This is a genomic window from Pseudomonas canadensis (genome assembly GCF_030980095.1).
GTDB classification, from domain to species: Bacteria; Pseudomonadota; Gammaproteobacteria; order Pseudomonadales; family Pseudomonadaceae; genus Aquipseudomonas; species Aquipseudomonas canadensis.
In genome coordinates, this window is record NZ_CP133298.1 from 1,421,031 (window position 1) to 1,477,939 (window position 56,909).

53 protein-coding genes and 1 pseudogene (2 of these 54 cut by a window edge) are annotated in these 56,909 nt (G+C 60.8%); 26 read left to right on the forward strand and 28 right to left on the reverse strand.

Annotated features, from left to right (window positions below):
* Positions 1–142, forward strand: partial view of a PA1041 family peptidoglycan-binding anchor lipoprotein gene (locus tag RB216_RS06480; protein WP_028619238.1) — the 3' end only. Its footprint begins 554 nt before the window's first position; only the last 142 of its 696 coding nucleotides appear in the window; its start codon lies beyond the left edge, outside the window; its stop codon occupies positions 140–142.
* Between the two features lie 160 nt (positions 143–302).
* Positions 303–1,061 (forward strand): hypothetical protein, encoded by a 759-nt coding sequence (locus RB216_RS06485; RefSeq protein ID WP_028619239.1) that lies wholly within the window; start codon positions 303–305, stop codon positions 1,059–1,061.
* Positions 1,062–1,205: 144 nt separating this feature from the next.
* Here the strand turns inward: RB216_RS06485 and RB216_RS06490 are convergent, their stop codons facing one another.
* The gene (locus RB216_RS06490) at positions 1,206–1,670 is read right to left on the reverse strand and encodes a CopD family protein (RefSeq protein WP_028619240.1); all 465 of its coding nucleotides are present in this window, start codon (positions 1,668–1,670) and stop codon (positions 1,206–1,208) included.
* 99 nt (positions 1,671–1,769) lie between these two features.
* Here RB216_RS06490 and dinG point away from each other — a divergent pair, with 99 nt between their 5' ends.
* The 5 genes from dinG to pdxH all read left to right on the forward strand — a co-directional run bounded on the left by dinG (position 1,770) and on the right by pdxH (position 9,499).
* Positions 1,770–3,914 carry an ATP-dependent DNA helicase DinG gene (dinG, locus tag RB216_RS06495; RefSeq protein ID WP_028619241.1) on the forward strand — a complete coding sequence of 715 codons (2,145 nt, stop codon included), beginning with the start codon at positions 1,770–1,772 and terminating at the stop codon, positions 3,912–3,914.
* An 89-nt stretch (positions 3,915–4,003) separates the two neighbouring features.
* Positions 4,004–6,301, forward strand: coding sequence for a beta-galactosidase (locus RB216_RS06500; protein ID WP_308908441.1), 2,298 nt, complete (start codon positions 4,004–4,006; stop codon positions 6,299–6,301).
* Positions 6,302–6,383: 82 nt separating this feature from the next.
* A complete protein-coding gene (locus RB216_RS06505; protein WP_028619243.1) occupies positions 6,384–7,529 on the forward strand; it encodes an EstA family serine hydrolase in 1,146 nt (381 codons plus the stop codon).
* Between the two features lie 143 nt (positions 7,530–7,672).
* Complete coding sequence (locus RB216_RS06510) at positions 7,673–8,824, forward strand: OmpA family protein (RefSeq protein ID WP_028619244.1); 1,152 nt, start codon at positions 7,673–7,675, stop codon at positions 8,822–8,824.
* A gap of 27 nt (positions 8,825–8,851) precedes the next feature.
* A complete protein-coding gene (gene pdxH, locus RB216_RS06515) occupies positions 8,852–9,499 on the forward strand; it encodes a pyridoxamine 5'-phosphate oxidase (protein WP_028619245.1) in 648 nt (215 codons plus the stop codon).
* Positions 9,500–9,535: 36 nt separating this feature from the next.
* On the opposite strand, the gene RB216_RS06520 is transcribed toward pdxH, so the two are convergent.
* Positions 9,536–9,796 carry a hypothetical protein gene (locus RB216_RS06520; RefSeq protein WP_028619246.1) on the reverse strand — a complete coding sequence of 87 codons (261 nt, stop codon included), beginning with the start codon at positions 9,794–9,796 and terminating at the stop codon, positions 9,536–9,538.
* Positions 9,797–9,953: 157 nt separating this feature from the next.
* Here RB216_RS06520 and RB216_RS06525 point away from each other — a divergent pair, with 157 nt between their 5' ends.
* Entirely contained in the window at positions 9,954–10,418 is a 465-nt protein-coding gene (locus RB216_RS06525; RefSeq protein WP_003189251.1) for an outer membrane lipoprotein, read from the forward strand.
* Between the two features lie 403 nt (positions 10,419–10,821).
* Here the strand turns inward: RB216_RS06525 and nhaA are convergent, their stop codons facing one another.
* Positions 10,822–12,009, reverse strand: coding sequence for a Na+/H+ antiporter NhaA (gene nhaA / locus RB216_RS06530; RefSeq protein WP_028619247.1), 1,188 nt, complete (start codon positions 12,007–12,009; stop codon positions 10,822–10,824).
* A 216-nt stretch (positions 12,010–12,225) separates the two neighbouring features.
* Here nhaA and RB216_RS06535 point away from each other — a divergent pair, with 216 nt between their 5' ends.
* Positions 12,226–13,320, forward strand: a complete 1,095-nt coding sequence (locus tag RB216_RS06535; RefSeq protein WP_122686368.1) for a PLP-dependent cysteine synthase family protein — start codon at positions 12,226–12,228, stop codon at positions 13,318–13,320.
* A 94-nt stretch (positions 13,321–13,414) separates the two neighbouring features.
* On the opposite strand, the gene RB216_RS06540 is transcribed toward RB216_RS06535, so the two are convergent.
* The 3 genes from RB216_RS06540 to RB216_RS06550 form a co-directional block, all read right to left on the reverse strand.
* The gene (locus tag RB216_RS06540; RefSeq protein ID WP_028619249.1) at positions 13,415–15,028 is read right to left on the reverse strand and encodes an NAD(P)/FAD-dependent oxidoreductase; all 1,614 of its coding nucleotides are present in this window, start codon (positions 15,026–15,028) and stop codon (positions 13,415–13,417) included.
* 106 nt (positions 15,029–15,134) lie between these two features.
* The gene (locus tag RB216_RS06545) at positions 15,135–15,806 is read right to left on the reverse strand and encodes a COG3650 family protein (protein ID WP_308908442.1); all 672 of its coding nucleotides are present in this window, start codon (positions 15,804–15,806) and stop codon (positions 15,135–15,137) included.
* A gap of 96 nt (positions 15,807–15,902) precedes the next feature.
* Complete coding sequence (locus tag RB216_RS06550) at positions 15,903–16,502, reverse strand: short chain dehydrogenase (RefSeq protein WP_028619251.1); 600 nt, start codon at positions 16,500–16,502, stop codon at positions 15,903–15,905.
* A 104-nt stretch (positions 16,503–16,606) separates the two neighbouring features.
* Between RB216_RS06550 and RB216_RS06555 the strand changes: the two genes are divergently transcribed.
* Positions 16,607–17,515 (forward strand): LysR family transcriptional regulator, encoded by a 909-nt coding sequence (locus RB216_RS06555; protein WP_028619252.1) that lies wholly within the window; start codon positions 16,607–16,609, stop codon positions 17,513–17,515.
* On the opposite strand, the gene RB216_RS06560 is transcribed toward RB216_RS06555, so the two are convergent.
* The 9 genes from RB216_RS06560 to RB216_RS06600 all read right to left on the reverse strand — a co-directional run bounded on the left by RB216_RS06560 (position 17,512) and on the right by RB216_RS06600 (position 25,207).
* Positions 17,512–17,997, reverse strand: coding sequence for a DoxX family protein (locus RB216_RS06560; RefSeq protein ID WP_308908444.1), 486 nt, complete (start codon positions 17,995–17,997; stop codon positions 17,512–17,514). The genes RB216_RS06555 and RB216_RS06560 overlap by 4 nt on opposite strands.
* Positions 17,994–18,770, reverse strand: a complete 777-nt coding sequence (locus RB216_RS06565; protein WP_308908445.1) for an HvfC/BufC N-terminal domain-containing protein — start codon at positions 18,768–18,770, stop codon at positions 17,994–17,996. Before RB216_RS06565 ends, RB216_RS06560 begins: the two co-directional genes overlap by 4 nt.
* A complete protein-coding gene (gene bufB / locus RB216_RS06570) occupies positions 18,767–19,645 on the reverse strand; it encodes an MNIO family bufferin maturase (protein WP_308908446.1) in 879 nt (292 codons plus the stop codon). Before bufB ends, RB216_RS06565 begins: the two co-directional genes overlap by 4 nt.
* Positions 19,646–19,668: 23 nt before the next feature.
* Positions 19,669–19,965, reverse strand: a complete 297-nt coding sequence (locus RB216_RS06575) for a BufA1 family periplasmic bufferin-type metallophore (protein WP_010212367.1) — start codon at positions 19,963–19,965, stop codon at positions 19,669–19,671.
* Between the two features lie 247 nt (positions 19,966–20,212).
* Entirely contained in the window at positions 20,213–20,914 is a 702-nt protein-coding gene (locus RB216_RS06580) for an ABC transporter ATP-binding protein (RefSeq protein ID WP_017844798.1), read from the reverse strand.
* Between the two features lies 1 nt (position 20,915).
* Positions 20,916–21,683, reverse strand: a complete 768-nt coding sequence (livG, locus tag RB216_RS06585) for a high-affinity branched-chain amino acid ABC transporter ATP-binding protein LivG (RefSeq protein ID WP_010212365.1) — start codon at positions 21,681–21,683, stop codon at positions 20,916–20,918.
* Positions 21,680–22,933 carry a high-affinity branched-chain amino acid ABC transporter permease LivM gene (locus tag RB216_RS06590; protein WP_028619256.1) on the reverse strand — a complete coding sequence of 418 codons (1,254 nt, stop codon included), beginning with the start codon at positions 22,931–22,933 and terminating at the stop codon, positions 21,680–21,682. The genes livG and RB216_RS06590 overlap by 4 nt, the downstream gene beginning before the upstream one ends.
* Entirely contained in the window at positions 22,930–23,853 is a 924-nt protein-coding gene (gene livH, locus RB216_RS06595; protein ID WP_028619257.1) for a high-affinity branched-chain amino acid ABC transporter permease LivH, read from the reverse strand. Before livH ends, RB216_RS06590 begins: the two co-directional genes overlap by 4 nt.
* A 226-nt stretch (positions 23,854–24,079) precedes the next feature.
* Positions 24,080–25,207, reverse strand: coding sequence for a branched-chain amino acid ABC transporter substrate-binding protein (locus tag RB216_RS06600; protein ID WP_028619258.1), 1,128 nt, complete (start codon positions 25,205–25,207; stop codon positions 24,080–24,082).
* A gap of 340 nt (positions 25,208–25,547) precedes the next feature.
* Between RB216_RS06600 and RB216_RS06605 the strand changes: the two genes are divergently transcribed.
* The gene (locus RB216_RS06605) at positions 25,548–25,850 is read left to right on the forward strand and encodes a DUF2288 domain-containing protein (RefSeq protein ID WP_308908447.1); all 303 of its coding nucleotides are present in this window, start codon (positions 25,548–25,550) and stop codon (positions 25,848–25,850) included.
* 290 nt (positions 25,851–26,140) lie between these two features.
* On the opposite strand, the gene RB216_RS06610 is transcribed toward RB216_RS06605, so the two are convergent.
* The 3 genes from RB216_RS06610 to RB216_RS06620 form a co-directional block, all read right to left on the reverse strand.
* Positions 26,141–28,318 carry a hypothetical protein gene (locus RB216_RS06610; RefSeq protein WP_068935521.1) on the reverse strand — a complete coding sequence of 726 codons (2,178 nt, stop codon included), beginning with the start codon at positions 28,316–28,318 and terminating at the stop codon, positions 26,141–26,143.
* A 204-nt stretch (positions 28,319–28,522) separates the two neighbouring features.
* Positions 28,523–30,787, reverse strand: coding sequence for a putative bifunctional diguanylate cyclase/phosphodiesterase (locus tag RB216_RS06615; RefSeq protein WP_122686376.1), 2,265 nt, complete (start codon positions 30,785–30,787; stop codon positions 28,523–28,525).
* Between the two features lie 140 nt (positions 30,788–30,927).
* Positions 30,928–31,293, reverse strand: a complete 366-nt coding sequence (locus RB216_RS06620) for a YkgJ family cysteine cluster protein (protein ID WP_016975074.1) — start codon at positions 31,291–31,293, stop codon at positions 30,928–30,930.
* Between the two features lie 251 nt (positions 31,294–31,544).
* On the opposite strand from RB216_RS06620, the gene RB216_RS06625 reads away from it, so the two are divergent.
* Positions 31,545–32,891 (forward strand): spinster family MFS transporter, encoded by a 1,347-nt coding sequence (locus tag RB216_RS06625; RefSeq protein ID WP_068935525.1) that lies wholly within the window; start codon positions 31,545–31,547, stop codon positions 32,889–32,891.
* 141 nt (positions 32,892–33,032) lie between these two features.
* Here RB216_RS06625 and rapA read toward each other — a convergent pair whose 3' ends face one another.
* Positions 33,033–35,879 (reverse strand): RNA polymerase-associated protein RapA, encoded by a 2,847-nt coding sequence (gene rapA / locus RB216_RS06630; protein ID WP_028619262.1) that lies wholly within the window; start codon positions 35,877–35,879, stop codon positions 33,033–33,035.
* Positions 35,880–36,098: 219 nt separating this feature from the next.
* Between rapA and RB216_RS06635 the strand changes: the two genes are divergently transcribed.
* Positions 36,099–36,440: a hypothetical protein gene (locus tag RB216_RS06635; protein WP_016975077.1), complete on the forward strand. Its 342-nt coding sequence runs from the start codon at positions 36,099–36,101 to the stop codon at positions 36,438–36,440.
* Here RB216_RS06635 and RB216_RS06640 read toward each other — a convergent pair.
* The 3 genes from RB216_RS06640 to RB216_RS06650 all read right to left on the reverse strand — a co-directional run bounded on the left by RB216_RS06640 (position 36,437) and on the right by RB216_RS06650 (position 39,042).
* On the reverse strand, positions 36,437–37,618 hold the full coding sequence (locus RB216_RS06640; protein WP_236318756.1) for an aminotransferase class V-fold PLP-dependent enzyme: 1,182 nt from the start codon (positions 37,616–37,618) through the stop codon (positions 36,437–36,439). The genes RB216_RS06635 and RB216_RS06640 overlap by 4 nt on opposite strands.
* On the reverse strand, positions 37,615–38,085 hold the full coding sequence (locus tag RB216_RS06645) for a RidA family protein (protein ID WP_308908448.1): 471 nt from the start codon (positions 38,083–38,085) through the stop codon (positions 37,615–37,617). Before RB216_RS06645 ends, RB216_RS06640 begins: the two co-directional genes overlap by 4 nt.
* A 90-nt stretch (positions 38,086–38,175) precedes the next feature.
* Positions 38,176–39,042 (reverse strand): LysR substrate-binding domain-containing protein, encoded by an 867-nt coding sequence (locus RB216_RS06650; RefSeq protein ID WP_028619265.1) that lies wholly within the window; start codon positions 39,040–39,042, stop codon positions 38,176–38,178.
* A 133-nt stretch (positions 39,043–39,175) separates the two neighbouring features.
* On the opposite strand from RB216_RS06650, the gene RB216_RS06655 reads away from it, so the two are divergent.
* The gene (locus tag RB216_RS06655; RefSeq protein WP_017137225.1) at positions 39,176–39,337 is read left to right on the forward strand and encodes a hypothetical protein; all 162 of its coding nucleotides are present in this window, start codon (positions 39,176–39,178) and stop codon (positions 39,335–39,337) included.
* Between the two features lie 143 nt (positions 39,338–39,480).
* Positions 39,481–39,597, forward strand: coding sequence for a cytochrome c oxidase subunit CcoM (gene ccoM, locus RB216_RS06660; protein ID WP_003172387.1), 117 nt, complete (start codon positions 39,481–39,483; stop codon positions 39,595–39,597).
* 152 nt (positions 39,598–39,749) lie between these two features.
* On the opposite strand, the gene RB216_RS06665 is transcribed toward ccoM, so the two are convergent.
* Entirely contained in the window at positions 39,750–41,225 is a 1,476-nt protein-coding gene (locus tag RB216_RS06665; protein WP_028619266.1) for an inorganic phosphate transporter, read from the reverse strand.
* A 312-nt stretch (positions 41,226–41,537) separates the two neighbouring features.
* Positions 41,538–41,738, reverse strand: coding sequence for a hypothetical protein (locus RB216_RS06670; protein ID WP_003189295.1), 201 nt, complete (start codon positions 41,736–41,738; stop codon positions 41,538–41,540).
* Positions 41,739–42,299: 561 nt separating this feature from the next.
* Here RB216_RS06670 and pcaR point away from each other — a divergent pair.
* The 7 genes from pcaR to pcaG all read left to right on the forward strand — a co-directional run bounded on the left by pcaR (position 42,300) and on the right by pcaG (position 49,008).
* A complete protein-coding gene (pcaR, locus tag RB216_RS06675; RefSeq protein WP_028619267.1) occupies positions 42,300–43,142 on the forward strand; it encodes a pca regulon transcriptional regulator PcaR in 843 nt (280 codons plus the stop codon).
* A gap of 145 nt (positions 43,143–43,287) precedes the next feature.
* Positions 43,288–44,628 carry a 4-hydroxybenzoate transporter PcaK gene (pcaK, locus tag RB216_RS06680; RefSeq protein WP_028619268.1) on the forward strand — a complete coding sequence of 447 codons (1,341 nt, stop codon included), beginning with the start codon at positions 43,288–43,290 and terminating at the stop codon, positions 44,626–44,628.
* A gap of 254 nt (positions 44,629–44,882) precedes the next feature.
* Complete coding sequence (locus RB216_RS06685) at positions 44,883–45,740, forward strand: CoA transferase subunit A (RefSeq protein WP_028619269.1); 858 nt, start codon at positions 44,883–44,885, stop codon at positions 45,738–45,740.
* On the forward strand, positions 45,740–46,519 hold the full coding sequence (locus RB216_RS06690) for a CoA-transferase subunit beta (RefSeq protein ID WP_028619270.1): 780 nt from the start codon (positions 45,740–45,742) through the stop codon (positions 46,517–46,519). The genes RB216_RS06685 and RB216_RS06690 overlap by 1 nt, the downstream gene beginning before the upstream one ends.
* Positions 46,516–47,718 (forward strand): 3-oxoadipyl-CoA thiolase, encoded by a 1,203-nt coding sequence (pcaF, locus tag RB216_RS06695; protein WP_308908875.1) that lies wholly within the window; start codon positions 46,516–46,518, stop codon positions 47,716–47,718. Before RB216_RS06690 ends, pcaF begins: the two co-directional genes overlap by 4 nt.
* Before the next feature lie 17 nt (positions 47,719–47,735).
* Positions 47,736–48,440, forward strand: coding sequence for a protocatechuate 3,4-dioxygenase subunit beta (gene pcaH / locus RB216_RS06700; protein WP_308908449.1), 705 nt, complete (start codon positions 47,736–47,738; stop codon positions 48,438–48,440).
* A 1-nt stretch (position 48,441) separates the two neighbouring features.
* Positions 48,442–49,008, forward strand: coding sequence for a protocatechuate 3,4-dioxygenase subunit alpha (pcaG, locus tag RB216_RS06705; RefSeq protein ID WP_236318758.1), 567 nt, complete (start codon positions 48,442–48,444; stop codon positions 49,006–49,008).
* Positions 49,009–49,015: 7 nt separating this feature from the next.
* Here the strand turns inward: pcaG and RB216_RS06710 are convergent.
* Positions 49,016–49,123 (reverse strand): annotated as a pseudogene (locus tag RB216_RS06710) (outer membrane lipoprotein carrier protein LolA); the annotation flags it as partial.
* A 93-nt stretch (positions 49,124–49,216) separates the two neighbouring features.
* On the opposite strand from RB216_RS06710, the gene RB216_RS06715 reads away from it, so the two are divergent.
* From RB216_RS06715 to pcaC, 4 genes are all read left to right on the forward strand, one after another.
* Positions 49,217–50,512, forward strand: a complete 1,296-nt coding sequence (locus RB216_RS06715; RefSeq protein ID WP_028619273.1) for an MFS family transporter — start codon at positions 49,217–49,219, stop codon at positions 50,510–50,512.
* Positions 50,513–50,522: 10 nt separating this feature from the next.
* Entirely contained in the window at positions 50,523–51,878 is a 1,356-nt protein-coding gene (locus RB216_RS06720) for a 3-carboxy-cis,cis-muconate cycloisomerase (RefSeq protein WP_308908450.1), read from the forward strand.
* Between the two features lie 10 nt (positions 51,879–51,888).
* A complete protein-coding gene (pcaD, locus tag RB216_RS06725) occupies positions 51,889–52,680 on the forward strand; it encodes a 3-oxoadipate enol-lactonase (protein WP_028619275.1) in 792 nt (263 codons plus the stop codon).
* A gap of 205 nt (positions 52,681–52,885) precedes the next feature.
* Positions 52,886–53,284 (forward strand): 4-carboxymuconolactone decarboxylase, encoded by a 399-nt coding sequence (gene pcaC / locus RB216_RS06730; RefSeq protein WP_068935540.1) that lies wholly within the window; start codon positions 52,886–52,888, stop codon positions 53,282–53,284.
* Positions 53,285–53,417: 133 nt separating this feature from the next.
* Here the strand turns inward: pcaC and RB216_RS06735 are convergent, their stop codons facing one another.
* From RB216_RS06735 to adeC, 3 genes are all read right to left on the reverse strand, one after another.
* Positions 53,418–54,317, reverse strand: coding sequence for a polysaccharide deacetylase family protein (locus RB216_RS06735; protein ID WP_308908451.1), 900 nt, complete (start codon positions 54,315–54,317; stop codon positions 53,418–53,420).
* Between the two features lie 84 nt (positions 54,318–54,401).
* A complete protein-coding gene (locus tag RB216_RS06740) occupies positions 54,402–55,652 on the reverse strand; it encodes an OprD family porin (protein WP_028619278.1) in 1,251 nt (416 codons plus the stop codon).
* A 171-nt stretch (positions 55,653–55,823) separates the two neighbouring features.
* Positions 55,824–56,909, reverse strand: the 3' portion of a protein-coding gene (gene adeC / locus RB216_RS06745; protein ID WP_016975095.1) for an AdeC/AdeK/OprM family multidrug efflux complex outer membrane factor. The gene runs 372 nt beyond the window's last position; the window shows 1,086 of its 1,458 coding nt (coding positions 373–1,458); the start codon falls outside the window, past its right edge — the gene reads right to left on this strand; it ends in the stop codon at positions 55,824–55,826.

Consider the following 56,909-nt stretch of genomic DNA (forward strand, 5'->3'; position numbering starts at 1 on the left):
GGACTATCTGATCGGTGCCGGCGTGCCGCGCAGCAATTTTGTCGCGGTAACCGGCGCAGGTGAAAGCCATCCGGTCGCGGATAACAAAACCGCCGAAGGCCGCGCCTTGAACCGCCGCACGGAAATTCAGATCAACCGCTGACGGCCCTTGCCCCTGTGCGATCCACAGGGGCATTGCTGCCAATCCGCCCCCTTTATCAACTTTTTTGATCCTTCACTGGCAAAGCGCCTGTGGAAGTCGTTACTGTGCATCCAAAGAAAAACTAGAAATATTTTTTGAAAATTTTCAGGGGAGCTCCACGATGCGTAAGGTTTTACTGCTGGCCCTGTTGGTCAGCCCTGTTGCCCTGGCTCAAAGCGTCAGTGTGGAAACCAACTCGTTGATGCGCCTGCCCAGCAGTACCAGCGTGTTGCAACTGGAGCGGTTGGAGGTGGCGGACTACGGCACCTTGCTGATCCCCGCCACCATCAGCCAGGTCACGGTGGATGAGCTGCACCTGGGCCGCGACGCCCGCATCGCCATTGTGCCCGGCAACACCGCGCTGCAATTGCAGGTGCGCCACGCGCAGTTGGACCACGGCAGCCAGATCACCTCGCGCGGCGCGCCCGGCACCCACGAAAAACCGGCCAAGGCCGGGCGTGACCTGACGTTGCGCATCAACTCATTGACCGCTGAAGAACTCTCGGTAGACGCCCGTGGCGGCGCTGGTGCACAGGGTTATTCCGGGTTGGACGGAGCCAATGGCGTGGATCCAGGCTGCACCTGGGGTTCGGCCGGTCGCGGCGCCAATGGTGATAACGGCGGTGATGGCTTGCCTGGCGCGTCTGGCGCGCAGGTGCGGGTCGAGTTGCCGCAGGACTTCCCGGCGCAGCAGATCAAGGTCTGGGTGGACGGTGGTCCCGGTGGTTTGGCCGGCACGGCGGGCAAGCCTGGCAAGGGTGGCCAGTCCAAAGGCTGCCTGGTGTACCGCGCCGATGGTGGCGAGAAGGGCCGCCCAGGGTTGGAAGGGCAGCCGGGGCCGGCTGGGCCTGCAGGCACTGTGACCATTCAGCGGTTGTAGTGAGCGGGCTTGCCCCGCGCTGGGGGGCGAAGCCGCCCTAAAATCGTACGACCTGTTTCTCACTGCAAACACGCGGTGACTGGATTGGGGCGGCTTCGCCCCCCCAGCGCGGGGCAAGCCCGCTCACCACAACAAGCCCGCTCACTACAACATCGGCCGAGCCGAAGCAATCGCCACCACCACCAACCCCACGATCAAATTGATCCCCACCAACCGGCGGATCTGCCCCAGCACCGCAGCCCCCGCTGGCCAGTCCTCAGCCGCCACCGCCGTGCGCAATTCCGGGAATTTCAACGCCTGGATACGGATAAACAACGCCGTCATCACTAGGTACAAGCCCATCATCACCTGCACATAACGCGGCGCCGTCTCAAACCCATTGAAGCGCAATTGCAGCAGGCCGATGCCGCTGATCGGCAAAATCGCCACCGCGATCCATACCCACACGAAAAAACGTTGAAACACATTTGCCCACAGCTTGAGTCGGGCAGGGCCTTCAAGTGCCGCCACAGCGGCGGGGCGCAGGATCATCCAGGCGAAAAACATACCGCCGACCCATACCAGGGCGGCCAATACATGCAGGGTGTAAGCGAGGCTAAACGCGGTCATTGTGGTACTCCGTTCTGCGCGGGATTCATTAGCGGGGTATGATAGCCGCCGATCCGAACCACTGAAAATTTATCCAGCGTTTTTTGCGCCCGACTATCCATGATCAGCACTGAACTCAAAACCACGATCCAGGGCGCCTACTCGCGTTTTCTCGAAGCCAAGAGCTTGAAACCGCGCTATGGCCAACGCCTGATGATCGCCGAAGTGGCCAAGGTCCTCGGGGATATCGACACCGACGACGAAGGTCGCCGCGAGGGTGAGCCCGCGGTCGTGGCCGTCGAGGCCGGCACCGGTACCGGCAAGACCGTGGCCTACAGCCTGGCCGCGATCCCCACCGCCAAGGCCGCCGGCAAGCGCCTGGTGATCGCCACCGCCACCGTCGCCCTGCAGGAGCAGATCGTCTACAAAGACCTGCCCGACCTGATGCGCAACAGTGGCCTGAATTTTACCTTCGCCCTGGCCAAGGGCCGTGGGCGCTACATGTGCCTGTCCAAGCTCGACGTATTGCTGCAGGAAGGCCACGCGCAAACCGCGACGGCCCAACTGTTCGAAGAAGAAGGCTTTAAGATCGAGGTCGATGAGGCCAGCCAGAAGCTGTTCACCAGCATGATCGAGAAACTGGCCGGTAATAAATGGGACGGCGACCGCGACAGCTGGCCCACCGCCCTGGAGGATTCCGACTGGGCGCGCCTGACCACCGACCACAGCCAGTGCACCAACCGTCATTGCCCGAACTTCGGCCAGTGCGCCTTCTACAAGGCCCGCGAAGGTATGGGCAAGGTCGACGTGATCGTCACCAACCACGACATGGTCCTGGCCGACCTGGCCCTGGGCGGCGGCGCCGTGCTGCCGGACCCGCGTGACACCCTCTACGTTTTCGACGAAGGCCATCACCTTCCCGACAAGGCCATCGGCCACTTTGCCCACTACACGCGCCTGCGTTCCACTGCCGACTGGCTGGAAACCACCGCGAAGAACCTCACCAAGTTGCTGGCCCAGCACCCGCTGCCCGGCGACCTGGGCAAGCTGATCGAACAGGTGCCGGAACTGGCGCGGGAGATCAAGACCCAGCAGCAATTCATGTTCAGCGCCTGCGAGCAGGTGGCCGACTTCAAACCCGGTGAAGACGTCGAGGGCCGCGAGCGGCCGCGTCATCGGTTCGTCGGCGGTTTGATTCCCGAGCACATGCGCGAAATGGGTATCGAGCTGAAGAAGGGCTTTTCACGCCTGACTGACCTGTTCACCCGCCTCACCGACCTGCTTAAAGAAGGCATGGATGGCGAGGTCAACATCGGCATCGCCAGCAACCAGGCCGAGGAATGGTACCCACTGTTCGGCAGCCTGTTGTCCCGTTCCCAGGGCAACTGGGAGTTGTGGACGGCCTTCACCGTTGAAGACCCGGAAGACAACCCGCCGATGGCGCGTTGGCTGACCCTGTCGGAAAGCGGTGCGCTGTTCGACATCGAGGTCAACGCCAGTCCGATCTTGGCCGCCGAAATGCTGCGCCGCAACCTATGGAACGTGGCCTACGGCTGCCTGGTAACCTCGGCCACATTGACCGCCCTGGGCACCTTCGACCGCTTCCGCATGCGAGCCGGCCTGCCGAAAAAGGCCGTCACAGCAGTGGTGCCGAGCCCGTTCCATCACGCCGACGCGGGTGTGCTGCGGGTGCCGGACCTCAAGGCCGACCCACGGGATGCGGCGGCCCACACCGCTGCGATCATCCGTGACCTGCCGGAACTGGTGGAAGGTTCACGCGGTACGCTGGTGCTGTTCTCGTCACGCAAACAGATGCAGGACGTGTTCGACGGCCTCGACCGTGACTGGCGCAAACAAGTGTTTATCCAGGGTAACCTGTCCAAGCAGGAAACCCTGAACAAGCACAAGGCGCGGGTGGATGGCGGGGATTCCAGCGTGCTGTTCGGCCTGGCGAGCTTTGCCGAAGGCGTGGACTTGCCGGGCGCCTACTGTGAACACGTGGTGATCGCCAAGATCCCGTTCTCGGTGCCGGATGATCCGGTCGAGGCGGCGTTGGCCGAATGGATCGAAGCGCGGGGCGGTAACCCGTTCATGGAGATCTCGGTGCCGGACGCTTCCTTGAAGCTGGTCCAGGCTTGCGGTCGCTTGCTGCGTACCGAAGAGGACCGAGGCACCATCACCTTGCTCGACCGCCGTTTGGTCACCCAACGCTATGGCAAGGCTATTCTTAATGCCTTGCCGCCGTTCAGGCGCGAAATTTCTTAAGCCACCGTGGGCGGATTCGCCCACTTCGTGGTCTATCTCACTGTATTTCATCAGGCCATTCATCGGCCGTCTGGGAGAACCTTGCTCGTATGATTCGCACGCTGCCCGCCCTTTTTGCCCTGCTGTTCGCCGCGCCCTTGATGGCCGCGCCTGCCGGGCAACAGACCTTGTTCAACTTCGTCCGGCCCGCTGATGTGGTCAAGGTGGCGACCCAGGACGCCAGCCTGCCGCAGTACAACGCCGAGCAGACCCCCGAAGGCGAAGTGTTGCGCCGCATCACGTTCAACCCGGCTGCCGAACCCAGCCTGGTGCTCAGCCCACAGACGGGCGCCTGGGACTGGTCCCAGTCGGGGGCCATGAGTCTGCGCATCCAGAGTGCGATGGATTGGGCGCTGACGCTCTACGTCAAGGTGCAGAGCAGCGACGGCCGTACCCTGGTCAGTCGCATCGACCTTCCGGCGGGCCCGGCGCAAACCTTGTTGGTCCCGTTGCAGGCCAACTCGCCGTTGAGCCAGGGCATGAAGGCCGGCCCGCCGATGCCGATCACCCTAGACGGCCAGCGTGTCTTGCTGGCCAGCAGCGCGGGTGAAATCGACCGCAGCCAGGTGGTTTCGGTGACGTTGTCGATGATCAAGCCCAACGCCGCCCAAAGCATCCTGCTGGAGCGCTTTGGCGTGCAGGACAGCGAGCCGGTGTTGAAGGCTGCCTACAGCGAATTGGTGGATGCCTATGGTCAATCCGCCCGTGCGCGCTGGCCGGAAAAAGTCAGCAGCGACGAACAACTCAAGGCCGCCGCTGCCAAGGAGCAACAGCAGCTCCAGGGCTGGCTGGCCACGCGGGAAAAGTCCTCGTTGGATAAGTACGGTGGCTGGAACAAAGGTCCGGCGTTCGACGCCAGCGGGTTTTTCCGCACCGAGAAACGCGATGGGCGCTGGTACCTGGTGACGCCGGAGGGGCATGCGTTCTATTCGCTGGGCGTCAACACCGTGGCCCCGGACAACAACCAGACCTACGTGTCCGGCCGTGAATGGATGTTCGCGGTGCTGCCCAAGGCCGGCGAACCGTTCGACAAGTATTACGGCAGCGGCGACAACCGCACCGGCAACGGCGCGGGTGAAGGCCGCAGCTTTGGCGCCGGGCGCTGGTACGATTTCTACGGCGCCAACCTGCAACGCACTTATGGCGGTGACGGGTTTGACCAGACCCGCTGGACCACTCACACCCTCGACCGCCTGCAAGCCTGGGGTTTCAACACCGTGGGCAATTGGAGCGACGACGATCTCGCCCGTGCCGATCGCGTGCCTTACACCTTGCCGCTGTCGATCGTCGGCGACTACACCAGCATCAGCACCGGCACCGACTGGTGGGGTGGCATGCCCGATCCGTTCGACCCGCGCTTCGCCATGGCCACCGAGCGCGCCGTGGCCATCGCTGCCCGCGATCACCGTGATGATCCGTGGTTGATCGGTTTCTTTGCCGACAACGAGTTGGCCTGGGCCGGCCCAGGTGATGATCCGAAGTCCCGCTATGCCTTGGCCTACGGCACCTTGCGCATGACCACCGATGTCCCGGCCAAGCGCGCGTTCCTCAAGCAACTGCGCGACAAGTACCGTAACGAAGAAGGGCTGTCGAAAGCCTGGGGCATCGAACTGAAGGGCTGGGAGCTGATGGAAGACCCGGGCTTTGAACCGCCGATGCCCAACCCCGAACACCCGGAAATCGAAGCGGACTTCAAGTATTTCCAGAAGACCTTTGCCGATGCCTACTTCAAGACCATTTCCGACTCGCTGAAGTGGCATGCACCCAACCAACTGCTGTTGGGTGGTCGTTTTGCGGTGAGCACGCCGGAAGCCGTGGCGTCCTGTGCCCAGTATTGCGATGTGCTGAGCTTCAACATGTACACCCTCAAGCCGCAGGACGGTTATGACTTCGCCACCCTGCGTGCGCTGGATAAGCCAGTGCTGATCACCGAATTCAACTTTGGCTCGGCTGACCGTGGGCCGTTCTGGGGGGGAGTGACCCAACTGGCCAAGGAAGAGGACCGTGGTGTGGCGTACGGCAACTTCCTCAAGCAGGCCATGGCCGAGCCGTCGATTGTCGGCGTGCATTGGTTCCAGTACCTGGATCAGCCGGCAACCGGGCGTTTGCTGGACGGTGAAAACGGCCATTTTGGCCTGGTGGGTATCACCGATGTGCCGTTCCAGGGCTTTGTCGACAGCGTGCGCAAAAGCAACCTGGCGGCGGTCGATCAACTGGGCAAGGAAGCAGAAAAGGCCAAGGCGGCGGGCGCCGTGCGTGAAAGCGAAGGCGGCAGGGCCGGGCACGAAGGCAAAGGCCCGGGGCAGGGCGCCGGGCATGCGGGCGGGCACTCAGGGAATGGTCATTGATTGAGGGCTGACGGGTTCACAAAACCCACCAGTACTGGAACAATGTCGGCCACTTTTTGCTGTGTTGTCCGAGGGTGTTCAGGTGCAGATCCAGGGTCATTACGAACTCCAGTTCGAAGCGGTACGTGAAGCCTTTGCCGCGTTGTTCGATGACCCGCAGGAGCGTGGTGCCGGGCTGTGTATCCAGATAGGCGGCGAAACCGTCGTCGACCTGTGGGCCGGCACCGCCGACAAGGACGGTGCCGAGGCTTGGCACAGTGACACCATCGTCAACCTGTTCTCCTGTACCAAGACGTTTACCGCCGTCACGGCCTTGCAGTTGGTGGCCGAAGGCAAGTTGCAGCTGGACGTACCCGTTGCCAACTACTGGCCGGAATTTGCGGCGGCGGGGAAAGAGTCCATCACCCTGCGCCAGTTGCTCTGCCACCAGGCCGGGTTGCCGGCGATCCGCGAGATGCTGCCGACCGAGGCGCTGTACGACTGGCAACTGATGGTCGACACCCTGGCGGCCGAAGCCCCGTGGTGGACGCCCGGCCAAGGTCATGGCTACGAGGCGATCACCTACGGCTGGCTGGTGGGTGAATTGCTCCGTCGCGCCGATGGGCGTGGGCCGGGAGAATCCATCGTGGCGCGGGTTGCGCGGCCATTGGGGCTGGACTTCCATGTGGGCCTGGCGGATGAAGAGTTTTATCGCGTGGCACATATAGCGCGTAGCAAAGGCAATATGGGCGATGAAGCGGCACAGCGTTTACTGCAAGTAATGATGCGTGAACCTGCGGCCATGACGACGCGTGCTTTTGCTAATCCACCGTCTATTCTGACCAGCACTAACAAACCTGAATGGCGCCGTATGCAGCAGCCAGCGGCAAATGGTCACGGTAATGCACGCAGCCTGGCGGGCTTTTATAGCGGCTTATTGGACGGTAGTTTGCTCGAAGCCGACATGCTTGAACAATTGACCCGCGAACACAGTATCGGGCCGGATAAAACATTATTGACACAAACCCGTTTTGGCCTGGGTTGCATGTTGGACCAACCGCAGCTGCCCAATGCCACCTTCGGCCTTGGCCCGCGTGCATTCGGGCATCCCGGCGCAGGCGGCTCGGTAGGCTTTGCCGACCCAGAGCATGATGTAGCGTTTGGTTTCGTCACTAATACATTGGGGCCTTATGTACTTATGGACCCACGGGCACAGAAGTTGGTCGGAATATTGGCCGGTTGTCTGTAAACCCCTTGCTGTTTCACGTTTTTTTGTTACAAAGGCAACTATAAGAAGGCGCTGAACGAAATGATGTAACTTTAATGTTCTGTAAGCGTCTGTTTAACGGGTCATCCAGACCCCCGTTTCTTTTCTCATTTTGTGGATATCTCATGTTATCGAACAAGTCCTTGGCACTGGCGCTATGCCTCACTATTACCGGCTGCGCACAAACTCCACAAAATGATGCCGAGGGCGGGCATTGGTGGTCATTTGGATCTGATAAGGCCGCGACCAAGGACGCAGTGACCCAAACCGATGCCAAGCCGGAGGCTAAACCGGACACCAAGCCCGCTGCCGGCGCCAAGCCTGCCGCCCCGGTAGCCGCCGCTGCCGCCCCAGCCGCCAAGGCTGACACCGGCTCCAGCTGGTGGCCGTTCTCGTCCAAGACTGCCGACGAAAAGGCCGCCGATGCCAAGGCCGACCTGAAAGCCGACCTCAAGGCCGCCGAGCCCGCACCTGCCGCCACTCCAGCCGTCGCCAAGAACGACACCGAAACCAAATGGTGGTGGCCGTTCGAAAGCAAACCCAAGCCATTGGCCAAGGTCGACGTGACCAACGTGCCGATGCCTGACCCGAAAATCACTCAGGCCTGGTTGGATGACTATGAGCCACGCCTGCGCGCCGCCATCAAGGACAGCAACCTGCAACTGGAACGTCGTGACAACGTGCTCGTCGTGATCGCGCCGGTAGACGGTTCCTACAACCCGAAACGCCCAGCCATGTTGCTGCCGGTCACCCTGGGTCCGTTCACCCGCGTCGCCAAGGCCGTTGAAGCCGATCCGAAGACCGCCGTACTGGTACTGGGCCACGTCGACGCAACGGGCACCGCCCCAGCCAGCCAGGCGCTGACCAAGGAACGTGCACAATCCATCGCGTCGATCTTCAGCCTCAGCGGCCTGAAGCAGGACCGTCTGATGCTGCGTGGCATGGGCGACCTGATGCCACGTGCCGCCAACGACAGCAACCAGGGCCGTGCCCTGAACCGTCGTATGGAAATCATGTTCACTCAGCGCACCACCATGCTGGCGCTGTTGAGCAAATATCAGTCGGGCAAAACCCCGCCTGTCGCCGAGATGGTTGCAGTGCAGGACGTTCCGGCACCGGCCCCAGCGGCCAAAGCCGCCGCTAAAAAGGCGCCAGCCGCCAAGAAAGCCGCTGCCAAGCCAGCCGCCAAAAAAGCCCCGGCCAAGCCTGCTGCCAAAAAGCCAGCACCGGCCAAAGCCAAGGCTGCAGCCCCGGCCAACGACCAGGCAAAAAACTGATCCGCTGAACCACAAGGATAAAGCCGCATGACCCAGGCACTGGCCGATATGCGCCGTGACTACACACGGGATGGTTTGAGCGAGGCCCAGGCCCCGAGCGAGCCGTTTGCCTTGTTCCATCAGTGGTTTGCTGACGCGGTGAAAACCGAGCAGCCACCGGTGGAAGCCAATGCCATGACCTTGGCCACCGTCGACCAGGATGGTCGTCCGCACTGCCGCATCCTGTTGCTCAAGGGGCTGGATGCGCAGGGCTTTACCTTCTTCACCAACTATCAGAGTGCCAAGGGCCAGCAGCTCGCGGCGCGGCCGTTTGCGGCCATGACCTTCTTCTGGCCGACCTTGGAGCGCCAAGTGCGTATCGAAGGGCGGGTGGTGAAGGTCACGGCTGAAGAGTCGGACGCTTATTATCAGGTCCGCCCGCTGGGCAGCCGCCTGGGCGCCTGGGCGTCTCCGCAGAGCCAGGTCATCCGCGACCGCGAAGAGCTGCAGGACCTGCTCAAGGCCACCGAACAGCGTTTCAGCGATACCCAGCCCGACTGCCCCGAGCATTGGGGTGGCTACCGCTTGCTGCCGGAGCGCATCGAGTTCTGGCAAGGTCGTGCCAGCCGCTTGCACGACCGGCTGAACTATCGCCTGCAAGGGGCCGATTGGGCGCGCGAGCGCTTGGCACCCTGAGCTGCACCTTTCGTCACTTCACCTGAATGTTGCCCGTCACCCTGAAGTCTCTACACCAGAGGCTTCGGGCGTGTACTGCTGCGCGGCATTCTTCAGCCAATGCGGTAGGTCGGACCGTTTGATTTTCAAGTTGCGGGCCTTTTCCAGCTGCCTGAGCATGAAGGCACGCTTGTGCGCATCATTGCCCGCCAGGGAAAGCGCCAGATCGCGATCCACCCAGCGCCTGATGCGCAGGTACAGCCAGCCATGGAAATACAGGCCGGCAAGGGTTGTGACTACAATGATGAAGTAATCCATGAAGATCCTGGTTGGACGTTAAGTGCTACCGTTCGTCGATTTTTCTGGTGCGGGCAGTCTGTACTGAGGCTGAATGAAAGCAATTTTCTGCGGTGCTTGCCGTGACAGGCGTCAAGCTGCAGCGTTTAATGACCACCTGTCCTTTGGAGTTGATGCTATGCGTAAGTCCGTTTTACTGGTTGCCTGCTTTACCACCCTGTCGTTGCTGCTGGGTGGCTGCGCCTCGAGTCTGACCGGCGACTCGTACTCCCGTGACGAAGCGCGTCGTGTACAGACCGTGCGCATGGGGACCATCGAATCCCTGCGTCCGGTGAAAATCGAAGGCACCAAGACCCCAATTGGTGGCGCTGCTGGCGCAGTCATTGGCGGCGTTGGCGGCAGTGCCATCGGCGGCGGCCGTGGCAGCATCGTGACCGCCGTGATCGGTGCTGTTGCTGGCGGCCTGTTGGGTTCGGCCACCGAAGAAGGCCTGACCCGCACCCAGGGTGTGGAAATCACCGTTCGCGAAGACGACGGCAGCATGCGCGCCTACGTGCAAGCCGTGCAGGAGAATGAAATCTTCCGCATTGGTGACCGCGTGCGCATCATGACCGTTGATGGTACCAGTCGCGTTACTCGCTAAGCGCGGGTTGTAGAAACACAAAACCCCAACCGGGTGACTGGTTGGGGTTTTCGTTTTATGGGCGGCGGCCAGGTTAAAAGCAAAAAACGCAGGCAATAAAAAACCGCCTTAGTAGGGCGGTTTTTTATTGCATCCCCAACTATCGGCTGGGGATGCGACTCAAAGATGCATTGACCTGCATCCAAAGGCCACGTGTTCCGGTAAGTGTGCTGGAGGTAGGCCCAAAGTAATGGGGCCGAGTATGTCGAAGTTTGCACGGCGTATGTGGAACCTCGTAGTGAACTGCCTGCGTGCTTATCACGTATGGAAGTTCCTGCGAGACAGCTTCGATGACCTGTAAGGTCTGAGGAGTGGAGCCGCCTCGGTCAATCCGAGGCGGCTTTTTGGTTTTCGGTCTGTCAGTTCAACCCTGAAGCGTGGCCTTCTTACGACTCGCCATCGCCGTCACCGCATAACCAATACACGCCGCCAGAATCGATCCCGTCAAAATCCCCATCCGGTCCTCACCGGCAAACTCACTGGCACCCGGCACAAATGCCAGCGAACCGACAAACAGGCTCATGGTAAAGCCGATGCCACACAGGATCGCCACGCCAAACACCTGGCCCCAGTTCGCGCCGCTGGGCAGGGCGGCAAGGCCGGTCTTGATCGCCAACCAGGTGAGGCCAAACACACCCACGGTCTTGCCGATCAGCAGGCCAGCGGCGATGCCCATGGGCACGTGATGGGTGAAGCTTTCCAGGCTGACACCAGTCAAGGATACGCCGGCGTTGGCGAAGGCAAACAGCGGCAAGATGCCGTAGGCCACCCACGGGTGCAGCGCATGTTCCAGTGTGAGCAGTGGCGAGGGTTCGGCGTTTTTGGTGCGCATCGGGATGCAGAAGGCCAACGTCACACCGGCCAGCGTCGCGTGAACACCACTCTTGAGTACGCACACCCACAGGATCAGTCCAATGATCAGGTACGGCCCGAGCTTGATTACGCCCAGGCGGTTCATGGCAATCAAGGCAATCAAGCAGGCACCCGCGCCCGCCAGTGCAGCGCCGGACAGGTCGGCGGAGTAGAACACCGCGATGACGATGATCGCGCCCAGGTCGTCAATGATTGCCAGGGTCATCAGGAACAGTTTCAGCGACACCGGCACACGCTTGCCCAGCAAGGCCAGCACGCCCAATGCGAAGGCGATGTCGGTGGCCATGGGGATCGCCCAGCCGGAGAGTGCGGCGGGGTAATCCTTGTTGATCGCCCAGTAGATCAGCGCCGGCACGACCATGCCGCCGATAGCCGCCGCGCCTGGCAGCACCACTTGCGAGGGCTTGGACAGGTGGCCGTCGAGCAATTCACGTTTGACCTCCAGGCCGATCAGCAGGAAGAACAGGGCCATCAGGCCATCGTTGATCCACAGCAAGGCCGGTTTGGCGATTTTCAACGCGCCGATCTGGGCCACCACCGGTACGTCGAGAAACGCAGCGTACAAGTGCGACAAAGGTGAATTGTTGATGATCAACGCCAGGGCGGCAGCCGCGATCAACAACAGACCGCTGGCGGCTTCCAGCTGGAAGAAACGGGTAAAAGTGCTACGCAGAGGCAAGGGATGCTCTCCAATCCAGATTCAATAGGTGGGTACCCTAACCCGTACGGTTAGTTGTTAAAACAAAAGTTATATTCTTATTTGTTATAAGCAGCTGTTTGGCATGACGTTGTGCCTAAGCCTAGCAATTGTGTGTCCGATTGAGTCGGCACTGTATCTGTGTGAGGCGTAGGAAACCCCCTAAAATCAGGGCTTACACCTTTAGAGAAACTCTCCATGAGCGATCAACGACCCTGGGCACGCGAAGCCATTCGTATCATTGAAGCAGACTTCCAGCGCAGCGCCGACACGCACCTGATTCCCTTGCCGCTACCGGGGTTGCCGGGTATCGAGTTGTACTTCAAGGACGAGTCCAGCCACCCCACCGGTAGCCTGAAACATCGGTTGGCGCGTTCGCTGTTTTTGTACGCGTTGTGCAATGGCTGGCTCAAGCCGGGCGCGCCGGTGATCGAGGCGTCCAGTGGCTCGACAGCGATTTCCGAAGCCTACTTCGCGCGCTTGCTCGGTTTGCCGTTTATCGCGGTGATGCCGGCTACCACCTCCCAGGAGAAAATCGCGCAGATTGCCTTCTACGGCGGCAAAAGCCACCTGGTACAAGATCCCACGCAGATCTACGCCGAATCCGAACGTCTGGCGCGGGAAAGTGGCGGTCACTTCATGGACCAGTTCACCTATGCCGAGCGCGCCACCGACTGGCGGGCAAATAACAACATCGCTGAGTCGATCTTCCAGCAGATGCGCTTCGAGCAGCATCCGGAACCGAGCTGGTTGATCTCCAGCCCCGGCACTGGCGGCACGACCGCGACCCTTGGTCGTTATGTGCGCTATCGCCAGCACTGCACCCGCGTATTGTGTGCCGATGCCGAGCGTTCAGTGTTCTTTGATTTCTATCAGAGCGGCGACGCCAGCTTGCGCCTGGACTGCGGTTCACGCATCGAAGGTATTGGCCGACCACGGGTTGAGGCATCGTTTCTGCCCAAGGTAATCGATGCGATGGTCAAGGTGCCGGATGCGCTGTCGCTGGCGGCCATGCACTACCTGGCCGAGCGCTTGGGGCGGCGGGTCGGTGGTTCCAGCGGGACCAACCTGGTTGGCGCTTTAGTGGCAGCGCAGCAGATGAAAGCGGCGGGGGAATCGGGTTCGATCGTGGCGATCTTGTGTGATGGCGGTGAACGCTATGCCACGACTTACTACGATCAGGCCTGGTTGGCAGCGCAGGGTTACGGGTTGGAGGACTTGATTGCGGCCGTTGCGGCCAGTGTCGAGCGGGGCGAGCCGTTGCCGGACAGCATCCTGCGCGCGAATATCTGACACCCGGCAAAAACCAGTGGGGGAGCGGGCTTGCCGGCGATAGCGTCCTCAAGATCGCCGTCGCCGGCAAGCCGGGCTCCTCCAAGGGAAGGTGTCAGGCCTCGATGCCCAACATATCCCGTGCCAACGCCTCGGCAATCCGAATCCCATCCACGCCTGCCGACAGAATCCCTCCGGCATAACCGGCACCTTCACCGGCCGGGAACAGGCCTTTCACGTTCAGGCTCTGCATCGATTCGTTACGGGTAATTCGTAGCGGCGACGAGGTGCGCGTTTCAATACCGGTCAACACGGCGTCGTGCAGCGAGTAGCCCTTGATCTGCTTCTCGAATGCCGGCAAGGCTTCACGGATCGCTTCGATGGCAAAATCGGGCAAAGCCAGCGCCAAGTCGCCCAGGGATACGCCAGGCTTATAAGACGGTTCCACGCTGCCGATCGCCGTGGACGGCTTGCCGGCGATGAAGTCACCCACCAGTTGCGCCGGCGCCTCGTAGTTGCTGCCGCCGAGGACATAAGCGTGGGATTCCAGGCGCTCCTGTAGCTCGATACCCGCCAGCGGGCCACCCGGGTAATCCACCTCAGGCGTGATACCGACCACGATGCCGGAGTTGGCATTGCGCTCGTTACGCGAGTACTGGCTCATGCCGTTGGTGACGACACGGCCCGGCTCGGAAGTCGCCGCGACCACGGTGCCGCCTGGGCACATGCAGAAGCTGTAGACCGAGCGGCCGTTCTTGGCGTGGTGCACCAGCTTGTAGTCGGCGGCGCCAAGTTTTGGGTGGCCGGCGTATTTGCCCAGTCGCGCGGCGTCGATCAAGGATTGTGGGTGCTCGATACGGAAACCCACCGAAAACGGCTTGGCTTCCATGTACACACCACGGCCGTGGAGCATACGGAAGGTGTCGCGGGCGCTGTGGCCCAGTGCCAGGATCACATGCTTGGACAGGATCTGCTCGCCGCCATCGACGACGACGCCGTTCAACTGGCCGTCTTCGATCAGCACGTCGGTTACGCGCTGCTCGAAGCGAACTTCACCGCCCAGGGCGATGATTTGCTCGCGCATGTTCTCTACCACGCCGGTCAGGCGGAACGTACCGATGTGCGGCTTGCTGACGTAGAGGATTTCTTCCGGCGCACCGGCCTTGACGAATTCGTGCAGGACTTTGCGGCCGTGGAATTTCGGGTCCTTGATCTGGCTGTACAGCTTGCCGTCGGAAAAGGTCCCGGCGCCGCCCTCACCGAACTGCACGTTGGACTCGGGGTTGAGCACGCTTTTGCGCCACAGGCCCCAGGTGTCCTTGGTGCGCTGGCGCACTTCCTTGCCGCGTTCGAGAATGATCGGCTTGAAGCCCATCTGCGCCAACAACAAGCCGGCGAAGATCCCGCACGGGCCGAAACCCACTACGATTGGACGCTGCGTCAGGCCTTCCGGCGCCTGGCCCACGACTTTGTAGCTGACATCCGGCGCCGGGTTGACGTTGCGGTCATCGGCAAACTTGAGCAGCAGGGCGGCTTCACCCTTCACGTTCAAGTCGATGGTGTAGATGAAGCACAGCTCCGAGGATTTCTTGCGGGCGTCGTAGCTACGCTTGAACAGGGTGAAATCGAGCAAGTCATCACTGGCGATGCCCAAGCGCTGCACGATGGCGGGCCGCAGGTCTTCTTCGGGATGGTCGATGGGCAGCTTGAGTTCGGTGATTCGTAACATGACAGGATCCGGTAGGCGGCGGGCTCGGAGGCCGGCTGTTTTGCAAACCGGCGATTATAAGCCCCAATGGTGGTTTCCCGTCATGTTAAAACAGCACGGCGTGGCGTCAGTCGTCGCGCGAGCCGCCGAACGACGCACAACCGCGCTGCACCTGCCCGTTGACGCGCAGCTCGGCGGTCATGTGTTGTAGGCTGCCGCTGACCGGGTCGACGCAACGCTGCGGGGCGACCCACAATTCCACGTGTTGATTATTGGCTTCGGTCATCAGGTTGAAGCGGCCATCGCCGATTTGCTCTTCCACATAAGGCACCGCCAATGGCGGCTGGCCTTCGCGTTCCAGCACCAGGCCCTTGGCGGTGACGTTCATCACCCAGGTCGGTTTGTGGCCGTTGGCGCGCAGGATCATGCGTTTGAAGTCCGGGTCGTTGCAGGCCGAAGTCGAGCGCTCGACGCGGTAAAGTTGTTGCAGGTCGACGCTGCCCTCGGTGCCGCTGGCAACCCCGGAGAACTGGCCACGCAGGTCGGCAAACAACGCGCCTTGCTCGCCGGCAAGCGAAGCCGCTTCCTGCAGGATGCTGGTGCCGCCGGTGTCTTTGACTACATAGCTGCGTTTGTCGCCACACGGCTGGAACAGCAGTTTGCCGCCGATCGCCGTGAGCTCGCCCTGCATGCGGGTCAGCCCGGCCGTAGAAGGCTTGGCCGGAGCGTTATCGAACATCTGGCAGGCGCCAAACAGGGGAAGCAAGGCAAGTAGAGCAAGGGTATGGGCGGCACGCATCATCGAGTCTCCAGACAAGTGCCGCCACGTTACGCAGGCCTGCGCCGTACCACAACCCTGCCCGCGAGGTTCAGGCAATTCTGACAGGCAGCCTGATCACCCCACGATAAAGGTCTGACCGGTTTGCAGGCCCTCCACGCTTTTTGCGTAGGCCAACGCCACATCGGCGCCTGGCGCCGGTTTGTAGCCACGGAAGTACGGCGCGTAGCTGTCCATGGCTTCCAACAGGACCGTCGGACTCACCGAGTTGATACGCAGGCCACGTGGCAACTCGATTGCCGCCGCTTTGACGAAGGCATCCAGCGCGCCATTGACCAGTGCCGCCGAGGCGCCGGTGCGGATCGGGTCGCGGTTCAGAATGCCACTGGTGAAGGTGAACGAGGCGCCATCGTTGGCGTATTCGCGGCCGATCAGCAGCAGGTTGACCTGGCCCATCAGCTTGTCACGCAGGCCCAGTTCGAAGTCGCTTTCGCTCATGTCGCCCAACGGTACGAAGTTCACGCTACCTGCTGCGCAGACCAGGGCATCGAACTTGCCTGTCTGCTCGAACAGTGTGCGGATCGACGCGCTGTCGCTGATATCCACCTGGAAGTCGCCGCTGTTGCGGCCGATGCTGATCACGTCGTGACGCTGAGCCAGTTCTGCCTTGACCGCCGAGCCGACTGTGCCGCTGGCGCCAATCAATAGGATTTTCATGGTGCTGTTCCTCCAGGGGGTAAGTGAGGGTTCAGTCTAGAGTGGCTTTTTCTGCGGATAAACGCGCTAATAGGCAACCTTTGGTTTTCAAATGGAAACAATCCATGAGTGAGATGGATGACCTGGCGGCGTTTGCCGTGCTGATCGAGGCCGGCAGTTTCACCGTGGCTGCTGAGCAACTGGGCTGCAGCAAAGGGCAGTTGTCCAAGCGGATCAGCCAGTTGGAAGCGCGGTTTTCCGTGGTCTTGCTGCACCGCACCACGCGCAAACTCAGCCTGACAGCCGCGGGTGCGGCGTTGCTGCCCCAGGCCCAGGCATTGGTGGTGCAGGTGGATCGCGCCCGACAGGCATTGGCGCGGCTCAAGGACGACCTGGCCGGACCGGTGCGCATGACGGTGCCGGTGTCGTTGGGCGAGACATTCTTCGACGGGTTGTTGCTGGAGTTTTCCAAGCAGTACCCGCAGGTGCAGATCGAGTTGGAGCTCAACAACAGTTATCGCGATCTGGCGCGGGATGGTTTTGATTTGGGGGTACGCTCAGGCGCGATTGAAAACGAGCGCCTGGTGGCCAAGCCGCTGCTGGCCTGGCATGAGATGACATGCGCCAGCCCGGCGTACCTTGAACAACATGGCGAGCCACAGACCCCGGCCGACCTGGCCACGCACACTTGCCTGCTCAACAGCCATTACAGCGGGCGTGAAGAGTGGCTGTACCACCAGCAGCACGAGTTGCTGCGGGTGCGGGTCAGCGGCACGTTTGCCTCAAACCACTACAACCTGCTGAAAAAGGCCGCGCTGGTGGGCGCCGGTATCGCGCGGCTGCCGTCCTATGTGCTTCCTGCAGAATTGGCTGACGGCCGCTTGCGCTGGCTCCTGCGCGATTATCAGACACGGAGCATGCCGATGTACCTGGTGCATCCCTATCAGGGTGGTTTGCCGCGCCGCACCCAGGTGTTGGCCGATTACCTGGTGGATTGGTTCAAGCGTAGCGGCGAGGCGCTGGATCGGCTTTAAGCGCAGCGACGGGCGATCAGGTGATCGATGGACAGACGTCCCGGCCCTTTGGCCACGAGCAGCAATAGCAACGCGATCCAGATGCCATGAGTCGGGTAGGCGTCCGGGTAGACGAACAACTGGATCACCAGGGTCATACCGATGAGGGCCAAGGCTGAGAAGCGTGTAGCGAAGCCCACCAGAATCAACACCGGGAAAAAATGCTCGGCAAATGCCGCCATGTGCGCCGCGATTTCCGGTGACAGCAACGGCACGTGGTATTCGCTGCGAAACAACGGCAATGTCGAGGCCGCCAATTTGGGTTCGCCGAATTGGAAGGTGCCGCTGATCAAATCAATCGCGAAGCCTTCGACTTTGGTTTGCCCGGATTTCCAGAACACCGCGGCGATGGAAAAGCGCGCGAGAAAAGCGATCAGGCTGTAAGGGATGTGTTCGAAAAGCGCGATGACCCGGTTGATCAGGCACGACGGACGAGTATTCATGGCGACACCTTTTGTTCTGGATGCAAATGAGTGATGGCGCTGTGGTTTATCAGCAGCGTCAGGCATTGGTGCAGGTCAAACTCGGCGGACGTTTCAAGCGTCTGCTCCACGGCTTTTTCCAAAGGCGTGCCCTGGGCCAGGCTGTCGATAAACGTGACTGAGCCGTGGTCGATCGCTAACACCTGAACCTCCAGGCCCCGACGCATGACCAGCGCACCCTGGGCGTGCCAGGGATTCAGAGTGGCCAAGCCGCCCTCGGCCTGGTGCGCGGCCCAGATGGATACCACCGCATAGGCTGAAGTCAAAGTGGCGAGGGAGGGATGCAGTTGCAGGCGCAATGTCCCCAGGTCTGTCTGGCCTTGCAGCGCTTGGAGAACCGTCTGCTGGTCCATCGGCGGGGTATCCGCTGCGTGATAGGCCCGTACGCGCAAGCGTTCCAGGCGCGCGACATCGGCCAGGTAGGGCACGCTGGCGGCAGGCTCGAAATCCTGGATAAACGCCGCGAACGCACTGCCGTACTCGCTGATCAACGGGGTGGTGGGTGGGCAAACCTGTACAAACAGGCCGGCCATCGCTCGGAAGAACTTTTCGCCCACCAGTTGCAATGTCACCGGATAAGCCGTTGCCAGCGCGTTGATCAACGAGCTGTGCACATTGTTGCGATACACCACGAAGCGGCTGGCGGGGTCGGCACCATTGCTGCTGAACAGGCCATCGGGACAGGCCAGGTCCGGCGCCAATAATGCCTCGGCGAAATCGTCATGCAGGCTCATGGGTTCACCTGCGACAGATGCCAGTCAGCCCGTTGAGCCTCGGCCAGCAGTACGCCAAACGCCGGCACCTGGTTATCCCGCTCGATCAGGGTTGCTACCGAGCCGACCTGCGCCAGTACTTTTTCGTACAGCTGCCACACGGCGTTATCGATAGGTGCGCCGTGATCATCGATCAGCAAGCGATCACCGAGGCTGTCAGTGTCTTCGGCAAAACCGGCCAGATGAATCTCGCCCACCGCGTGCAATGGCAACGCGTCGATGTAGGCAAGTGGATCGCGTTGATGGTTGATGCACGACACGTAAACGTTGTTTACATCCAGCAGCAAACCACAGCCAGTGCGGCGAATGATTTCGCTGATGAAGTCAGTCTCGTCCTGGGTTGAGCGCTGGAATTGCAGATAAGTCGACGGATTTTCCAGCAGCATGGGGCGCTTGAGGGTGCTCTGCACCTGGTCAACGTGTTCGCATACCCGTTGCAGGGTCGCGCTGTCGTAGGCCAGGGGCAGCAGGTCATTGAGGAACACCGGGCCGTGGCTTGACCAGGCCAGGTGTTCGGAAAAAGAGTGGGGTTGATAGCGTTCGATCAGCGCGGCCAACCGTGCCAGGTGCGCACGGTCCAGCGGGCCATCGCCGCCGATGGACAGGCCCACGCCGTGCAAGGACAGCGGGTACTGCTCTCGGATCAACCCCAGGTAATGATGAAACGGGCCGCCGGCCACCATGTAGTTTTCGGCGTGTACTTCAAAAAAACCGATGTCGGGCAAGGTCTCCAGCACGTCCATGAAATGCTCATGCTTGAGCCCCAGCCCGGCCCGACGGGGGAGGCCGGGCGCCTGAGCCTGGGAGACGGCTTGCAGGGATGTAAGGGTCATCATCAGTACTCAGGTTTTGCGAGGTTTCAGGACTTGGCGGTGAAGGCTGCTTCCTGGCCGAAGCCGGTCGGCGAGGTGGAGCTTGGGGTTTTGAGGCAGGTGCCGGCCGGGACCAGTTTCCAGGCGTTGGCTTGATCCTTGGTTTTTGAGGTGCCGGCGCAGGAAGTGCCTGCACCCGCGGCGCAATCGTTCTTGCCGGCCTCAGCGACGCCGAAACATTTCTGCATGTCGTCGGCAGCGTGGGCGGTGGTGGCCAGGGTCGACAGGCTCAGGGCGGAACCGAGGGCCAGGACGAGGGTGGCGGCGGACAGTTTGGTAGTCATGGTGTATCTCCAGCAGTGGGTTGAGTTGGCGGGCTTGAATGCCTGCTTGTACCACTAGAGAGGGGGGGATGGAATTCGTTACACCGGCTTCAAAAAAATTAAAAATTTCGCTTCACGCAAAACAAATGTGGGAGCGGGCTTGCTCGCGAATACGGTATGTCAGTCACTGCATCGTTGACTGATCCACCGCATTCGCGAGCAAGCCCACTCCCACATTGTTCAAGCCGGTTCCTTCAGCAAGAAAACCTTAGCCGCCCAGATATGCCTCACGCACCTTCGGATCGGTCAGCAACTGCTCGCCAGTGCCTTGCATCACCACCCTGCCATTTTCCAGCACATAGGCACGGTCAGCGATTTTCAGCGCCTGGTTGGCGTTCTGTTCCACCAGGAACACCGTCACACCGTCCTTGCGCAGCTGTTCGATGATGTCGAAGATCTGCTGGATGATGATCGGTGCCAGGCCCAGTGAAGGTTCATCCAGCAGCAATAGCTTGGGTTTGCTCATCAGCGCCCGGCCGATGGCGAGCATTTGCTGCTCGCCGCCGGACATGGTGCCGCCGCGCTGGCTGAAGCGCTCCTTGAGCCGAGGGAACAGGTGCAGCACCTTGTCCATCTGCTCCTGGTAATCGCCCTTGTCGGTGAAGAACCCACCCATGGCCAGGTTCTCCTCCACCGTCAGGCGTGAGAACACACGACGGCCTTCCGGTACCACCGCGATGCTCTTGCGCATGATGTGTGAGGATTGCTGGCCCACCAGTTCTTCACCCATGTAGCGGATGCTGCCGCTGTGGGCCTGGGGCGAACCGCAGAGGGTCATCAACAGGGTCGATTTGCCGGCACCGTTGGCGCCGATCAGCGTGACGATCTCACCCTGGCGCACTTCGACGTTGACGCTGTGCAGGGCCTGGATCTTGCCGTAAAAAGTGGAAACGTTTTCGAATTGCAGCATTTTACGCTTCCCCCAAATAGGCTTTGATCACTTCAGGATTGTCGCGGATCTGCTCCGGCGTCCCGTTGGCCAACGGTGTGCCCTGGTTGATCACCACGATGTGGTCGGAAATGCTCATAACCAGTTTCATGTCATGTTCGATCAACAGCACGGTGGCGTTGTTTTCTTCACGCAACACGCTGATCAGCGCCTTGAGGTCTTCGGTTTCCTTGGGGTTCAGGCCGGCGGCTGGTTCGTCGAGCATGAGGATCCGCGGACGGGTCATCATGCAGCGGGCGATTTCCAGGCGACGTTGCTGACCGTAGGCCAAGGTGCCGGCCGGGCGGTTGGCAAACTCGGTCAGGTTGACCTTGTCCAGCCAGTACTCGGCGTACTCCATGGCCTCGCGCTCGCTCTTGCGGAACGCCGGGGTCTTGAACAGGCCTGCGAAGAAGTTGGTGTTCAGGTGACGGTGTTGGGCTATCAGCAGGTTTTCGACCGCCGTCATGTCCTTGAACAGCCGCACGTTCTGGAAGGTCCGCACCACGCCCTTGCGGGCGATCTCGTGACCGGCCAGGCCCTGGATCGGCTGGCCGTCCAGCAGGATGCTGCCACCGCTCGGCTTGTAGAAACCGGTGAGGCAGTTAAATACGGTGGTCTTGCCGGCGCCGTTGGGGCCGATCAGCGCAACCACCTGTTTTTCTTTCACGGTCAGGGCCACGCCGTTGACCGCCAGCAAGCCGCCGAAGCGCATGCTCAAGTTTTCGACTTTCAGGATCTCGCGGCTCATTTGCGCAGCTCCATGTGTGGACGTTGCATGGGCAGCAGGCCTTGAGGACGCCAGATCATCATCAGCACCATCATGGCGCCGAACATCAACATGCGGTATTCGCTGAACTCACGCATCAATTCCGGCAGCAGGATCATCACGATTGCTGCCAGGATCACGCCCAATTGCGAGCCCATGCCACCCAGTACCACGATAGCGAGGATAATCGCCGACTCGATGAAGGTGAACGACTCCGGCGTTACCAGGCCTTGGCGAGCGGCGAAGAAACTGCCGGCGAAACCGGCAAAGGTTGCCCCGAGGGTGAAGGCCGAAAGCTTGATGACTGTCGGGTTCATGCCGAGTGCACGGCAGGCGATTTCATCTTCACGCAGCGCTTCCCATGCACGGCCGATCGGCATGCGCAGCAGGCGGTTGATCACGAACAGTGCAGCCAGTGCCAGCAGCAGTGCCACCAGGTACAGGAACACCACTTTGCTCACCGGGTTGTAGTCGATCCCGAAGTACTCGTGGAAGGTCTGCATGCCTTCTGCGGCGCTACGGTCGAACGTCAGCCCGAAGAACGTCGGCTTGGGGATGCTGCTGATACCGTTGGGGCCGCCGGTGATATCCGTGAGGTTACGCAGGAACAGTCGGATGATTTCACCGAAGCCCAGGGTCACGATCGCCAGGTAGTCACCGCGCAGGCGCAGTACCGGGAAGCCCAGCAGGAAGCCGAACGTTGCCGCCGCCATGCCCGCCAAGGGCAGGCAGATCCAGAAGCCCCAGCCCAGGTAGTGCGAGAGCAGCGCGTAGGTGTAGGCACCTACGGCGTAGAAACCCACGTAACCCAGGTCGAGCAAGCCGGCCAGGCCGACCACGATGTTAAGGCCGAGGCCCAGCAACACGTAGATCAGGATCAGGGTGGCAATATCGACCGCGCCGCGTGAGCCGAAGAACGGCCAGATCAACGCGGCCACGATCAGGCCGATGATGATGTAGCGCTGGGTACGCGGCAGGGTCAGGAATTGACTGACCTTAGGCGATACCAGAGGGCCACGGTTGCCCTTGAACAAGGCACCGACCTGCTGGGTGAACAGCACACGCAGGAACATCAGCACCGAGCACAGGGCGATGATGGTCAGGGTCACGGGACCGGTGCCATGCACTTCCAGGTTGATGCCGACAATGCTCAGCTTGAGGCCGAGTACGGGGAACGCAACCGCCCAAACCAACAGCGCGCTGAAGAACGCCGATTTAAGATATCTGCTCATACTTTCTCAACCTCCGGACGGCCCAGGATGCCGGTCGGACGGAACAACAGCACCAGAACCAACAGGCCGAACGCCACGACGTCCTTGTACTGGTCGCCGAAGATATCGGCGCCAAAGGCTTCGGCCACACCCAGCACCAGGCCACCGAGCATCGCGCCCGGGATACTGCCGATGCCGCCCAAAACCGCCGCAGTAAAGGCCTTGAGGCCTACCAGGAAACCGGCGTTGGGGTTGATCACGCCGTACTGCATGCTCAGCAGCACCGCCGCAACGGCTGCCAATGCGGCGCCGATCACGAAGGTCAGGGCGATAATGTTGTTGGTGTTGATGCCCAGCAGGTTGGCCATCTTGATGTCTTCGGCACAAGCCCGGCAGGCGCGCCCCAGACGGGAGCGGGAGATGAACAGGGTCAGGCCGAGCATCGCCACCAGGGTGACGACAAAGACCAGGATCTGCATGTACGAAATCAGCACTTCTTGTGCGCCACCTGGGCCGAAGGAGATGCTCCCCGGGATCAGGTTGGGAATGGACTTGTCCTTGGAGTCCTGGGACAGCAATACGGTGTTCTGCAGGAAAATCGACATGCCGATGGCGGAAATCAGCGGGATCAAACGGTTGCTGCCACGCAAGGGACGATACGCAACGCGCTCGATGCTGTAGCCATAGGCACTGGTCACGACGATCGACGCAAGGAACGCGGCGGTCATCAACAGCGGCAGGGAGTGGATACCCATCATGGCCAACCCGGCAAGGGCGATAAAGGCCACGTAGGAACCAATCATGTACACCTCGCCATGGGCGAAGTTGATCATTCCAATGATGCCGTAAACCATTGTGTAGCCAATGGCTATCAAGGCATAGGTGCTGCCAATGGTCAGGCCATTAACCAGCTGTTGGAAAAAATGATAGATCTCAGGCATTACAGCGCTCCTAAAAACCCGATACGCATTTCACTGGTGGAGTCATTTCCGGCCTGTGCCCTGTTCTGTGACCAGGTTGCACAAAGCGTTTGCCAGCGAACCGCTGGTGACGGTTTTAAGATTTTCAGGTGAGCCAGCGCCCGGATCGCGGGTGACAGGCCCATAAACCTCGTAAAACAAAGCCCACTGCTCTCACAGTGGGCTTGTTGGACCAGTAACGCCTGGCTTACTGAGGGGAAACTTCGGTTTTTGGTTTACCGAAGTGCCATTCGTAGACCACGAATTTGAAGTCCTTCAGGTCGCCCTTGGCGTCGAAGCTCAGGTCGCCGGTAGGGGTCTTGAAGGTGCCCGCGTGGATGGCGGCTGCCACTTTGGCGGTGTCTTCGCTCTTCGCAGCGGTAATACCGCCGGCGATCACTTCAATGGCCGAGTAGGCTGGGAACACGAACGGACCGGTTGGGTCCTGCTTGTTCTTGGCGAACTCTTCAACGATGGCCTTGTTGGCCGGGTCGGTGTCGAAGGATTTAGGCAGGGTCACCAGCAGGCCTTCGGATGCGCCCTGGGCGATTTGCGAGATGGAGTCGTTGCCGACGCCCTCTGGACCCATGAACTTGGCGTTCAGGCCTTTTTCCTTGGCTTGGCGCAAGATCAGGCCCAGCTCAGGGTGGTAGCCGCCGTAGTAGACGAAGTCGACGTTGGCTTGCTTGAGTTTCTGGATGATCGAGGAGAAGTCTTTGTCGCCGGCGTTCAGGCCTTCGAAGACGGCAACCTTGGTGCCTTTCTTCTCGAGGGTCTGTTTAACGGCGGTGGCGATGCCTTCACCGTACTGCTGCTTGTCGTGCAGTACGGCAACGATCTTCGGCTTCACGTGGTCGGCGATGTAGTTGCCGGCCGCCGGGCCTTGGGCGCTGTCCAGGCCGATGGTGCGGAAGATCAGCTTGTAGCCACGGGCGGTGATTTCCGGGCTGGTGGCAGCCGGGGTAATCATGATCACGCCTTCGTCTTCATAGATGTCGGAGGCGGGTTGAGTGGAGCTGGAGCAGAGGTGACCGACCACGAACTTGACGCCGTCGTTGACCACTTTGTTGGCGACGGCAACGGCTTGTTTAGGATCGCAAGCGTCGTCGTATTCCTTGGCCTCAAGCATCTTGCCGTCGACGCCGCCCTTGGCGTTGATGTCGGCGATGGCTTGTTTGGCACCCATGAATTGCATGTCGCCGTATTGCGTCACTGGACCGGTTTTAGGACCTGCGATACCGATCTTGATGGTGTCGGCTGCGAACGAATGGCCGGCAACCCCAGCCAGGACCATAGCGGCAAACAGTTTGGAAATCTGCTTAGTAGCCTTATTCATAGTGCTCCACTCTTACTGTTGTATTTTTTATAGTTCTAGCGGCCTTGTGAGCTGCAGAACCGGATCAGATATCTCGGATATCCCCCCGGCAGTGCCCTGGCAACTGTACCGGTACAGTGTAGAGCGCCGGTTGATCGCTTGAAAAGCTGGCTGCTGGGGGCAAAACCCAGGTGTGTCGCTTAAATGAAAGAAAAAGACAGAATTGCGGCGGGGCGATGCCAGAGTTTCGGGCAATCCTTGGCTTTCCTGACACTTTCTCTCGGTAACTCATTTGCAACTGGGTTTTTCTACAAGAGCCACGACGTTATGATTGCGCCGTTTTTTACTCAGGTGAATTCCCATGACGCAAGAACCTAGCACCCTCTATGCCAAGCTGCTCGGTGAAACCGCCGAAATATCCTGGAAGGAGCTTGAGCCGTTCTTTGCCAAGGGTGCCCTATTGTGGGTCGACGCCGGCCTGGATTTGATCGAAGCCGCCGAGGGAATGGCCGAGGACAACCGTGACAAAGTCGCTGCCTGGCTGGCCGCGGGTAGCCTTGGCGAAGTGTCTGCGACGCGGGCATTGGACCTGGTGGAGCGTGATCCGAGCCTGTGGGCGGTGGTGGTCTCGCCGTGGATTCTGATCCAGGAAAGCGCGGCGTGAGAAAAGTCCGCACGAAAAAGGTGCGCGTTTTTTGCCGAGGGAAGTGTGTAGCGGAGTAACCGCTGAAGCGGTGATGGCATCTTGCCGTAGAGAAAGGTCACAGCCGAGGGTGACGTGCACGTCACGGGAACAGTTGGGCGGGCGGCTAAACGGCTGCAGAATTGTTTCGTGGTGTGGCAGGGCTATACATTTTTTGCAATACAGACCGTCATCGCAGGCAAGCCAGCTCCCACATTTGAAATGCATTCCAAGTGTGGGAGCTGGCTTGCCTGCGATGGGCGCGGCTCGGTCTAAGCCGTCTTGCCGGTATGGTTGTTCAAGGAGATAACCTTGGTCTTGCCAATCCGGTGACGGTAAATCTCACGCAGGTACTTGATCGCCTTCTTCACGCAATCCCGTGACAGGCGAATGTCATTGATCGAAACGAACTTGTCTTTGTCGTTGATCAGCTCCCGGTACTTCTTCTCATACATCGGCTTGATCGCGTACCAGTTGGTGTCGAGGATCTTCGCCGGGTTTTCGAACTCGTTGAGCAGTTCGTCGATACGGTCTTCGTCGAAGTCCTCGTGGATAATGAAGTCCAGGATCGAGTTGTCCAGCGTGTCATCGAAGCGGTACGGGTTGCGCGCAAAGCAGCGCTTGATGAAGGCTACGATCAGCGTGAGGAAATCATCCGACAGGCATGGGCTCTTGGCGATCAAGGTGGTCAGCGACAAGTTGGCCGATGCGCCAATCACCAGGGCATAGCGCTTGAGGGTGGTGTTGGGGAACAGGCTGTTGAGGTGGGTCTTGAGCCGGTTCAGGTCCATGTAGGACAGCTTGTAGTCCTTGGGTAACGAAACAATCGACACCACCGACGAGCAGTTCTTGAAGAAGTGCAGGTCGTGCAATGCGGCCGCGTCGTAGCCCGAATTCTTGTACTGCTCCAGCGACGCCTTGTAGCGCTTGGACTCGATCGGCAGCAGGCTGATGCCTTCGATGGCCTGGGTGACCTTGTTGAAGTGTGGCAGGTCGATGGAGCGGAAGAACAGGTCGTCGATGTTCAGGCGTTGCGGTTCTTTCTCGAACACCTTGAACTTGTCACTCGACGGCGCCGGGGTTTCCGGGACGACGGACTCGGCATAGGCAATTGCCACAGGGCCGGCCAGGCTCATGAACAGGTCGTTGGCATCCAGGCGAATGGTTTCACCAATGTCGATCCCGGCGCGACGGAAGTAGTTCTGGTCGTAGTCGGTGGTCACGGCCTGGGCCGTGAGGATGTTGAAGATCTGCTGGGAAATGTACTGGTTGGCGTGTTTTTCCATGGCATTGACGTCAATGTTCTGGATATTGCCGTCATCGCTTTCTTCGGCATAACGCATGATGTCGTTGGAGATCAACATCATTGCGTTCCACGGCCGGATACGCCCCTTCACGCTGGCTTCGCTGCTGTCTTCATTGGCGAAGTTGTACGAGAAGTCCCATTCTTCCGACAGGTATTTGCACAGCAGGCGCCCGGCGTTGATGTGCAGCGCCTCGGACATTTCGCTGCGGTGGTCGGAGATGTTCGGCAGCACGCAAATACCGCTGGTGAAGATCGGTTCGAACACAAAGGCATGGCCGCTTTTGCTGTCGTGCTCGTCGGCGGGCTTGGTGTCGAACGTCTTGTTCATGTACGAGTGCTGCTGGGCCAGGCCGAACTCCGAGGCCATGCCTGAGCCGGTGCCGCCACCGGCGCTGAAGATCGAGAAGTACAGGCGCGACTGGTTAGCCTTGATGCCGCAGGAGTCGATGAGGTACGAGTGGATCATCTTCCAGTCAGGGCTGGAAAAACGCTGGGTGTCTTTATTGAGGATGATCTTGGCCAGGTACTGGCCGAGGATCGGCGCGTTACCGGCGCCACCGGCATGGACTTCGGACAGGTCCATGATTTTCATCTTGCTGTAGTCGCGCAGGAAGCCGCTTTTTTCGCCCTTGCGCGAGAAACGGATGCGCCCGGCGATATCCTTGTCCAGGTCGCCGAGCATCACCAGTGGTTCCACCAGGAACACCGGCTTGGTGGCCTTGCCGCCGCCCAGGCGCAGGTTATTGCGGATCCACTGGGCCGGGCTGTAGCCCTTGTCCTGCGATTTGTCTTCGTTGCTGAATTCGTTCAGGTAGAACTTGCGTGCGTTGTAAACCAGCTCCGCGACGTCGAGTGCGATGTTCGAACCACAACGGCCCAGGCCGATCAGGCACACCGAGGGAAATTCTTGCTCGTTGCGCGGATCGTTGTCGCCTTCCAAGTGGGGCGGGCGCGGGAACACCATGTCGCGCAGGCCGTCGAGGTTGTCGAGGATGCGGTCGGTATTGGTTTCGGTGAAGTACAGGTATTGCTGGGTGGCCAGCGGGCGGGCGGTGCTCAATGACTTTGAACCTGAGGGCTTGTCCGCAGGAGCTGGGAGCAACACGTCAGATACCACGGTGGCAGAGTTATTTTTAGAAGTCATTGTGCGCCATGTGCCTGGGCGGATGGCTGGAAGGTATCAAATAGCCATCACGGAATGAGAGTTCGCGACTTTACAGTGCGTCCTTGTCCTGGGCGAGTGGGATGAACCCTAGTGTTTTCAGGGAAAACCTGGCCGGACTCTGATGAATCGGCCGTTCGTCGGCGTTCTTTAGGTAGATGATGGCGAAATGCCAAAGATTCGGCGTCAGCGAATTGGCCTGACGATGGACGTGGAGCTGCCACGGTTTGGGGAGGCGTCTTGCGGCGAACTGCCGTCCTTGGTGCCAGCCCCTCTAGGCGGGGGGAGTGGGTTGCGCTGGTTGACGCCCTGCATCACGCCGATGATGTCACTGGCCGGTACCGCCGGGCTGAGCAGATAACCCTGCACGTAATCGCAGCCATGCTGGTGCAGTAGCTCGAATTGGGCCTGGGTTTCCACGCCCTCGGTCACCACCTGCAAGTGCAGGGTGTGGGCCATGCCAATCACCGCCTGGACGATCTCGATATCGGCGGTGGACTTGGGAATATCCTGGATAAATGAGCGGTCGATCTTCAGCGTGTTGAGTGGCAAGCGCTTGAGGTAAGCAAGGGACGAGTAGCCGGTGCCGAAGTCGTCGATGGCCAACGACACGCCCAACGCGCGGATCTGCCGCAACAACGCCAAGGTGCTGCTGATATTGCCCATCAGGGCGTTTTCGGTGACTTCCAGCTCCAGGCGGTTGGCGCCGATCCCGCTGAAGCGCAACGCGTCTTCGATTTCATCCGCCAGCTCATCACGGGCCAGGTTCAGGGCCGAGCAGTTCACCGCCATGGTCAGGTCGGTATAACCCCGTTCAGACAGCAGGCTCAGGTCGTGACAGGCTTGGCGCAGGACCCAGTGGTCCAATTCGGCAATCAGGCCGTTGCTTTCGGCGATGCCGATAAAGCGGTCCGGGGCCAGTAAGCCATGCTGTGGATGTTGCCAGCGCACCAAGGCTTCCAGCCGCGTGACTTTGCCCAGTTTCATGTCGAAGATCGGTTGATAGAACAGCACCAGTTGGTTACGGGTGCGCAGGGCGCCGCGCAGTTCCTCTTCCAGTTGCAGTTCGAGGAAGGCGCGGGTTTTCAGGTTGGAGCTGAAGAAGTTCAGGCTGTTGCGCCCGGCATCCTTGGACTGATACAGCGCCAGGTCGGCGGTTTTCAACAACTCTTCGCAAGTCAGGCCGTCGTCGGGGAACAGGCTGATGCCGATGCTGGTGGTCATCACCATGCGCCGGCCGGCCAGCTCGATGGGTTCTTTCATCTGTTGCATGATGCGCTGGGCCAAGTGCCGGGCTTCGTCGCGGTGGTGGATGCTGATCAGGATGCAGAACTCATCGCCGCCAAACCGCGCGACCACATCGGCGTGGCTGCGCACCGAGCTCTTGATGTGTCCGGCCAGCACGGTGAGCAATTGGTCGCCAGCGTCATGCCCGAGGCTGTCGTTGATGCGTTTGAAGTGGTCGATATCGAGGAAAATCACCGCCATCATGCCGTGGGAGGCGGTTTTTTCGGCGAGCTTTTCCGCAAAGATTTGGTTGAAACCCCGGCGGTTGAGCAGGCTGGTCAAGGCGTCGTAGTGGGCCACCTGTTGCAGTGAAGCGCGGGCTTGATCGAGTTCGCTGAGCAGCGCATTGACCCGGCGCAGGTCACGTTCCTTGTGCTGCAGCTTCTTGTCGGCCAAGGCGGCGCTGATGCTGCTGCCGATCACCAGCAGGGTGATAACGGCGACCGACAGGCCCAGTTGAATCGGGTTGTTGTCCAGCGGCAGCGACAGGTCCGCCCCGTTCGGCACCATCAGGCGCATGGCGGCCATGCCGGTGAAGTGCATGCTGAGAATGCCGGCGCCGAGCACCAGGCTGGCGGCATATTTAAGCAACTGGTGGAACACTCCGGCACCGTTGCGCAGGTAACTCGACAGCAGCAAGGCCGCCAGGCTGGCGCCGATGGCAATGCCGATCGAGGCCAAGAACAGCCGCGTTTCGAAATACACCTGGGCCTGGGAACGCATGGCCGACATGCCGACGTAATGCATCAGGGCGATGCCGATGCCCATCCAGACCGACGCCAGTAAGTACTGGTGGAAGCGCAGGTTGGAGTGACTGAGGGTTTGCATGGCGATCAACGACGCGATCAGTGCGATCAGCAAGGAGGCGAACGTCATGAACAGTTCGTAATGGATCGCAATCGGGGCCTGGAAGGCCAACATGCTGATGAAGTGGGTGGACCAGATGCCGCCTGCCAGGCAACCCGCCCCGAGCCAGCGCCAATGGCGCCGCGCGGTAGGGTCTTCGACATGGCCGACGCGTTCGGCCATGTCCAGCGTGCCGAAACCCGCCGCGCACGCGACCAGATAAGCGAGCAGTACCAGGAAGGGGTTATGACTGCAATTGAGTAATAAGTGCCCGCTCTCTGGAAGCTCGGTAAAAAAATGCAGACCCAGCCATTCCATAGCATGTCCCGTCATAGAGTCACGTCACTGCCAACGGCGATGACCTATGTGGACGAGTGTAGACGTGTAGGAGAATTCGCCAAGGAGTAATGGCACTTTGCTTGTCTACGATTTTGTCATGCCACCCATAGCGTTTGATGCTAAGCGCTGATGGGCAGGTCCAGTTCGAACGGTGCTTCCAGCGGCGCCAGGCCAAACGCGGCGCGGGCTGCATCGCAATCGGCGTTGTGCACGCCCTCATACCAGGAGGACTCGAACTCGCGGCACACACTGGAGCGTTGCTCGTAAATCGTGCATCGGGTGCCTTGGCCTACTTCACCTTCAAGGCTGCAGCAGCGCGCCGGTTTCTGGTCGGTGCCGATCATCGCCACGCGGGTGGGGTTGATCTGTACCACCAGGTCATCGGGCACCGTGCCCCCCGACGAGGCGCATTCTCCCCAGAAGAAAGACACACGGAAGTGTGAACAGCAGGCACCGCAATTCAGACACGGACTGGCTTCGGACATGGGCGTCATCGATAAGAAAAGTAGGAGTGGGGTGTTACGGAAGGCTCGCCATTCTATCCGGGCCATGGCCGTTGGGAAGGGGGGCAGGAACTTATATTTTTGTAGGCGAAGTCCCCTGCTGCCGGGCGAAATCATGCCCTATCAGCTTTACGAATCATTACAGACAACCGGGTGCCGTCTGACTATGTTGCAGGTACCGGGCAGGATGCATCGGGCATCGCAGCTCTCATAACAATAAAAGAGACGGACCCATGCAGAACTCGACCCAAGCGGCGAATGCCTGGCGCATTCTGTTCCTGCTGTTCCTGGCCAACCTGTTCAACTTCTTCGATCGCACGATTCCGGCGATCATCATCGAGCCAATCCGTATGGAATGGCACCTGAGCGACTTCCAGCTCGGCATCATCGGTACCGCCTTCACCATCGTCTACGCCATTGCCGGCTTGCCTCTCGGGCGCCTGGCCGATACCGGCTCGCGCAGTAAACTGATGGGCTGGGGCCTGTTTGCCTGGAGCGGGCTGACGGCGGTCAACGGCATGGTCGGCAGTTTCTGGACGTTTTTGCTGGTGCGCATGGGCATTGGCATTGGCGAAGCCAGTTATGCGCCGGCGGCCAACTCGCTGATTGGCGACCTGTTCCCGGCGCACCGTCGCGCGCGGGCCATGGGCATTTTCATGCTGGGCCTGCCGTTGGGGCTGGTGCTGGCGTTCTTCACCATCGGCTGGATGGTCAAGGCGTTCGACAGCTGGCGCGCGCCGTTCTTTATCGCGGCAGTACCGGGGATGATCCTGGCGGTGTTCATGTTCTATATCAAGGAGCCCAAGCGCGGCGCCGCCGAAACCGTGCAAGTCTCCCAGGAGCGCGTCGACCGCCCGATCCGCCGCGTGCTGGCGGTCCCGACCTTCCTGTGGCTGGTGCTGGCCGGGTTGTGCTTCAACTTTGCGACCTATGCCTGCAACTCGTTCCTGGTGCCGATGCTGCAGCGTTATTTCCTGATGCCGTTGCAGGAAGCCGCTGTTGCCACGGGTGTGATCGTCGGTCTGACCGGCCTGGTGGGCCTGACCCTCGGCGGCTGGGTCGCTGACAAGATCCACCAGCGTGTTGCCAATGGTCGCCTGTTGTTCGCCGCGTTCAGCTTGATCATCTCCACCGTGACCACCGCCTGGGCGTTGCACGCCGGACGCATCGAGATTGGCGTGTTCGTGGCGCTGTTCAGCGTGGGTTGGTTGTTTGCCTATAACTTCTACACCTGCGTGTACACGGCAATTCAGGACGTGGTCGAGCCGCGCTTGCGGGCCACGGCCATGGCGCTGTTTTTTGCCGGGCTGTATTTGCTGGGCGGTGGGATGGGACCGATCGTGGTGGGCGGGCTTTCCGATCATTTCGCCCACTCGGCGATGTATGCGGCTGGGGCGGAGCAGATGACCGAAGCTTATAAAGCGGTGGGGTTGCATGACGCCATGTACCTGATTCCGGTGGCGCTGTTCTTGACCATGCTGTTTCTGTTCCAGGCGTCACGCAGTTTTGTGCGCGATGCCAAGAAGATGAAGGAGGGGTTGAGCGGGGTGGAGGTGCCGGCTGCTAGCGTCCCTGCCTGATTGTAGTGAGCGGGCTTGCCCCGCGCTGGGCGGCGAAGCCGCCCCCATAAAAAACGCCGCATTCTCTCTGAAAGAATGCGGCGTCTGGTTTTGGGGCGGCTTCGCCGCCCAGCGCGGGGCAAGCCCGCTCACTACAGTAAATTAACCGGCTACGAGGACTCGAATCGCTTCCAGTCGCAGCGCCGCCTTATCCAGCATGGCCAAACCTTGCTCACGCTGGGTACGCAGGGCCACCAACTCACTGTCACGTACGGTCGGGTTGACCGCTTGCAACGCGGTCAGGCGCGCCAGTTCTTCGTCGGTGTCTGCCGCCAGGCGACGCTTGGCCTCGGCCACGCGCTCGGCATGTTGCGGGGTGATCTTCTCTTCGCCCGCGTTGATCCGTGGCGTCAGTTGGTCGCGCTGGGCCTGGATGAACTTGTTGGCGCTGGCCCGTGGCACGCTTTCCAACTGGTCGTTGAGGGTCACGAATGACACACGGCTCGACAGGTCGTTGCCATTGGCATCCAGCAAGCAGCGCAGGGCGGCCGGCGGCAGGTAGCGGCCCAGTTGCAGCGAGCGTGGGGCAACCACTTCGCTGACATAGAGCAGTTCCAGCAACACGGTGCCCGGCTTCAGCGCCTTGTTCTTGATCAGCGCCACGGCGGTGTTGCCCATGGAGCCGGACAGCACCAGGTCCATGCCGCCCTGTACCATCGGGTGTTCCCAGGTGATGAACTGCATGTCTTCGCGCGACAGCGCCTGGTTGCGGTCGTAGGTGATGGTCACACCTTCGTCGTCGCCCAGGGGGAAGCTGGCGTCGAGCATCTTTTCGCTGGGCTTGAGGATCAGCGCGTTTTCCGAATGGTCTTCGCTGTCGATGCCGAACGCGTCGAACAGGGTTTCCATGTAGATCGGCAGGGCAAACTGGTCGTCTTGCTCCAGGATGTCCTCGACCAGCGCATCACCTTCACCCGCGCCGCCGGAGTTGAGTTCCAGCAGGCGGTCGCGACCAGTGTGCAGCTCTTCTTCAAGACGCTCGCGCTCGGCACGGGCCTCGTCGATCAGGGCTTGCCACTCGCCGTCGTCGGCGTTCTCCAGCAGCGGCAGCAGGCGTGGGCCGAACTGATGCTGCAGGGCGTTGCCGGTCGGGCAGGTGTTGAGGAAGGCGTTCAGCGCTTCGTGGTACCACTGGAACAGACGCTCTTGCGGGCTGGTTTCCAGGTACGGCACGTGGAGTTCGATCACGTGTTTCTGGCCGATCCGGTCCAGACGGCCGATCCGCTGTTCCAGCAGGTCGGGGTGGGACGGCAGGTCGAACAGCACCAAGTGATGGGAGAACTGGAAGTTGCGGCCTTCACTGCCGATTTCCGAGCAGATCAGCACCTGGGCGCCAAACTCCTCATCAGCGAAGTAGGCGGCGGCGCGGTCACGTTCGAGGATGTTCATACCCTCGTGGAACACCGTGGCCGGAATACCGGAGCGCACGCGCAGCGCGTCTTCCAGGTCCATCGCGGTTTCGGCGTGGGCGCAGATCACCAGGACTTTGGTGCGCTTGAGCATTTTCAGTTGGTCGATCAGCCACTCGACGCGCGGGTCGAAGCGCCACCAGCGGTTTTCTTCTTCAATATCCGGCTGCGACTGGAAGCTGACTTCCGGGTACAGCTCGGCGTGCTCGCCCAGCGGCAACTCGAGGTATTCGTCCGGGTTTGGCAGCGGGTAGGCGTGCAGCTTGCGCTCCGGGAAACCCTGCACGGCGGCGCGGGTGTTGCGGAACAGCACGCGGCCAGTGCCGTGACGGTCGAGCAGCTCGCGCACCAGGCGTGCGCTGGCTTCGGTGTCGCCATCGTTGACGGCGGTCAGCAGGGCTTCACCTTCGTTGCCGAGGAAACCCTGGATGGTCTTATGTGCGGCAGGGGAGAGACGCCCCTTGTCCAGCAGCTCCTGCACGGCTTCAGCCACCGGGCGATAGTTCTCGCTTTCGGAGCGGAAGGCGGCGAGGTCGTGGAAACGGTTCGGGTCGAGCAGGCGCAGGCGTGCGAAGTGGCTGTCCTGGCCCAATTGCTCGGGGGTGGCGGTGAGCAGCAGTACGCCAGGAATCACTTCGGCCAGTTGTTCGACCAGCGAGTACTCGGGGCTGGCCTTGTCTTCGTGCCATACCAGGTGGTGAGCTTCGTCGACCACGAGCAAGTCCCAGCCGGCGGCGAACAGTGCGTCCTGGGCCTTCTCGTCGTCCACCAGCCACTCCAGGGCTACCAGCGCAAGCTGTGTGTCTTCGAACGGGTTGGTGGCATCACTTTCGATGAAGCGTTCTTCGTCAAACAGGGCAACTTGCAGGTTGAAGCGGCGGCGCATTTCCACCAGCCATTGGTGCTGCAGGTTTTCTGGGACCAGGATCAGCACGCGGTTGGCGCGGCCCGACAGCAATTGGCGATGGATCACCAGGCCGGCTTCGATGGTTTTACCCAGGCCCACTTCGTCGGCCAGCAACACCCGTGGCGCGATACGGTCAGCGACTTCGCGGGCGATGTGCAGTTGGTGAGCAATAGGTTGCGCACGCACGCCACCCAGGCCCCACAGCGAGGACTGCAACTGGCGGCTGGTGTGTTCAAGCGTGTGGTAACGCAGCGAGAACCAGGCCAGCGGGTCGATTTGCCCGGCGAACAGACGGTCGCTGGCCAGGCGGAACTGGATGAAGTTGGAGAGTTGGGTTTCCGGCAGGGTGACCTGCTCGTTCTGCCCATTGAGGCCGTGATACACCAGCAGGCCGTCGACGTCGTCGACTTCCTGTACGGTCATTTTCCAGCCTTCGAAGTGGGTGATGCTGTCACCCGGCGAAAACCTCACGCGAGTGAGGGGCGCATTCCGTAGCGCATACTGGCGGGTGTCGCCAGTGGCCGGATAGAGCACGGTCAACAAGCGGCCGTCCTGTGCCAGAACGGTGCCTAACCCCAGCTCTGCTTCGCTGTCACTAATCCAGCGTTGCCCCGGTTGATACTGCTGCGCCATGCTGCCTGACTCCCGCCGTGAAAAAGCCGACTATCTTAACGGAACAAGCCCCCACGCCCAAGGACTCTGACAAAAACTACTCCGTATACGTGGGGGGCCGGAAGCCGAATCGACGGGTGGCGGGCACTTGGGAGTGTCGACTGGGTCACAGCTTGGCAACCCTGTGCTCAAGTCGCCCTGCAACCCGCCGACAGCCTGTTGATCAGGAGAATAATCACTATGCTGCCACCCATGCTGCCCGTCAGCGTTGTGCCGGTGACGTCACAACTCGATCCGGTGCGACAGAAGCCGGATATCCCGCCCGTGGTGCCAGTTCAACCGGGCTCCAACGAGAGCACTATCGACCTGAAAAAGGGCGACGCCGAGACGTCGGCCTTTTTGCTGCGCGAAGAACAACGCCGTCAGCAGGAACAACAGAAACGCCGGCGTGAAGCCGATGAAGACCCGGAGCAGCACCTGGCCATTCCGGGGGATGTGCTCAACGCCGACAACACCGTGCCGGTGGTGCCGCTGATCGAAGATGCCCCGCGCCAGGGCTTGTGGGTGGACGTCGAGGTTTAGTCGCGCAACTCGCGCAGCGCGGCCATCAGCAACTCGATATCGTGCTCGGTGTTGAGCGGGCTGACCGAGATCCTCGCCACGCTTTCCAGGCCCCGTGCCTGCATATCCAATGGCGTGTAGGCCACGCCGTTGGCGCCGATATTGATGCGCTTCAGACCCAGGCGCCGCTTCAGTTCGAATGCATCCCAGCCGGCCAGGTTGAAGGCGATCAAGCCTGATTGCTGCGTGCCCAGGTCATGCAGGGTAATACCTGCAATCCCACGCAATTCGTCGCGGATTCGCTCAGCGGTTTGCGACACCCTTTCCCAGACGCGATCGATGCCCAGGCGATTCATCTCCTGTAGCGCATTGCCTAGGCCTGCGAGCAAGGCGAAGGAGGTCTCGCTGGTCTCAAAGCGCCGGGCGTCATTGCGCAGATCGAAACCCTGGGCGGTCCATGGCGCTGAAAACACGTCGCGCTGGGCCGGGCTCAAGCGTTCAAGAAAGTCCGGTCGCACATACAGCAGCGCGGTGCCCCGTGGGCCACGCAGGTGTTTGCGTCCGGCCGACTTGAGCACGTCGCACTGCAAGGCTTGAACATCCACGGGCACCTGGCCGACGGCTTGCCCTGCGTCGATGAAGTAGGGGATAGCGTGACGCCTGGCCACTTTACCGATCGCCTGGGCGGGGTTGATCAGGCCGCCATTGGCTGGGAGCCAAGTGAGGTCGATCAGCTTGACGTGTGCATCGATCATCGATTCCAGCGCCAGCGGGCAGACCGCGCCGGTCTCATCGCAAGGGATGGTTTCTACTCGGGCGCCGGCCTGCACTGCCAGCTCCATGCTGGCCAGGTTGCCGCCCCATTCATGGCGGCCCACCAGAATGCGATCGCCCGGCTGCCAAGGCGCCAATGCCTGGAACGCCAGGCTCCAGGCAGTCGAGCCGCTGCTGGCAAAGGCGATCGAGGCGGCGGGTGCATTGAGCAGTTGCGCGGCGGCGCGGCGGGCTTTTTCCACTAGCACCGCGCCATGTTCGCCGGCTTCCATCGGGCCGTCGCGGGCTTCGCGTTGCAGTTGCTCGATGATTGCATCGAGGGTCGCCTGGCTGGGCAGGGATGCGCCGGCAGGGTTGAAGTGCACGATGCCGGATTGGCAGCCCGGTGTGTCGTCCCGCAGTTGCTGGACTTCGAGCGGGCTCACGGGCGTAACTCGAAAATGGCATCCACCTCCACGGCTACGCCGGCCGGCAGGCTGGAGACGCCCACGGCGGTGCGCACATGTCGGCCTTGTTCGCCAAGGGCGTTGACCAGCAGGTTGGAGGCACCGTTGGCGACCACGCTCTGTTGCTTGAAATCAGCGCTGCTGGCGATGAATACACCCAGGCGCACGGTGCGCACCAGGCGCGATAGGTCATCATTCAAGGCATTGCTCAATTGCCCCAGCAGGCCCAAAGCCGCCAATTCCGCAGCCTGTGCGCCTTCTTCATCGCTGAGGGATTCGCCCAAGCGACCGACGTAGGCGGGTTTGCCATCGACCAGCGGAATTTGCCCGGAAACGAATAGGTGGTTTTGGCTGATGACGTGGTTGATGTAGTTGGCAATTGGCTGGCTGGGGGTAGACAGCGTGAGGCCAAGGGTTTGCACGCGTTCGCGGATGGAGTCGCTCATGATGAATCCTCTGGGTTCAGGAGGTTTCAGCATGTTGGCTGCATCGAGGGGCGACAAACGGATAGATCTCACGCGATGTATCGAAATAGCTCACGCGTCGGCGCAGGCTTCCTTCAGCCACTGGCTGAAACACGCGGTGGCTGCAGTGGCGGGGCCTTCGGGAGCGATGAGCCAGTAGCCGATGTCGCTGTGATAGGGCGGCCAGTCGAAAGCTTCCACCAGGCTGCCGTCCTGTAATCGGCGCTCGATCAGGCGATGGCGGCCCATGGCGATGCCTTGTCCGGCGACCGCGGCTTCGACCACGATGTTGTAGTCGTGCAGCATTACGCGGGGATGGTGGGTGAGGTCGACCTGGTAGTGCGCAGACCAGTCGGTCCATTCAAAGGGGCGGTGCGAAGTGGCCATCAGCAACGGACTGTCCTGGCGTGCCTTGAATGACGGGCTGCACACCGGGGAGATAACCTCGGGCATGAGTCGCGTGGCCTGGACATCGGGCCAATCACCCTTGCCGTAGCGGATGGCCAGGTCGACCTCGGCGCCCGCGACATCTGCCAACTGAATCGCCGGCAACAACTCCACCTGGATATGCGGGTAACGGTTGAGAAAATCCGCCAAACGCGGCGCCAGCCACAGCGTGGCGAAAGATGCCAGCAAACCGATGCGCAATACGGTGGAGCTGGGGGCAACCCGTTGGGCACGCGTGGCGGCGGCTATGGCAACGAGGGCAGGGCGGATTTCGTCGTAGTACTGTTGGCCTTCGGCGGTCAGATCGATCGCGCGGGTGCGTCGGATGAACAGCGGTTTGCCTAGATGCTGCTCAAGTTTCTGCACCTGATGACTGAGGGCGCTCTGGGTTACCGACAACTCACCGGCAGCCTTGATAAAACTCAAATGCCGCGCCACGGCTTCGAAGGCACGCAGTGCCAGCAATGGAGGAAGGTCCTTGTGCAGTGCCACCTGAGAGCGTCTCCGGGTTCGGGGAAAGGCCTCGATTTTGTGCGATGCCCTGCCTTTTGTCGCCCGCTGATTTGCCGTTGAGCGGGGGAGGCCGCATTATTGAGCCATTCCCTTCCACGACGTAAGCCAAGCCATGAGTGAAGACGACAAGCTGATCGACCTGAATGCCGAACGCGCCAAGCGTGTGCATGACCTCAATGACAAGCGCCTGAATGAAGTGCGCCAGGCATTTGAACAAGCGATGCCACTCGGCAAAGTGAAGAAAAAGCCGAAGAACAAACCGAAAAAGCGTTGAAACAACCTGCATCCCTTGATGCAGGTCAGTTATTGCCCTTCTTTACGCCCCGTCGCGGGCGACATTGATCCCCGTCAATTTTCCAATCCGGCTTCTCCATTAACTTAGCCCTATCGCAACAGGGCAAGCACAGGAGGCCGGTCATGTTTATCGATAATGTGGTATTTGCCGGAGTGCTGACTGTAAGCCTCATGGTGCTGTTTTTTGTAGGGTTTGGAATTTTTATCTGGAAAGACGCAAACAAGCGTAAAAAACCTTAGGTTTTTCCAGGTTACATGAGCACGCAAGGCATTTTGGGCGACTTCGGTCGCCCTTTTTTTTGCCTGCTATTTGAGTCGGTTTCTACAGAAATACGAATATAAAAAAAGGTGCGACCCTCGCGGATCGCACCTTTTTTATTGCGGCAGGGTTATCAACTACCCAGCGCCTTCGACGCCAACCAGAACAACCCGGCTGACAAGCCTACCGTCGCCGGCAGGGTCAGCACCCAGGCCATCAGGATGGTTTTCACGGTGCCGCCTTGAAGGCCGCTTTTGTTCGCGACCATGGTGCCGGCCACGCCGGAAGACAGCACGTGGGTGGTCGACACCGGCAGCGCGAAGATGTTGGCAAAGCCAATCATGGTCGCGGTGGTGATCTGTGCCGACATGCCCTGGGCATAGGTCATGCCTTGCTTGCCGATCTTCTCGCCGATGGTCAGTACCACACGCTTCCAGCCCACCATGGTGCCCAGGCCCAAGGCCAGTGCAACGGCGAGGATCACCCAGAACGGGGCGTACTCCGTGGTGGCGGTCAGGTCTTTGCGCAGCTTGTCGAGGTCGGACTTCTCACGGGCATCCAGGCCTGGCAGCTTGCCGACTTTCTTCGCGGTGTCGTCCAGGCAGAGCAGATAGCGACGCACTTCAATGCGCTGGTCAGAAGTCAGCGAATGATAGTCGGACACGCCTTTCAAGGTATCGACCAGCGCGTTGATGGTCGGCTCGGTCTGCTGTGGGTTGCACTGGAACTTGCCTGGCAGATCGTTCTTCACGCTTTTGCCCAGGGCCAGGAACTCGCCAAGCGTGGCGTTGTTGCGCTGGTAGAACTGGCTCAAATGCACGGTCGCATCGCGGGTACGTTCGATCTGGTAAGTGGTACTGCCCAGGTCAAGGACGAACTGCGCCGGCACGATACCGATCAGCACGAGCATGATCAGGCCGATGCCTTTCTGGCCGTCGTTGGAGCCGTGCACGAAACTCACGGCCATGGCGGAAATCACCAGCACCAGGCGGTTCCAGAACGGCGGGTGTTTCTTGTCGTCGAGCTTGCGGCGCTGGTCCGGGGTCTTGTGCATCTTCGACAGTGGGCGCCACCACTTCAGGCCGATCAGCACCAGGGCTGCGACCAGGAAGCCGGCCATCGGCGAGAACACCAGGGAGGCGCCGATATCGATCGCCTTCTGCCAGTTCACGCCGTCAGCCAGGGGGATGTCGTTGATCAAGGCATTGGCCAGGCCGACACCGAGGATCGAGCCGATCAGGGTGTGGGAGCTGGAAGCCGGGATACCGAAGTACCAGGTGCCCAGGTTCCAGGTGATCGCCGCCGCCAATAAAGAGAAGACCATTGCCAAGCCGTGGCCGGTGTTCACATTGATCAGCAACTCCACCGGCAGCAAGTGCACGATGGCGTAGGCGACGCCGACACCACCGAGCAACACGCCGAGGAAATTGAACACCCCGGAGAAGAACACGGCCAGGTGCGGCGGCATGGCTTTGGTATAGATGACTGTGGCCACCGCGTTAGCGGTGTCATGAAAGCCATTGATGAACTCGAAGGCGAGGACAAAGGCCAGGGCGAGCAACAGGCTCACGAGAACCCAAGCATCCAGTCCGCTGAATAAATCGATCATGAAGGTTTTCTGACCCGGTCGTAAGGGGGCGCGATTATGCCAGAAAACGTCAGTAATCGATGCACTAGCTGCTCATCGGTAACAATCTTCACCGAAAAAAACACCGGGAAAGGCATGCATCCCAGGGTTTTCGGGGCTTTGGCAAGTCTTTGATTTATAAAGCAGAGGGGTCACAGGGCGGGGTTTTGTCACAAAAACGTCACGCCTGAAACATTTGTATGAAATTTTACTGTGGTGGTGGGATTCAAGGTTGCCGGCTGCTAGCTATATGCCAGCAGCCGAGGCAAAACCTTGGGACTTGAACCGGATCGCTTATGGCTCTTCGGTTTTCAGCTCTTGTTCAATCTTTTGGATTTCCTGGGCAAATGCCTGGTCGAGCAGGCTGGCTCGCTTGCGCCATGGTTTGCGTTCAGGTTCAGGTTGGGCGGCGTAAGTGGTGACTTCTCCGCCGTAAACGTCCTTGTAACGTTGCTCCTGGCGCTCAAGTTCCGCGCGCAGTTCATCTTTCGTCACATCGTTACCTAATTGAGTTGAGTGTAAATTCGTTGCAGCGTTTTGCCGGAATGCGTGCTCGGCGTGTTCCAAGTTGGAGCGTAGAAACGTTCAAGTTTGGAATGGGAGCGGGCGGTCACTTGTTAGTGATGCATTCGAGGCAGGTAATCGCGATCGACCCTGCACAGTGGGTGCATCTTATCTGGCGTGGTCCTTTCCAGATAAACAAACCAGGCGAGCCTGCACATAGCGTGCATTATAGCGGCGCCTTTGAATAACACTATCAGCTTAAAGTTAAAAACCGTCAACTTTGTGTGAGGGTTTTGTTACACGGGCGTGCCGGTAATTGCGTGAATTCTGACGTCATAAAATCCACCCAACTTTGCAGACTAATAAGGACCGCTTAATTTCAATCAATCCTACGGCCAGGCTTACCGGACTCACCGGCAAATTGCGATAATCGAATGATCGTCCGATAATCGCACAATGTTCTCGGCGCTGCCTTGTGCATCCCGGCTGACGCGGCTTGTAATAGCAGGCGAACCTCCCCTGCGGTCGACAATAAGAGAAAGGATCCCCGACATGAACGATCAATTGCGCAACTCTTTCGCGTCAGTGGCGCCGCCGATCGTTGCCTCTCCGGCCAAGCGTATCCAGGCGTTTACCGGCGATCCGGACTTCATGACTTCCCTGGCTCGCGGCCTGGCCGTGGTGCAGGCGTTCCAGGAGCGCAAGCGTCACCTCACCATCGCCCAGATCAGTCACCGCACGGAAATCCCTCGCGCCGCCGTGCGTCGCTGTCTGCACACTTTGATCAAACTCGGCTACGCCACTACTGACGGGCGTACCTACTCGTTGCTGCCCAAGGTGCTGACCCTGGGTCATGCCTATTTGTCGTCCACACCGTTGGCCGTGTCGGCCCAGCCCTACCTGGACCGCATGAGCGAGCAGCTCCACGAAGCCTGCAACATGGCCACCCTTGAAGGCGACGACATCCTCTACATCGCCCGCTCGGCCACCACCCAACGCCTGATTTCCGTGGACCTGTCGGTGGGCGGCCGCCTGCCAGCCTATTGCACTTCCATGGGCCGCATCCTGCTTGCAGCGCTGGACGACGCCTCGCTGCAGGATTACCTCGACCACGCCGACCTGCAAACCAAGACCAGCCGCACCTTGACCACCCCCGCAGCGCTGTTCGAATGCCTGCAACAAGTGCGTCAGCAAGGCTGGTGCATCGTCGACCAAGAGTTGGAGCAAGGCCTGCGTTCCATCGCGGTGCCGGTGTATGACGCCTCGGGTCAGGTGCTGGCCGCGCTGAACGTCAGCACCCACGCCGGACGCGTCAGCCGCAGTGAGTTGGAACAGCGCTTCCTGCCGAGCATGCTCAGCGCCAGCCGTGAGTTGAGCGCGCAACTGTTCGCTTAAGCTGTTCGGTCACCGCACAGATCCCGGTTTGCTCAATTGACGGTCTTTCCTGCGACTTATTACTGTGCGGCAGCGCTGTTGAAGCGCCCCAATAATAACGACGACCCCAGGTCGTCAGCCCGCCATCGGTGTGGAAATAAAAACAATGAATCAGCCTTCTGTCGGTTCCACGTTGGACGTCCAGTCCTTCATCAACGCCCAGCCACTGTCACGTTATCAGTGGCGTGTGGTGATCCTGTGCTTCCTGATCGTTTTCCTCGATGGCCTCGACACTGCCGCCATGGGTTTCATCGCACCGGCGTTGTCCCAGGACTGGGGCATCGACCGCGCCAGCCTCGGCCCGGTGATGAGCGCTGCGTTGATCGGCATGGTGTTTGGCGCCCTGGGTTCCGGCCCGTTGGCCGACCGCTTCGGCCGTAAAGTGGTGCTGGTGGGCGCGGTGCTGGTGTTTGGCGCGTTCAGCCTGGCGTCCGCCTACAGCAGCAACGTCGATCAATTGCTGGTGCTGCGTTTTCTCACGGGATTGGGCCTGGGTGCCGGCATGCCGAACGCCACGACGCTGCTGTCCGAATACACACCGGAACGCCACAAGTCATTGCTGGTGACCAGCATGTTTTGCGGCTTCAACCTGGGCATGGCGGGTGGCGGGTTTATCTCGGCCAAGCTGATCCCGGCGTTCGGCTGGCATGCCTTGTTGCTGATCGGCGGCATCCTGCCATTGATTCTGGTAGTGGTGCTGATGCTGTGGCTGCCGGAGTCGGCACGCTACCTGGTGGTGCGTAACCGGGGTACCGACAAGGTGCGCAAAACCCTCTCGCCCATCGAACCCAGCATCGTCGCCCAAGCCACCCGTTTCAGCGTGCCCGAGCAAAAAACCGTCAAGGCGCGCAACGTGTTTGCGGTGATCTTCTCCGGCACCTACAGCGCCGGCACGTTGCTGCTCTGGCTCACCTACTTCATGGGCCTGGTGATCGTCTACCTGCTCACCAGTTGGTTGCCGACCCTGATGCGTGATAGCGGCGCCAGCCTGGAACAGGCGGCGTTTATAGGTGCTTTGTTCCAGTTTGGTGGTGTATTGAGTGCGGTGGGCGTGGGCTGGGCGATGGACCGGTTCAATCCGCACAAGGTCATCGGCATCTTCTACCTGCTGGCCGGGGTGTTTGCCTACGCGGTAGGGCAGAGCCTGGGCAATATCACGCTGCTGGCAACCCTGGTGCTGGTTGCCGGGATGTGCGTCAACGGTGCGCAATCGGCAATGCCGTCTCTGGCCGCACGTTTCTACCCGACCCAAGGTCGCGCCACTGGCGTGTCGTGGATGCTCGGCATTGGCCGCTTCGGTGCGATCCTCGGTGCCTGGATGGGCGCGACCTTGTTGGGTCTGGGCTGGAACTTCGAACAAGTGCTCACCGCCCTGGTGATTCCGGCTGCATTGGCCACGGCTGCCGTGGTGATCAAGGGCATGGTCAGCCACGCCGACGCTACCTGACCCGCCCTTGTAGGCGCCGGCTTGCCGGCGATGGCATCACCTCGGTAAACCTGATTGACCGAGGTGCCTGCATCGCCGGCAAGCCGGCTCCTACAGAGCGTCGTACCCCAGATAAATAGCAAGACAACAATCCGTTCGATAATCGAACGCTGAGTCGATTATCGGATTGTTTGGCCCATTTCCCCGGCTTAATCTTCAAGCACTTCGGCGCCACCTCAGCGCCTTTTTCGATCCATACCGGGAGCCCGAACCCCATGGCTGAAATCCTCGCGCTGCGTGACGCGGTGAAGCAATTTGTGAACGACGGCGACACCGTCGCGCTGGAAGGCTTCACCCATCTGATCCCTACGGCAGCGGGTCATGAAATCATTCGTCAGGGCAAGAAAGACCTGACGCTGGTGCGTATGACACCTGACCTGATCTACGACCAGTTGATCGGTGCCGGTTGCGCCCGCAAGCTGATTTTCTCCTGGGGTGGCAACCCGGGTGTGGGCTCCTTGCATCGCCTGCGCGACGCGGTCGAGAAGCAATGGCCGCAACCGCTGGAAATCGAAGAACACAGCCACGCCGACCTGGCCAATGCCTACGTCGCCGGTGCCTCGGGCCTGCCGTTCGCAGTATTGCGTGCCTACGCCGGTTCCGACTTGCCTAAGGTCAACCCGCTGATCAAGACCGTGACCTGCCCATTCACTGGCGAAGTGTTGGCGGCGGTGCCGTCGGTGCGTCCGGACGTCACCGTGATCCATGCGCAAAAGGCTGATCGCAAGGGCAACGTGTTGTTGTGGGGCATCCTCGGTGTGCAGAAAGAGGCGGCTCTGGCGGCCAAGCGTTGCATCGTCACCGTCGAAGAAATCGTCGATGACCTGAATGCGCCGATGAACAGTTGCGTACTGCCGACCTGGGCGCTGACGGCGGTGTGTCATGTGCCGGGTGGCGCGCACCCGTCCTACGCCCACGGCTACAACGAGCGTGATAACCGCTTCTACCAGGCGTGGGACCCGATCGCCCGCGACCGTGGGACCTTTACTGCCTGGATCGATGAATACATCCACGGCACCGCCGATTTCACCGAATTCCAGGCCAAACTGGCCACCGCGCAGGAGGCCAAGTAATGGCTTACTCGACCAATGAAATGATGACCGTCGCCGCCGCGCGCCGCCTCAAGAATGGCTCCGTGTGCTTCGTCGGCATCGGCCTGCCGTCCAAGGCGGCCAACCTGGCGCGCCTGACCTCGTCGCCGGATGTGGTGCTGATCTACGAGTCCGGTCCGATTGGCGCCAAACCGTCGGTACTGCCGCTGTCCATCGGTGATGGTGAACTGGCGGAAACCGCCGACACCGTCGTACCGACCGGTGAGATCTTTCGCTATTGGCTGCAAGGCGGGCGCATCGATGTGGGCTTTCTCGGCGCGGCCCAGGTCGACCGTTTCGGCAACATCAACACCACCGTGGTCGGTGACTATCACCAGCCTAAAGTGCGCCTGCCGGGTGCCGGTGGCGCGCCGGAAATTGCTGGTTCGGCCAAGAGCGTGCTGATCATCCTTAAGCAGTCGGCGCGTTCGTTTGTCGACAAGCTCGACTTCATCACCTCGGTCGGCCATGGCGAAGGAGGTGACTCGCGTAAACGCCTGGGCCTGCCGGGCGCCGGTCCTGTAGGGATTATTACTGACCTGTGCATCATGGAGCCGGAAGAGGGCACCCATGAATTTGTGGTCACTGCGCTGCACCCTGGGGTGACCCGTGAGCAAGTGGTGGCCGCCACCGGTTGGGCGATCCGTTTTGCCGACCAGGTCGACACCACCGCCGAACCGACTGATGTGGAGCTGACCGCCCTGCGTGACCTTGAAGCACGTACCGCGGCCGCCCATGGCCAAGCGCCTGGAGAAGCCTGATGCGCGATGTATTTATCTGTGATGCCATCCGTACCCCCATCGGCCGTTTCGGCGGTGGCTTGTCCACCGTGCGTGCCGATGACCTGGCAGCGCTGCCGATCAAGGCGTTGATCGAGCGCAACCCTTCGGTGGATTGGACTGCCGTCGATGAAGTGTTCCTCGGCTGCGCCAACCAGGCCGGTGAAGACAACCGCAACGTGGCGCGCATGGCGCTGTTGCTGGCGGGCCTGCCGGAGAGCATCCCGGGTGTGACCCTCAACCGTTTGTGCGCCTCGGGCATGGACGCGATCGGCACCGCCTTCCGCGCGATTGCCAGCGGTGAAATGGAACTGGCGATTGCCGGTGGCGTCGAGTCGATGTCCCGCGCGCCGTTCGTGATGGGCAAGGCCGACGCGGCGTTTTCGCGCAACATGAAGCTGGAAGACACCACCATCGGCTGGCGCTTTATCAACCCGCTGATGAAGGCCCAGTACGGCGTGGATGCAATGCCGCAGACGGCCGACAATGTGGCCGACGACTACAAGGTGTCCCGCGCCGACCAAGACGCTTTTGCCCTGCGCAGCCAGCAACGTACCGCTGCTGCACAAGCCGCCGGGTACTTCGCTGAAGAAATCGTGCCCGTACGCGTCGCCCATAAAAAAGGCGAAACCCTGGTCGAACACGATGAGCACCCACGGGCCACCACACTGGAAGCCCTGGCCAAGCTCAAACCCGTGAACGGCCCGGACAAAACGGTCACCGCCGGCAACGCCTCGGGTGTTAACGATGGCGCCGCCGCGCTGATCCTGGCCTCCGCTGAAGCCGTCAAGAAGCACGGTTTGACCGCCCGCGCCCGCGTATTGGGCATGGCCAGCGCTGGTGTCGCGCCGCGTGTGATGGGCATTGGCCCGGTGCCGGCCGTGCGCAAGCTGGTCGAGCGTCTTGGCCTGGCCGTGACCGATTTCGATGTGATCGAACTTAACGAGGCCTTCGCCAGCCAAGGCCTGGCCGTGTTGCGTGAACTGGGCATTGCCGACGACGCGCCGCAGGTCAACCCGAACGGCGGCGCCATCGCCCTCGGCCACCCACTGGGTATGAGCGGCGCGCGGCTGGTGCTGACGGCCCTGCACCAACTCGAAAAAACCGGCGGCAGCAAAGGCCTGGCGACCATGTGCGTGGGCGTCGGCCAAGGCTTGGCCCTGGCGATTGAACGCATCTAATAAGAGAGGACTGCACCATGAGTGACAAGCCTGGATACCGGCGCCCGCAAGCGGGCACTCAACCTGATTACCTGCACCCGGCCTACCAGTCGACGAACCTGCGTTCGCCGTCCCAGCCGTTGGTGTTCCTGCCCCATTCCTTGTCGGAAATCACTGGTCCGACGATCGGCGCCGAGCGTGTCAACGAGAAGGACAATGACCTCACGGCCCAGCATGAAGGCGAGCCCCAGGGCGAGCGCATCATCATTCATGGTCGTGTGCTCGACGAAAACGGCCTGCCGGTGCCGGGCATTCTGGTGGAAATCTGGCAGGCCAACGCCGCCGGTCGCTACAACCACAAGCGCGACCTGCACGATGCGCCACTGGACCCGAACTTCACCGGTACCGGCCGCACCGTCACCGACGCCGATGGCTGGTACCAGTTCCAGACCATCAAGCCCGGTGCCTATCCGTGGGGCAACCACCACAACGCGTGGCGCCCGGCGCATATCCACTTTTCGCTGTTCGGCCCGAGCGTGCTGACGCGGCTGGTCACGCAGATGTACTTCCCCGGCGACCCGCTGCTGGAATACGACCCGATCTACAACTGCGTGCCGGACACTTCGGCCAAGCAACGTTTGATCTCCAGCTTCGACCTGGAAAAAACCATTCCTTCCTATGCCCTCGGCTACCGCTGGGACATCGTCCTGCGCGGCCGCGACGCTACGCCGATGGAGAAATGAGATGACACTCAACGCGACCACGTCCCACACCGTCGGGCCGTATTACCACATCGGCCTGACCTGGCTGAACCGCGAAGACCTCACCGTGAGCGCCACCCTCGGCGAACGTGTGGCGATCAGCGGCCAAGTGGTGGACGGCAATGGCGATGTCGTCAACGACGCCATGCTCGAAGTCTGGCAGGCCAATGCCGCCGGCAAATATGACCATCCGGAAGATGAGCAGGACAAAGCCGTCGACCCGAACTTCGAAGGTTTCGGCCGGGTGCCGGTGGATGCCGAAGGGCGGTTTCGCTTTACCACCATCAAGCCGGGTGCGGTTCCTGGCCTGAAAGGCACGACCCAAGCGCCGCACCTGGTGGTGCTGGTGTTTGCCCGTGGCTTGGTGAAGCACTTGATGACACGGATTTACTTTGACGGTGAGGCGCTGAATGGGGATGACTCGTTGCTGGCGTGTGTGCCTGCAGATCGGCGCGAAACCTTGATTGCCAAGCAGGATGCAGAGGGTGTGCATCAGTGGAATGTGATTTTGCAGGGCACAGATAAGGAAACGGTGTTCTTCGATTATTGAGGCTTCCTGTAGGAGCGAGCTTGCTCGCGAAAAGCCTGAGAGCGCCGCATTCATTCAGGCTGCCCGCATCATTGTTGGCGATTTTCGCGAGCAAGCTCGCTCCTACAGGGATCAGGCTTCAGGCAACACCCATCCAAAAGTCTGCTTGCATGTCATGGTTGTTGCAAAGTATGTCTAGGCTACACACGTTCCCACTGAGTGAAAAAACATGACAACAACAACGAGTCACTACACCGGAGAAGAACGCAGCAAACGGATTTTTGCGATCGTCGGGGCGTCCTCCGGCAACCTCGTCGAATGGTTCGACTTCTACGTCTATGCCTTCTGCGCCATTTACTTTGCCCCGGCGTTCTTCCCGTCGGACGACCCCACGGTCCAACTGCTCAACACCGCCGGTGTGTTCGCCGCGGGCTTCCTGATGCGACCTATCGGCGGCTGGCTGTTTGGCCGGGTCGCCGACAAGCACGGGCGCAAGAATTCGATGATGATCTCGGTGCTGATGATGTGCGCCGGTTCCCTGGTCATCGCCTTCCTGCCCACCTATAAAGACATCGGCGCCTGGGCCCCGGCGTTGCTGTTGGTGGCGCGCCTGTTCCAGGGCTTGTCGGTGGGTGGCGAATACGGCACCACCGCGACCTACATGAGTGAAGTCGCGCTCAAGGGCCAGCGCGGTTTCTTCGCCTCATTCCAGTACGTGACCCTGATCGGCGGGCAACTGCTGGCGGTGCTGGTGGTGGTGATCCTGCAACAGATCCTCACCGAAGAAGAATTACGCGCCTGGGGCTGGCGGATTCCGTTCGTGATCGGCGCCATTGCGGCGGTGATCTCCCTGTTGCTGCGTCGCACCCTCAAGGAAACCACCAGCAAGGAAATGCGCCAGGACAAGGACGCCGGTAGCGTGGCCGCGTTGTTCCGCAACCATAAGGCGGCGTTTATCACCGTGCTCGGCTACACCGCCGGCGGCTCGCTGATTTTCTACACCTTTACCACTTACATGCAGAAATACCTGGTGAACACGGCCGGGATGCACGCCAAGACCGCCAGCTACATCATGACCGGCGCGCTGTTCCTCTACATGTGCATGCAGCCGCTGTTCGGCATGCTCTCGGACAAGATCGGCCGTCGTAACTCCATGCTTTGGTTCGGCGCCCTTGGCACGCTGTGTACCGTGCCGATCCTGCTGACTCTGAAAACCGTGACCAACCCGTTCCTGGCCTTTGTGCTGATTTCCCTGGCCTTGGCCATCGTCAGCTTCTACACCTCCATCAGCGGCCTGGTGAAAGCGGAAATGTTCCCGCCTCACGTGCGTGCCCTGGGTGTGGGCCTGGCCTATGCAGTGGCCAACGCGATCTTCGGTGGTTCAGCGGAATACGTGGCCCTGGGCCTCAAATCCATGGGCATGGAAAACACTTTCTATTGGTACGTTACCGGCATGATGGCGGTGGCCTTCCTGTTCAGCTTGCGCCTGCCGAAACAGGCAGAGTACTTGCACCACGATCTATAAGGGACGCGTTATGACGCTGCGCACGAGCAATCAACTGTTCGACGCTTACTTCACGGCGGGCAGCATGGCCGAGGTGTTCTGCGATCAGGGACGCTTGCAGGGCATGCTGGATTTTGAAGCGGGCTTGGCCCGGGCCCAGGCCCAGGTCGGCTTGATTCCCCAGGCAGCCGTCGCACCGATTGCCCAGGCCTGCCTGGCGTCGTTGTACGACGTGGATGCCCTGGGCGTGGCGATTGCCACGGCGGGGAATTCGGCGATTCCGCTGGTGAAGGCGCTGGGCAAGTTGATTGCCAGTGAAGATGCCGGGGCCGAGCGCTACGTGCATCTGGGCGCGACCAGCCAGGATGTGATGGACACCGGCCTGGTGCTGCAACTGCAGCGGGCGGTGGGGTTGATCGAGGCGGATTTGATGCGTCTGGGCGACATTCTTGCCGCCCAGGCCCAGCGCTATGCCGGCGTGCCATTGGCCGGTCGTACCTGGTTGCAGCATGCGACGCCGGTCACCCTGGGAATGAAAATCGCCGGTTGGCTGGGCGCTGTCACCCGCAATCGCCAGCGTCTGGCGCAGTTGAAACCGCGTTTGCTGGTACTGCAATTCGGTGGTGCATCCGGAACCTTGGCAGCGCTTGGCGAACAGGCCATGCCGGTGGCCGAAGCGCTGGCGGCTGAGTTGCAACTGACCTTGCCCGAACAACCCTGGCACACCCAACGGGATCGCTTGGTGGAGTTCGCCAGCGTGCTCGGCCTGATCGCCGGCAGCCTGGGCAAGCTGGGCCGTGATATCAGCTTGTTGATGCAGACCGAAGCCGCCGAGGTTTTTGAACCGTCCGCACCGGGCAAGGGTGGTTCGTCCACCATGCCGCACAAGCGCAACCCGGTGGGTGCGGCGGTGCTGATCAGCGCCGCTACCCGCGTGCCGGGCCTGGTCTCGACGATGTTCAGCGCCATGCCCCAAGAGCACGAACGCAGCCTGGGCCTGTGGCATGCCGAATGGGAAACCCTGCCGGAAATCTGCCGCTTGGTGTCCGGTGCGTTGCAACAGGCGTTGCTGGTGAGCGAAGGCTTGGAAGTCGACCCGCAGCGCATGGCGCAGAACCTCGACCTGACCCAAGGCCTGGTATTGGCCGAAGCCGTCAGCATCGTGCTTGCCCAGCGCCTGGGCCGCGAAACCGCGCACCATCTGCTGGAGCAGTGCTGCAAGCGTGCCGTCGCAGAGGGCCGTCACCTGCGGGCGGTACTGGCGGATGAGCCACAGGTCACCGCCGAGTTGTCTGCAACTGAGTTGGACCGTTTGCTTGATCCCGCCCACTACCTGGGCCAGGCCCACACTTGGGTCACCCGCGCCGTAGCCGAACACTTTGCTTGAGGAGACCATCGTGGCATTTGTACAACTCGCCGAGGGCGAACTGCATTACCAATTGGACGGGCCTAAGGATGCGCCCGTGCTGGTGCTCTCCAACTCGTTGGGCACCGACCTGCACATGTGGGACATCCAGATCCCGGTCTTCACCCAACATTTTCGCGTGCTGCGTTTCGATACCCGTGGCCATGGCAAGTCCCTGGTGACTCCAGGCCCCTACAGCATCGAGCAACTCGGTCAGGATGTGATCGCGCTGCTGGATGCTCTGGATATCCAACGCGCGCATTTCTGTGGGCTGTCCATGGGCGGCTTGATCGGCCAATGGCTGGGCATCCATGCTGGCCAGCGTCTGCAGCGCCTGGTGGTGTGCAACACCGCCGCAAAGATCGGCACGCCCGAGGTGTGGAACCCGCGCATTGAAATGGTGCTGCGTGATGGGGCGGCGGCGATGGTGGCGCTGCGCGATGCATCGATTGCACGCTGGTTCACCGCAGACTTTGCAGCGGCCAACCCGCACCAGGCCAAGCAGATTACCGACATGCTGGCGGTCACTTCACCCGAAGGTTATGCCGCCAACTGTGCGGCGGTGCGTGATGCGGATTTCCGTGAGCAACTGGCTTCAATCAAAGTCCCGACCCTGGTCGTTGCCGGCACTGAAGATGCCGTCACACCGCCGGCCGGCGGTCACTTTATCCAAAACCATGTGAAGGGTGCCGAGTACGCCGAGTTCTATGCGGCGCACCTGTCCAATGTGCAGGCCGGTGCGGCGTTCAGCGACCGCGTGCTGGAGTTTCTGCTGGTGCATTAAACCTGCGGCGAGGGAGCTTGTTGTGGTGAGCAGCCTTGCTGTGGTGAGCGGGCTTGACCCGCGCTGGGCCGCGAAGCGCCCCCAATAAAGGCGACGCACTTTTTCAGTTGAACGTGGAGTTGTCAGGTTTTAGGGCTGCTCCGCAGCCCAGCGCGGGACAAGCCCGCTCACCACAAGTAATCGATTTGAATACGGAGAATTTGTCGTGGACGAGAAACAACGTTATGCCGAAGGCCTGCAAGTGCGCCGTGAAGTGCTGGGCGATGCCCATGTCGATCGCAGCCTCAATGCCCTGACCGAATTCAACAGTGAATTCCAGGAAATGATCACCCGCCACGCCTGGGGTGACATCTGGACCCGTCCCGGCTTGCCCCGACACACCCGCAGCCTGATCACCATTGCCATGCTGATCGGCATGAACCGCAGCGAAGAACTCAAGCTGCACCTGCGCGCCGCCGCCAGCAATGGCGTGACACGTGCCGAGATCAAGGAAGTGCTGATGCAGAGCGCGATCTACTGCGGGATCCCGGCGGCGAATGCGACGTTCCACCTGGCGGAGTCGGTGTGGGATGAGTTGGGTATCGAGTCGCGCCAGGCTGACTGAGTTGAAATACAGTCAAAATGTGGGAGCGGGCTTGCTCGCGAAAGCGGTGGTTCAGTTAATACCTGTGCTGATTGACACATCGCATTCGCTAGCAAGCCCGCTCCCACAGTTAATCTTTACAGGGTTTCAAAAATCAGTGGGAGTCGGCGTCCCACACCCAATTCCACACGCCTGGCAGATGCACCTCTTCACTCACCTCCTTGACCGTACGCGCCGACGCCGCGCGCTGTAGCTGGGCGGTGTCGGTGTAGAAGGGCTCGGCGGCAGTCTTCATGCCGTTGATCCGGGCGCTGTCCAGCAGGATCTGCAAGTACTCCTGCATATGCCGCGCGGTGTAGCGGTTGATGTCGTGGAAGGTCACCACCACCGGTATCACCCCGTCCACTGTCGGCAACTCACCCAACGCAATGCGCTCGCGCACCACCGACAGTTGCCGGTATAAATTGGCTCGGCGGCGCGGGCTGCCGTTGAAGCCCCAGATCTTGCCGTCATTGGCGCTCAGGTCCGTCAGCAATACGTGCATGCCATGGCGCTGGTAGGCGGCGAAGGTGCGTCGGTCGTAATTCCAGAACGGCGGGCGCACCAGCACCGGCGGCGCGCCTGTGATCGCGGCAATGTCGGCGGCGCCTTGGCTGAGGGTGCTTTCCAGTTCGGCATCGTTCAGCCAGCGGTGGTTGGTGTGAAACCCCGTGGCCGTGTGGAAGGCCAGGATGTGACCGGCCGCATACTCGCGCTGCATGGTCTTGCGGCCCCTTGCGCTGCCGCCGGAACGGGCTGCTTCGGTCTGCAAGAAGAACACCGCCTTGATCCCCGGCAGCACCGGGTTCTGCGCCAGGTCGGCGATCACCGACCGGCTCGGGTTGTTGTAGCCCGACGCGCTCGGGCCGTCATCGAAGGTCAGCAGGAAGCGGATCGGCGCCTGGGTTTGCAGGCGTTGCTCGGTTTGCGGCGTGAGGGCAATGGGCGCGCCGATGCAGCCGCTGAGGCTCAGGGCCAGGGCTAGGAGGGCGGACGCATAAGCGAAGGATTTCATGGTGTGCGCGGGCTCGAATGAAAGCCGCTGCTGATTCAGCTCAGCAGCGGCAGGCGCGCACCATACAGCAAGGTCAATGATGGTTTACAGCAGGCTTATCGGGTAACTGACGATCAACCGGTTTTCGTCGAACTCATTGTTGCTGTAGTCGCGGCGCATGCTGGAGTTACGCAGGCGCACATTGAGGTTTTTGGCCACGCCGCTTTGTACGGTATAGCCCACTTCGGTTTCGCGACCCCATTCCTTGCCGTCGGTGATGGTGCCGGTGTGCACGTTACTGCCACTGATGTAGCGGTTCATCAGGGTCAGGCCGGGCACGCCGAGGGCGGCGAAGTTGTAGTCGTGACGTACTTGCCAGGATTTTTCCTGGGCGTTGTCGTAGCTGGAGTTGTAGCTGTCGTTGGCCAGGGTGCCGCCGCTGGTGCCGTTGACGCGCATCCACGCGCTGTTGCCGGTGAGTTTTTGCAGGCCCACATAGAAGGTGTTGCCGCCGTACTTGGCGGAGAACAGGCCGGACCAGGTCTTGTTGTCCAGGTCGCCGGCGCGGGCGCTGCCGTCGTCCTTGCCGTAGAAGAAACCCAGGTTGGCGCCCAGGGTCCAGTCGCCGATAGGCTGGCTGTGGATCAGGTTGACGAACTGCTGGCTGTAGATGTCCTTGAGCTGCGCGTTCCACAGGCCGATCTGAGTGCGTTTGTCGTTGAACGCGTATTCGCCGCCCTGAAAGTTGAAGCGGTCCGAGGTGAACGCGGTTTTACCGAACATCGACATGTCAGTCATGCTGCTGTCGTCGCGCGGGCTGTTGGCGCGGAACTGGCCGCCGTAGAGGGTCAGGCCATCGATTTCTTTCGAGGTGATTTGCCCGCCACGCAGGGTTTGCGGGAGGGAGCGGCCATCGTCCGAGCGCAGGATCGGCAGCACCGGCATCCACTCGCCGACCTTCACTTCCGTCTTGGAAATACGCGCCTTGAACGCCACCCCTAGACGCCCGAATTCATCCGCCGGGCGGCCATCACGGTCCAACGGCAACAGTTGGGTACCCCCGGTGCCGCGTCCGCCATCCAGTTTCAACGAATACAACCCCAGCACATCCACGCCAAACCCCACCGTGCCCTGGGTAAAGCCAGACTTGGCGTCGAGGATGAAACTTTGCGTCCACTCCTGCGCGCCGCCCTGGGCCTTGGTGGGGTTGGTGTAGTTGCGGTTGAAGAAGAAGTTGCGCAGGTTGAGGTTGGCGCTGGCGTCTTCGAGAAAGCCGTGTTCTTCAGCGACGACGGGCAGGGCGAGACTGGCGACAGCGGTTGCCAGCAAGAGCCGGCGCGGGTGGAAAGTGCTCATGGTGTTTGACCTGTTGTTATTGGGTTTATGCAGGTGGCGGCCATGGTGCGGGGCGGTATGGGGGCGATGAAAGTGGGGGAGAGCGGGTTGTGGGCGATGATCGAACGCAAGTTGGTCACCCCTGAAAACAAAAAGCCCACCAAGAGGTGGGCTTTGTTGACGTAGGTGCTATCAGAACAACTTCAGCGCCGGTGCTTCTTCTTTCAACGGCTCATTCTTCGCGGTCTGCTCATTCCAGCCGCCGCCGAGGGCCTTGTACAGGTTGACCTCGCTGGTCAGCTGCGCCAGGCGATCGGTGATCAGCGATTGCTGGGCACTGAACAGTTGGCGCTGGGCATCGAGGAACGTCAGGTTGCTGTCGACACCAATGCGGTAGCGACGCTCGGCCAGGCGGTAGTAATCCTGGTTGGCCGCGACGAAGCCACGCTGGGCATCCAGTTGCTGCTTGTAGGTCTCACGTGCGGCGAGACCGTCGGAGACTTCCTGGAAGCCGGTCTGAATCGCCTTCTCGTAGTTCGCCACGTTGATCTCTTTCTGGATCTTCGAGTAGTCCAGGCTGGCGCGCAGGCTGCCGGCGTTGAAGATCGGGATGTTGATCTGCGGGGCGAACGACCAGGTGCCCGAACCGCCTTTGAACAAGCCGCCCAGGTTCGGGCTCGCGGTGCCAGCACTGGCAGTCAGGGTGATGCTCGGGAAGAACGCCGCTCGGGCCGCGCCGATGTTGGCGTTGGCGGCCTTGAGGTTGTACTCGGCCTGGACGATATCGGGGCGACGTTGCAGCAGGTCGGACGGCAAGCCGGCCGGCACTTCGCTGAGCAGGTCATCCGACAGCGGCTTGCTGGCGATATTCGCCGGCAGGCCGGTGCCCAGCAGCAGGGTCAGGCTGTTTTCGTCCTGGGCCACCTGGCGGGTATAACGCGCCAGGGCAACCCGGGCGTTTTCCACCGAGGTGCGCGACTGGCTCAGGTCGAGGGCCGAGGCCACGCCGACTTCATTGCTGCGCGAGGTGAGCTTGAAGCTCTGCTCGTAGGCATCCAGGGTGTCCTGGGTGAGCTTGAGCAGTTCCTTGTCGGCCTGCCAGGTCAGGTAGGCATTGGCCACACTGGCCACCAGACTGATCTGGGTACTGCGCCGCGCTTCTTCAGTGGCGAAGTACTTTTGCAGGGCTTCTTCACTCAGGCTGCGTACGCGACCGAACAGGTCCAGCTCATAGGAGCTGATCCCGAGACCGGCCGAGTATTGGCTGCTGATGGTCGA

Coding starts and splice junctions, on each gene's coding strand:
- RB216_RS06485 (WP_028619239.1), top strand. CDS start 303: ATGCGTAAGGTTTTACTGCTGGCCCTGTTGGTCAGCCCTGTTGCCCTG.
- RB216_RS06490 (WP_028619240.1), bottom strand. CDS start 1,670: ATGACCGCGTTTAGCCTCGCTTACACCCTGCATGTATTGGCCGCCCTG.
- dinG (WP_028619241.1), top strand. CDS start 1,770: ATGATCAGCACTGAACTCAAAACCACGATCCAGGGCGCCTACTCGCGT.
- RB216_RS06500 (WP_308908441.1), top strand. CDS start 4,004: ATGATTCGCACGCTGCCCGCCCTTTTTGCCCTGCTGTTCGCCGCGCCC.
- RB216_RS06510 (WP_028619244.1), top strand. CDS start 7,673: ATGTTATCGAACAAGTCCTTGGCACTGGCGCTATGCCTCACTATTACC.
- pdxH (WP_028619245.1), top strand. CDS start 8,852: ATGACCCAGGCACTGGCCGATATGCGCCGTGACTACACACGGGATGGT.
- RB216_RS06520 (WP_028619246.1), bottom strand. CDS start 9,796: ATGGATTACTTCATCATTGTAGTCACAACCCTTGCCGGCCTGTATTTC.
- RB216_RS06525 (WP_003189251.1), top strand. CDS start 9,954: ATGCGTAAGTCCGTTTTACTGGTTGCCTGCTTTACCACCCTGTCGTTG.
- RB216_RS06535 (WP_122686368.1), top strand. CDS start 12,226: ATGAGCGATCAACGACCCTGGGCACGCGAAGCCATTCGTATCATTGAA.
- RB216_RS06540 (WP_028619249.1), bottom strand. CDS start 15,028: ATGTTACGAATCACCGAACTCAAGCTGCCCATCGACCATCCCGAAGAA.
- RB216_RS06545 (WP_308908442.1), bottom strand. CDS start 15,806: ATGCGTGCCGCCCATACCCTTGCTCTACTTGCCTTGCTTCCCCTGTTT.
- RB216_RS06550 (WP_028619251.1), bottom strand. CDS start 16,502: ATGAAAATCCTATTGATTGGCGCCAGCGGCACAGTCGGCTCGGCGGTC.
- RB216_RS06555 (WP_028619252.1), top strand. CDS start 16,607: ATGAGTGAGATGGATGACCTGGCGGCGTTTGCCGTGCTGATCGAGGCC.
- RB216_RS06560 (WP_308908444.1), bottom strand. CDS start 17,997: ATGAATACTCGTCCGTCGTGCCTGATCAACCGGGTCATCGCGCTTTTC.
- RB216_RS06565 (WP_308908445.1), bottom strand. CDS start 18,770: ATGAGCCTGCATGACGATTTCGCCGAGGCATTATTGGCGCCGGACCTG.
- bufB (WP_308908446.1), bottom strand. CDS start 19,645: ATGATGACCCTTACATCCCTGCAAGCCGTCTCCCAGGCTCAGGCGCCC.
- RB216_RS06575 (WP_010212367.1), bottom strand. CDS start 19,965: ATGACTACCAAACTGTCCGCCGCCACCCTCGTCCTGGCCCTCGGTTCC.
- RB216_RS06580 (WP_017844798.1), bottom strand. CDS start 20,914: ATGCTGCAATTCGAAAACGTTTCCACTTTTTACGGCAAGATCCAGGCC.
- livG (WP_010212365.1), bottom strand. CDS start 21,683: ATGAGCCGCGAGATCCTGAAAGTCGAAAACTTGAGCATGCGCTTCGGC.
- RB216_RS06590 (WP_028619256.1), bottom strand. CDS start 22,933: ATGAGCAGATATCTTAAATCGGCGTTCTTCAGCGCGCTGTTGGTTTGG.
- livH (WP_028619257.1), bottom strand. CDS start 23,853: ATGCCTGAGATCTATCATTTTTTCCAACAGCTGGTTAATGGCCTGACC.
- RB216_RS06600 (WP_028619258.1), bottom strand. CDS start 25,207: ATGAATAAGGCTACTAAGCAGATTTCCAAACTGTTTGCCGCTATGGTC.
- RB216_RS06605 (WP_308908447.1), top strand. CDS start 25,548: ATGACGCAAGAACCTAGCACCCTCTATGCCAAGCTGCTCGGTGAAACC.
- RB216_RS06610 (WP_068935521.1), bottom strand. CDS start 28,318: ATGACTTCTAAAAATAACTCTGCCACCGTGGTATCTGACGTGTTGCTC.
- RB216_RS06615 (WP_122686376.1), bottom strand. CDS start 30,787: ATGGAATGGCTGGGTCTGCATTTTTTTACCGAGCTTCCAGAGAGCGGG.
- RB216_RS06620 (WP_016975074.1), bottom strand. CDS start 31,293: ATGTCCGAAGCCAGTCCGTGTCTGAATTGCGGTGCCTGCTGTTCACAC.
- RB216_RS06625 (WP_068935525.1), top strand. CDS start 31,545: ATGCAGAACTCGACCCAAGCGGCGAATGCCTGGCGCATTCTGTTCCTG.
- rapA (WP_028619262.1), bottom strand. CDS start 35,879: ATGGCGCAGCAGTATCAACCGGGGCAACGCTGGATTAGTGACAGCGAA.
- RB216_RS06635 (WP_016975077.1), top strand. CDS start 36,099: ATGCTGCCACCCATGCTGCCCGTCAGCGTTGTGCCGGTGACGTCACAA.
- RB216_RS06645 (WP_308908448.1), bottom strand. CDS start 38,085: ATGAGCGACTCCATCCGCGAACGCGTGCAAACCCTTGGCCTCACGCTG.
- RB216_RS06655 (WP_017137225.1), top strand. CDS start 39,176: ATGAGTGAAGACGACAAGCTGATCGACCTGAATGCCGAACGCGCCAAG.
- ccoM (WP_003172387.1), top strand. CDS start 39,481: ATGTTTATCGATAATGTGGTATTTGCCGGAGTGCTGACTGTAAGCCTC.
- RB216_RS06665 (WP_028619266.1), bottom strand. CDS start 41,225: ATGATCGATTTATTCAGCGGACTGGATGCTTGGGTTCTCGTGAGCCTG.
- pcaR (WP_028619267.1), top strand. CDS start 42,300: ATGAACGATCAATTGCGCAACTCTTTCGCGTCAGTGGCGCCGCCGATC.
- pcaK (WP_028619268.1), top strand. CDS start 43,288: ATGAATCAGCCTTCTGTCGGTTCCACGTTGGACGTCCAGTCCTTCATC.
- RB216_RS06685 (WP_028619269.1), top strand. CDS start 44,883: ATGGCTGAAATCCTCGCGCTGCGTGACGCGGTGAAGCAATTTGTGAAC.
- RB216_RS06690 (WP_028619270.1), top strand. CDS start 45,740: ATGGCTTACTCGACCAATGAAATGATGACCGTCGCCGCCGCGCGCCGC.
- pcaH (WP_308908449.1), top strand. CDS start 47,736: ATGAGTGACAAGCCTGGATACCGGCGCCCGCAAGCGGGCACTCAACCT.
- pcaG (WP_236318758.1), top strand. CDS start 48,442: ATGACACTCAACGCGACCACGTCCCACACCGTCGGGCCGTATTACCAC.
- RB216_RS06715 (WP_028619273.1), top strand. CDS start 49,217: ATGACAACAACAACGAGTCACTACACCGGAGAAGAACGCAGCAAACGG.
- RB216_RS06720 (WP_308908450.1), top strand. CDS start 50,523: ATGACGCTGCGCACGAGCAATCAACTGTTCGACGCTTACTTCACGGCG.
- RB216_RS06735 (WP_308908451.1), bottom strand. CDS start 54,317: ATGAAATCCTTCGCTTATGCGTCCGCCCTCCTAGCCCTGGCCCTGAGC.
- RB216_RS06740 (WP_028619278.1), bottom strand. CDS start 55,652: ATGAGCACTTTCCACCCGCGCCGGCTCTTGCTGGCAACCGCTGTCGCC.